Origin of the sequence: Bradyrhizobium sp. RDM12 (genome assembly GCF_051917485.1) — a bacterium.
Taxonomy (GTDB): domain Bacteria; phylum Pseudomonadota; class Alphaproteobacteria; order Rhizobiales; family Xanthobacteraceae; genus Bradyrhizobium.
Genome location: NZ_CM133064.1, coordinates 860382 through 918052 on the forward strand (window position 1 = coordinate 860382; position 57671 = coordinate 918052).

Here is a 57671-nt window from a genome sequence, read left to right on the forward strand (position 1 = left end):
AGGATCTGCGAGGCCAGCGCAGGCGACAGCGTCAGCGAGCAGAAGCAGGAGATCGCGGTTGCGACCGCGATGGTCACGGCGAATTGCTGGAAGAACTGCCCGGATATGCCGCCAAGGAACGCCGTTGGCACAAACACTGCGCAGAGCACGAGCGCAATCGAGACAAGCGCGCCGCCCACCTCCTCCATCGTCTTCAGCGCGGCATCGCGCCGGCTCAGACCGTGCTCAAGATGACGTTCGACATTCTCGACCACGACGATGGCGTCGTCGACGACGATGCCGACGGCGAGCACGAGCCCGAACAGCGTGAGATTGTTGATGGAGAAGCCGAGCGCCGCCATCACCGCGAAGGTGCCGACCAGCGACACGGGAATCGCGATGATCGGAATGATCGCCGGCCGCCAGCCCTGCAGAAACACCAGCACGACGACGACCACGAGCAGCATGGCCTCATAGATGGTCTTGATCAGCTCGTGGACGGACTGCGCGATGAACTCGGTCGGATTGTAGCCGATGTTGTAGTCGAGCCCCTTCGGAAAGCTCTCCTTGAGCTTCGTCATGGCGTCGGAGATGTTCTTGGCCGTCGCGAGCGCGTTGGATCCCGGCCGCTGCGTCACCAGCATGGCGACCGCGGATTTGCGCAGCAGGAAGCTGTTGGTGGAATAGGCCAGCGCGCCGAGCTCGATGCGGGCGACGTCGCGCAGCCGCACCGTGCGGCCATCGGAGCCGGCCTTGATCAGGATATCCTCGAACTGCTTCTGGTCTTTCAGCCGTCCCGTGAAAACGAGGTTCGGCTGAAAGGCGCGGTCGGCGATCGGCGGCTCGGCGATCTGGCCGCCCGCGATCTGCACGTTCTGCGCACGGATCGCGGCCAGCACCTCGGTCGAGGTGAGGCCGAGATTGGCGATGCGGTCAGGGTCGAGCCACAGCCGCATCGAATAGTCGCGCGCGCCAAAGATCTGGATGTCGCCGACACCGTCGATGCGCAGCAGCTGATCGCGGACCTGGAGCAGCGCGTAGTTGGAGATGTAGAGCTGGTCGAACGTGTCGTCGGGCGACAGCATGAACACGACCATCAAAATGTCAGGCGAGTTCTTGCGGGTGACGACGCCGTTGCGCTGCACCTCGTCCGGCAGCTGCGGCTGCGCAATCGCGACGCGGTTCTGGACCAGCACCTGCGCCTTGTCGAGATCGGCACCCAGCTTGAAGGTCACGGTGATGGTGAGCTGGCCGTTCGAGGTCGCCTGGCTGTAGAGATACAGCATGTCCTCGACGCCGTTGATCTGCTGCTCGATCGGAGCGGCAACCGTGTCGGACACGGTTTGCGCCGAGGCGCCCGGATATTGCGTGGTGACGACAACGGTCGGCGGCACCACTTGCGGATATTCGGAGATCGGCAGCGTCGAATAGGCGAGCGTACCGACGATCAGGAGCACGATCGACAGCACCATCGCCAGGATGGGCTGGTTGATGGAGAGACGGCCAAGATTCATGACTTGTCACCAGCCTTGGCACCGGCCGGCGCTTGCGCGGCAGACGGCGTGACCTTGGCGCCGACGCGGGCGCGCTGGATGCCATTGACGATGACGCGGTCCTCCGCGTTCAGCCCTTCGCGGATCACGCGCAGGCCGTCTTCGAGCGGCCCCAGCACCACGGGGCGCGCCTCGACGGTGTCGTCGGGCTTCACCACGAACACGATCTTGCGCGACTGGTCGGTCGCGACCGCAACGTCAGGGACAAGCAGCGCCTCGTAAGGCGCGCTGCCGATCAGGCGGACGCGGCCGAACTGGCCGGGCAGGATCGACAGATCGGTGTTCTTGACAACGGCGCGGCTGCGCAACGTGCCTGTGGAGACATCGAGGCGGTTGTCGAGGAAGTTGATGGCGCCGTCGTGCGACGGTTTTGTCTCACCGGCCAACGTCACCTGCACCGGGTTCGCGGTGTCGCGCGAGCTCGGGCGCTTACCCTCGAACCAGAGCTTGCTGTATTTGATGAAGGTCGTCTCATCCATGTCGAAATAGATATAGATCGGGTCGAGCGAGACGATCGAGGTCAGCAGTGTCGATGTGCCGGTATCGCTGCCCTGTACGAGATTGCCGGGGCTGACGAGATGGCGGCCGACGCGGCCGGTGAGCGGCGCGGTCACATGAGTGAATTCGATGTTGAGCCGGGCGGCCTTCAACGCGCCCTCGGCCTGGGTCTCGGCGGCGTGCGCGGCCTGCAGGGCCTGGCGGCGCTGGTCGACGACCTGCTCGGACACCGCGCTGGTCTGCACCAGGTTCAGGCCGCGATCGAGTTCGCGCTTGGCGAGCTCCACCTTCGCGCGGGCGTCGGAGAGCTGGCCGTCCGCCTGCTCGGCCACCGCTTCGAACGGGCGTGGATCGATGACGTAGAGCAGGTCGCCCTGATGCACGATCGCGCCGTCCTGGAACTCGACGGAGTTGACGAAGCCGCCGACGCGGGGGCGCACCTGCACCTCCTCGACCGCCTCGAACCGGCCGGTGTACTCGTCCCAATCGGTGACGGTGCGCTTGACCGGCTGGGCAACCGTCACTGGCGGAGGCGGAGGCGCGGCCGCTTGCGAGGTCGGTTGTCCGCAACCGCTGAGCGCGAACGCGGCTGCGAGAAGACCGGCTATGGCATAAGGCCGGAGCTGGACGAAATCGCGCGTTTTGACAAATTGCTCGCTTCCGTCCGGTCCAGCCATCCCAGGTCCTCGCATCAAAGCCGCAGAAAATGTAGGGTACTCGTTCACCCGCGGGCGTCACAAGATGGGTGGCGATGATGAACTCTTCAAGACCAAAGCGCGGGCAATGCCCGGCACGGTGTCCTGGCCGGATGACGGGTTGACAGCGACCGCGAGGGATGCGCGCGTCAGTTGGTCAGCGTTAGTTCGCGGTGGCGGAGCGGCATTCACCACCCTGCCCCTCCAGGGGAGGCTAAAAAAGCGCCAGTGTCTTCGCACATGACGGGCGTGGCGGGCTCGGCTAGATTGGCCTTTACAAAACAAGACGAATTGTCCGGGGAGGACAGGCGTGCATCAGGGACGTGTCGTTTACGGCGCGATCGAGGAGGTCGTGTTCGGTCATCCGGCGGCTGAGGCCATCGTCGCGCAGATGGACCGGCTGGGGACCCGCCGCGCTTTCCTGATGGTCTCGGGCACGCTGAACCGCCAGACCGACGAGATCGCAAAAATCGTCCAGGCACTCGGCACGCGCTGCGCCGGGCTGTTCGATGCCATGCCGGCGCACACGCCGCGCGAGGCCGTGATCGCGGCCGCCAATGCGGCACGCGAGGCCGGCGCTGACCTGATCGTCACCGTGGGCGGCGGCTCGATCACCGACGGCGCCAAGGCGGTGCAGCTTTGTCTCGCCAATGGCATCGACGATATCGGCGGCATCGAGCGCATTCGCGTGCACAAGGGCGTCGCTCCCGAAATGACCGCGCCGACAGTACGACAAATCAGCGTGCCGACCACGATTGCCGGCGGCGAGTTCTCGTCAATCGCGGGCGTCACCGACCGCAGCACGCATGTGAAGCAGATGCTGCGGCATCCGCTCACGGTGCCCCGCGCGACCATCCTCGATCCCGCCATCACCGTGCACACGCCGGAATGGCTGTTTCTCTCGACCGGCGTCCGCGCCATCGATCACTGCGTCGAGGCGATCTGCTCGCGCGAGACCCATCCTTATGCCGACGCGCAATCGGTGAAGGGCCTCGCCATGCTCGCCGATGCGCTGCCGCGGGTGAAGGCCGACGCGAGCGACCTCGACGCGCGGATGGATGCGCAGATCGGCACCTGGCTGTCGATGGGCGCGCTCGCCGCCGGCGTACCGATGGGGGCGAGCCATGGCATCGGTTATGTGCTGGGCGCTGCCTTCGACGTGCCGCACGGCTACACCTCCTGCGTCATGCTGCCGGCGGTGCTACGCTGGAACGCGCGCGACAATGCCGAGCGCCAGATGATCGTCGCCGCCGCGATGGGCTTCCCCGGCCACAACGCCGCCGACGTGCTCGATGCCTTCATCCGATCGCTCGGCATGCCGCGCCGCCTCGCCGATGTTCGTGTGTTGCCCGAGCATTTCGACGCCATTGCCGAACAGGCAATGCGCACGAACTGGATCCCGCGCAATCCGCGCAAGATCGAGAGCCCTGCGCAGGTGCGCGAAATCCTGCTTCTCGCCGCATGATTTTCAAGCCGGAGGACTGATGTATCCAGGTCAGCATGCCCGTCTACGCCCGCTGCAACCCGCCTTCATCATGGCGGCGACGGGCGAGGCCGTCACCTATCGCGAACTCGATGCACGCAGCAACCGGCTGGCGCATCTGTTTCGCAAGCAGGGCTTGAGGCGGCTCGATCACTACTCCATCTTCATGGAGAACAATTCCCGCTATCTCGAAGCCTGCGGCGCCGGCGAGCGGTCGGGGCTTTACTACACCTGTATCAATTCATTTCTCACGCCGGGCGAACTGGCCTATCTCCTCGTCAACAGCCAATCGAAAATCCTCATCACGTCCGTTGCAAAGCTCGACATCGCGCGGGAGGCGATCCAGGCTTGCCCCGACATCAAGCTCTGCATCGTCGCCGATGGCCCCGGCGAGAGTGACCGCATCGTTGGGCTGGCCGATGTCACCGCAGACCTCCCGAACACACCGATTCCGGACGAGTGGCTCGGCACCTCCATGCTCTATTCGTCGGGTACGACAGGTCGTCCCAAGGGCATTATTCGTCCGCTGCCGGAGGAGCCGCCGAAGCACAATCTGCCGCTGTTCGACTTCCTCACCAAACTTTGGCACTACCGCGAGGGCATGGTCTATCTGTCGCCGGCGCCGCTTTATCACTCAGCGCCGCAGGCCGCCGTGAACCTCACGATCCGCATGGGCGGCACGGCGATCATCATGGAGACGTTCGATCCGGAGCGTTACCTCCAGCTCGTGCAGCAATGGGGCATCACCCACAGCCAGCTGGTGCCGACGATGTTTTCACGGATGCTGAAGCTGCCGGAAGAGGTCCGCAGCCGCTACGATTTGTCATCGCTGGAGATCGCGATTCATGCCGCCGCGCCCTGCCCGGCGCTGGTGAAGGACGACATCATCAAATGGTGGGGGCCGATCATCCACGAATATTATGGCGCGACCGAAGGCCTCGGCTTCACCGCCTGCAACAGCGAGGAATGGCTCAGCCATCGCGGCACTGTCGGCAAGGTGCTGCTGGGCGACCTCCACATTCTCGACGAGAACATGAAGCCGTGCCCGACCGGCACGCCCGGCCAGGTCTGGTTCAAGACGGGATCGCCGTTCGAGTATTTCAACGACCCCGAGAAGACCAGGGAGGCGCGCTCGGCCGACGGCAGCATGAGCACGGTCGGCGACGTCGGCTATGTCGACGAGGAGCGCTTCCTCTATCTCACCGACCGGGCCACCTTCATGATCATCTCCGGCGGCGTGAACATCTATCCGCAGGAATGCGAGAATCTGCTGATCACCCATCCGAAGGTCGCCGATGCCGCGGTGTTCGGCGTGCCCAATGCGGATCTCGGCGAGGAGGTGAAGGCGGTGGTGCAGCCGATGCCGGGCGTGATGCCGGGCGAGGCGCTCGCCGAGGAGCTGATCGCCTTCTGCGCGGCGTCGCTGTCGCGGCAGAAGGTGCCGCGGTCGGTCGATTTCGAGAAGGAATTGCCGCGCCTGCCGACGGGAAAACTTTACAAGCGGCTGCTGCGGGACCGGTACTGGGGCAACAAGACGTCGCGGATTGTGTGAGGAGTTCTGCCGCCTGGTGTGCGCAAGCAAGCGCTACAAACTCCGCTGTCGTGCCGGGGCGCGACGAGGTCGCGAGCCCGGGATCCATAACCACAGGGCGTCGTCGTAACGCGAGCAGGTCACTCCAAATCTTCGCCAAACATTTCCCTGTGGGTCCCGGATCTGCGCTTCGCTTGTCCGGGACGACAGCGGTGATTGGCGATCCATCTCCGCATCATATCCGGCCAAGAAGCACTCCTTCGCACCCGCACTCTCACATTGTGAGAGAAGACCCCTGCGGCCTTGCGTCATCCGAATTGTCGAGAGGGCAAGCGCGCTTGCGGGTTGCTTCACCTCGCGCGCGTCGGCTATCGTCCGGTCAAACAGGCCACAAATGGCCGAAAAGACCAATGTCCATGGAGGACCGAGGATGCGGAGCGTGTGGGCGCTCGCCGCGACGGCGGCGCTATCTTTGCTGGCGTTTTCGACCACGAGCTTCGCCGGGGCGCCCAAGCAGGGCGGAATCCTGCGGATGTATCACCGCGACAGCCCGGGCAACGCCTCGATCCATGAAGGCGCCACCTACTCGGTGAATGTTCCGTTCATGCCGGTGTTCAACAACCTCGTCATCTACAAGCAGGACGAGCCCCAGAACACGATGGAGAACATCGTCCCGGAACTCGCGGAGAGCTGGGCCTGGGTCAACGACAACAAAACGCTGACCTTCAAGCTGCGTCAGGGCGTCAAATGGCACGATGGCAAGCCGTTCACCTCTGCGGACGTCAAATGCACCTTCGACATGCTGATGGGCAAGTCGCAGCAGAAGTTCCGGCAGAACCCGCGCAAATCCTGGTACGAGCAGGTCAACGACATCTCGACCAACGGCGACTTCGAGGTCTCCTTCAATTTGAAACGGCCACAGCCCTCGCTGCTGGCGCTGCTGGCCTCCGGCTACACGCCGGTCTATCCCTGCCACGTCTCGCCCGGCGACATGCGCACGCATCCGATCGGCACCGGCCCGTTCAAATTCGTCGAGTTCAAGGCCAACGAATCGATCAAGCTGACGCGAAACACGGATTATTGGCGCAAGGGCCGGCCCTATCTCGACGGCATCGAGTTCACCATCATTCCGAACCGCTCGACGGCGATCCTCGCCTTCGTCGCCGGCAAGTTCGACATGACCTTCCCGACCGAAGTCAGCATCCCGCTGCTGAAGGACGTAAAGTCGCAGGCGCCGAACGCGGTCTGCGAGGTCGAGCCGAATAACGTCTCGACCAACATCATCGTCAATTCGTCCGCGCCGCCGTTCGACAACATCGATATCCGCAAAGCGATGGCGCTGTCGCTGGACCGCAAGGCGTTCATCTCGATCCTGTTCGAGGGCCAGGGCGATGTCGGCGGCACCATGCTGCCGCCGCCCAACGGCCTGTGGGGCATGCCGAAGGAGATGCTGGAGACCATTCCCGGCTATGGTCCCGACATCAACGCCAACCGCGAGGAGGCCAGGAAGCTGATGCAGAAGGCCGGTTACGGGCCGGACAAGCATCTTGCGGTCAAGGTCTCGACCCGCAACATCCCGGTCTATCGCGATCCCGCGGTGATCCTGATCGACCAGCTCAAGAGCATCTATATCGACGGCGAGCTCGACGTGGTCGAGACCGCGAACTGGTTCCCGAAGATCGCGCGCAAGGACTACATGCTCGGCCTCAATCTGACCGGCAACGCCGTCGACGATCCCGACCAGTCCTTCTACGAGAACTATTCGTGCGGCTCCGAGCGCAACTACACCAATTACTGCAACAAGGAGATCGAGAAGCTGTTCGACGTGCAGTCGCAGGAGACCGACATCGCCAAGCGCAAGAAGCTGGTGTGGGACATCGACAAGAAGTTGCAGGAGGACGTCGCCCGCCCGATCATCTTCCATGCGCGCACCGGCACCTGCTGGCAGCCCTATGTCAAGGGTGTGACTGTGATGACCAACAGCTCCTATAATGGGTACCGTTACGAAGACGTTTGGATGGACAAGTAGCGCGCTTACGGCTCGACGGAGGGCGCGAAATGTTTGCCTATCTGGTGCGGCGCTTGCTGCTGATGCTCGTGACCCTGTTCGGGATCTCGATCGTCATCTTCTTCCTGTTGCGCATCGTGCCCGGCAACATCGTCGACATCCTGTTCGCAGCCGCCGGCTATGTCGATCCCGCCGACAAGGCCAATCTGGAGAAGGAGCTCGGCATCGACCAGCCGATGATCCTGCAATATTGGCACTGGATCAGCGGCTTTCTGCGCGGCGATTTCGGCTACTCCTATGTCTCGGAGAAGCCGGCGCTTCAGGAGATCCTGCCGCGGATTCCGATCACGGCGCGGCTCGCCGGGCTCGCGCTGCTGTTCTCGGCCTCGATCGGCATTCCGCTCGGCGTCATCAGCGCAGTCAAGCAGGGCACGCGGCTCGACTACGCGCTGCGCGTCGTGAGCCTGAGCGGATTGTCGCTGCCCTCGTTCTGGCTCGGCCTGCTGATCCTCACCGCGTCGGTGGCGATATTCGGCCAGATCCCGATCTTCAATCCCAATCCGGCCACGTGGCTCGAGGCCTTCGCCACCTATGCCGTGCCCGCCGCTGCCGTCGGCTTCCGCAGCGCCGCGCTGACCATGCGCATCACGCGCTCGTCCATGCTTGAAGTGCTGCGGCAGGATTATATCCGCACCGCCCGTGCCAAAGGCGCCTCAAACGCCGCCGTGAATTATCACCATGCGCTGAAGAACGCGATTCTGCCCGTCATCACCGTGATCGGCATCGAGGCGGCGTTTTTGATCGGCGGCCTGATCGTCACGGAGACGGTGTTCAACATTCCGGGAGTCGCCCGCTTCCTGGTCGAGGCGATCCGCTGGCGGGATTATCCGATCGTGCAGAACCTCGTGATGCTGATTGCCGTCGTGGTGGTGAGCGCGAATTTCATCGTCGACATGCTCTACGCCGTGTTCGATCCACGTATCCGATACATGGATTAGGAGACCAGCTTGGCCGCGATCGACTTTGAGGTTGAACTGAGGCGGGCCGGCGCGCATGCCACCGTTGGCTGGCGGCGTGTGCTGTTTCTGGCGCAGCGGCACGTGCTGGGCGCGGCCGGGCTCGTCATCATGATCGTGTTTGTGTTCACCGCGATCTTTGCGGACTTCATCGCGCGCTACGATCCGCTGAGCGTCGATTCCGCCCACGCCCTGATGCACCCGAGTCTCGCCCACTGGATGGGCACGGATTCGTTCGGCCGCGACGTGTTCAGCCGCATCATTCATGGCGCGCGGATTTCGCTCGCGGTCGGGATCGGCTCGACCGCGCTCGGCGGCACGATCGGCGTGATCGTCGGTCTGACGTCCGGCTATCTCTCCGGCTGGGTCGATCTCGTGTTCCAGCGCGTCTCCGACATTTTGCAAGCGCTGCCGCTGCTGGTTTTGGCCCTGATCATGACGGCGGCACTCGGCCCATCCCTGCCGAATGTCATCCTCGCCATTGCCATTCCGCTGATCCCGACCGTCTCACGCGTCACCCGCGCCAACACGCTGGCGCTGCGCGAGCAGCCGTTCGTGGAGGCGGCGAAATCGATCGGCATGAGCGAGGTCCGTATCGCGCTTCGCCACGTGCTGCCGAACACGCTGGCACCCCTGATCGTGCTCGCGACCGCCCAGCTCGGCTCGACCATTTTGACCGAAGCCTCGCTTTCCTTCCTTGGTCTCGGCATTCCCGAGCCTTATCCGTCATGGGGCCGCATGCTGTCGGAATCCGCCGCCGAATATGTCCGTACCGCGCCCTGGCTGGTGATCTTCCCGGGCATTGCGATCAGCCTCGCCGTGTTCGGCGCCAATTTGTTCGGCGACGCCCTGCGCGACATCCTCGATCCCCGGCAGCGCGGCTGATGGCTGGCACCTCCGATCTCGTGCTCGACGTGAAGAACCTGAAGACGGTGTTCTTCACCAACTCCGGCCTGTTCAAGGCGGTCGACGACGTCTCCTTCACCGTGAGCCGTGGCGAGACGCTCGCGATCGTCGGCGAATCCGGCTGCGGCAAGAGCGTCACCGCGCTCTCCCTGATGCGGCTGGTGCCCGATCCGCCGGGCCGCATCGTGGGTGGCACCGTCAGGCTCGAAGGCACCGATCTGCTGACGCTGAGCGAAGCCGAGATGCGCAAGATCCGGGGCAATCGCATCTCCATGATCTTCCAGGAGCCGATGACCTCGCTCAATCCGGTGATGCGGATCGGTGACCAGATCGTCGAGGCCGTGCGGCTGCACCGGAACTTATCGTCGAGGGAAGCCCAAACCATCGCGGTCGAGATGCTGCGGCTGGTGCGCATCCCCGAGCCGGCGCGGCGCGCGCGCGAATATCCGCACCAGCTCTCCGGCGGCATGCGCCAGCGCGCGATGATCGCAATGGCGCTGGCGTGCCGGCCGGCGTTGCTGATCGCGGACGAGCCGACGACGGCACTCGACGTCACCATCCAGGCGCAGATTTTGGCGCTGATGCTCGACCTCCAGAAGGAGCTCGGCACCGGCCTCGTGCTGATCACGCATGACCTCGGCGTCGTCGCGCAGACCGCGCAGCGCGTGATCGTGATGTATGCGGGCCGGAAGGTTGAGGAAGCCAGCGTCGAAGCGCTGTTCGCCGCGCCGAAGCATCCCTACACGCGCGGACTGATGGCCTCGATCCCGGCGGTGCCGGCCTCGGGTGTCGCCGCGCAGGAGCGGCTGAACGAAATTCCCGGCACTGTACCGTCGCTGGTGCGGCTGCCGAAGGGCTGCGCTTTCGCGCCGCGCTGCAAGCTTGCCGTCAAGCGCTGCGAGGCCGAATATCCGTCGCTGACCGATTGGGGCGGCGGCCATCTCGCGGCTTGCTGGCGCGCGGCTGACGTGGCGGAGGTGGCATGAGTGACGCACTGCTCGAAGTCACCGATCTCAAGAAGCACTATCCGGTGCGCGCCGGCGTGCTGCGCCGGCAGGTCGGCACCGTACACTCGGTGGACGGCATCTCGTTTTCGCTTCATGCCGGCGAGACGCTGGGCCTCGTCGGCGAATCCGGCTGCGGCAAGTCAACCGTGGCGCGCAGCGTGCTGCGGCTGGTCGAACCGACGTCGGGCCAGATCCGTCTCGACGGCGAGGAGATCACGCATCTGTCCAAGACGGCGCTGCGCCGGCATCGCCGTTCGATGCAGATCGTGTTCCAGGACCCGTTCGCCTCGCTCAACCCGCGCATGACCGCGGCCGATATCGTCGGCGAGCCGCTCGCGGTGCACGGTCTCGCGACCGGCAAGGCGCTGGAGGCGCGCGTCGCAAGGCTGTTCGAGCAGGTGGGACTGCGGCCCGACCAGATGCGCAATTTCCCGCATCAATTCTCCGGTGGCCAGCGCCAGCGCATCTGCATCGCCCGCGCCCTGGCGCTGGAGCCGCGCCTGATCGTCTGCGATGAGCCCGTCTCCGCGCTCGACGTCTCGATCCAGGCGCAGGTGATCAACCTGCTGATCGACCTGCAACGCCAGCACGGCTTCTCCTATCTCTTCATCGCGCACGACCTCGCCGTGGTCGCCCATATCAGCCACCGCGTCGCCGTGATGTATCTCGGCCGCATCGTCGAGATCGCCGGCAAGGACGAGCTATTCCGCAATCCGCGCCATCCCTATACGCAGGCTCTGCTCGCCTCCGTGCCGATCGCCAATCCGCTGGCGAAAAAGCTGGCGCCGCTGGTCGACGGCGACGTGCCGAGCCCGGTCAATCCGCCGCCCGGCTGCGCGTTTCACACGCGCTGCCGGTTTGCGGTGGAGCGGTGCAAGACGGAGCGGCCGGTGCTGATGGATGCAGCCGACGGGCATCAGGTGGCGTGCTTGCTGAACGAGGGGACGGGGCGGCCGGGATAGGTGTCGTAGGGTGGGCAAAGCGAAGCGTGCCCACCATTCCAATTGCAATCAATGAAAGATGGTGGGCACGGCGCTCTGCGCCTTTGCCCACCTGTACCCTTTGGGGTTCGCAGCCAGTCTAACGGTGTAGACTGGGAGTGCGGGCCGATCCGCCGGGAGCAGCCTTGCCCACCTGTGTCTTGAACACCGACGTAGGAGCCGCGCCCCGGCAGAGCGGCCGCGGTCGATATCCAGTAGGAGGTTTGCGCCGAGAGCGCCAGTACAGGGATTGATCGAGATCGCGGTGGCCCGCTTTTGAGAGCAAGGAGGTCCCAAAATGATCGAAGATGCACACTGGTTCGCCGGGATCGATTGGGCAACGCAGAGCCATAGCGTTTGCCTGCTGGATGCCGAAGGAAGACAGGTTGCTCGGCGCGAGTTCGCCCATGACGGCGCTGGGCTGACGGAGCTGCGTGACTGGCTGCTTGAGAAGACCAAGGCCGCACCGGGACAGATCGCCGTGGCGATCGAGATGCCGCACGGCCCGGTGGTGGAGATGTTGCTCGAACACGGGTTTGCGGTGTTTGCCATCAATCCCAAGCAGCTCGACCGCTTCCGTGATCGTTTCACGGCAGCTGGTGCCAAGGACGACCGCCGCGATGCCCATGTGCTCGCAGGCTCGCTGCGCACGGATCGCGCGGCCTTCCGCCGGCTTGTGGTTGATGATCCCACGATGATCGAGTTGCGTGAGTGGTCGCGCTTGGCCGACGAACTGCAGCAGGAGCGCACGCGTCTCGCCAACCGTCTTCGCCAGCAGTTGTGGCGCTATTATCCCCAAGCCACCAAGTTGACCGACGATGTCGCCGACGAATGGTTCCTGGCCCTTTGGCAGAAGGTGCCGACCCCGGACAGGGCGGCCAAGGCCAGCGAGAAGGCCATCGCGCGCATCCTGAGTGCATATCGTATCCGCCGTTTCGATGCGGCGGCGGCGCTCAAGATCTTGCGTGAGACCCCGCTGTTCGTGGCGTCGGGCACGACCGAGGCCGCCTGCGCCCACATCCGCAGCCTGGCGGCGCGCCTGCATCTGGTCAATCGGCAGATCAAGGAGGCTCATCAGAGCCTGGACCGTCTCTGTGCCGAGCTCGAAGCAGAGGAGAGCGCCTCGGGGCAGAGCCCGGCGCAGTGCGACGTGACGATCCTACGCTCCTGGCCAGGTATCGGCAGGATCAATCTCGCCACACTGCTCGCCGAGGCCGCAGAGCCCCTGCGCAGACGAGATTACCATGCTCTGCGCGCTTTGGCAGGAGCTGCCCCGGTGACGCGGCAAAGCGGCAAGCAGCGCTTCGTGGTCCGTCGCCTCGCCTGCAACAGGCGGCTGCAGAGCGCGGTCCATCACTGGTCTCGTGTCGCCATGCAACACGATGCGGCCACCCGGAAACGGTATGATGCCTTGCGGGCGCGGGGACATGGCCACGCGCGCGCCCTGCGCAGCGTCGGGGATCGTTTGCTCTTTGCCCTCTGCACGACACTCAGGCGGCAGACCCCTTACGATGCGGACTACAACAGCGAAAACATCACCGCGACAGCGTAATCTCATTCCTTTGTTCGGCCGGGCGCGGACCATTCCTTCGTCCCGACCTGACGATCGCCAAGCGTCGCGCGCAGACGATGTCCAGGATGCCGAAGGCACCGGCAAAGCCGGCGCGCAGCGTCCTGGACTGCGTCGAGCACGGCGCTATGCTGGGTTCAGCAAGGACACTTCCCCCTTGACGGACGGTAGGAGGTCCTACGATCGCGGCGGTCGCTGCCCTATCCCACCCCGATCTCCGCCACGATCCTGTCCGTCGTGACCTGCTCGCCCTCGGCGACGTCGATCGCCGAAACCACACCGTCGATGCCGGCCTTGTGGACATGCTCCATCTTCATCGCCTCTAGCGTCAGCACCGGCTGGCCGGCAGCGACGCGGTCGCCCGGCTTGACCAGGACGGCGACAACGCGGCCGTTCAAGGCGGCGCGGACCTTGCCGTCGCCACCATTGCTTGCTGCCGCCTTTGGCGCGGCGAGGGTCAGATCAGTGACTGCGAGCGGAATGCCGCGGTGCTGGAGGTAGAGCCGATCGCCGTCGCGGAGGAATTTTGCGCGGTCCATCACGCCGTCGTGGCGGAAGCGGATGGAGTCGGGATCAAGCTGCTCGATCTCGAACCTGTCCTGGCGACCGTCGGTGGCGACGGTGTAGCTGCCTTCGCGCTCACGCGTGACTTCGAGCTCAAGCGCGCGGCCGGCGATCTCGATTTTCGCTGGCAGCGGGAATGTTGCCGACAAGCTCCGGCCACTCCGCCACGCCGGCGCGCGCAGATTCGTGACGTAAAGCAGCAGGCCCGCCAGCGCCGTGTCGAATGCGGCGTTCGGGGGCGGCGCCAGCAATTCGTCGCGATGCGCGCTGATGAAGGCCGTCGTCGCCTCACCCCTGGCAAAGCCGGGATGACGCAGACACCACATCAGGAACGCCTGATTGGTCGTCACGCCCAGCGCGGTGAGCTGCTCCAGCCCGACGATCAGCCGCCCCCGCGCTTCCTCGCGCGTGGAGCCGTGGCTGATCACCTTGGCGATCATGGAATCGTAGTACGGCGGGATCTCCGAGCCTGATTGCAGCGCGTGCTCGACTCGGATGCCATCAGGCACCTGCCAGCGCGCCATGCGGCCGGACTGCGGCATGAAATCCTGCGCGGCATCTTCCGAGCAGAGTCGCACCTCGATGGCGTGACCTGTGAACTTGATGTCATGCTGCTTCATGGGGAGCTGCTCGCCGCGCGCCACCCGCAGCTGCAGCTCGACCAGATCGAGCCCGGTGATCGCTTCGGTCACGGGATGCTCGACCTGAAGGCGCGTATTCATCTCCATGAAGTAGAACTCGCCGCGCTCATCCAGCAGGAATTCCAGCGTCCCCGCGCCCTCGTAACGCAACGCCTTCACGGCGGCGACCGCGACCTCACCCATTTTCGCGCGCAACTCCGGCGTCACCGCGGGCGATGGCGCCTCCTCGATCAGCTTCTGGTGCCGCCGCTGCACCGAGCAGTCGCGCTCGCCGAGATGGATGGCATTGCCGTGGCTATCGCCGAATACCTGGATCTCGATGTGACGCGGGTTCTGAATGGCGCGTTCAAGAATGACGGTGGGATCGCCGAACGCCGCCTTCGCTTCCGACCGCGCGCTGCGCAGGGCATCGGCGAAGGATCCGACGTCCGCCACGAGCCGCATGCCCCGGCCGCCGCCGCCCGCGACCGCCTTGATCATCACCGGGAAGCCGATCTTTTTTGGCCTCCGCGAGCATGACATCGTCGGCCTGATCCGTTCCTTGATAGCCCGGCACGACAGGCACGCCGGCTTTCTTCATGATCTCCTTGGCGCCGGCCTTGTTGCCCATGGCCTCGATCGCTTGCGGCGACGGGCCGATGAAGACGAGACCGGCATCCTTGCAGGCTTGCGCAAACTCTTCGTTCTCGGCCAGGAAGCCGTAGCCGGGATGCACGGCATCCGCGCCGCTCGCCCTGGCCGCCGCAATGATCGCGGGAATGTTAAGATAGGATTGCGCCGGCTGGGCTTCGCCGATCCGCACCGCCTGATCGGCTTGCTTGACATGAAGGGCGTCGCGATCCGCATCCGAATAGACGGCAACGACGCCGAGCCCGAGCCGCCGCGCGCTACGCATCACGCGTAGCGCGATCTCGCCACGATTGGCGACCAGGACCTTGAAAAACGGCCGGTGCTGCACTGATCCGTTCCTCATGGGCGCGCCACCGAAAACTGCATGCGCTGAGGCGTACGCGTATCGCCTTCGCGGCAGATCGCGAGCACCTCCGAGAGCACCGCGCGGGTGTCGCGCGGATCGATCACGCCGTCGTCGAGCACGCGGGCGCTGGTCGAGAACACATCCATCTGTCCGTCGAACACGCCGACGATCTCGGCCTTCATCGCGTCCAGCCTGTCCTTCTCGATCGGCTTGCCGCGGCGCGCGGCGGCGGCTTCCGTCACGATCGCCATGGTCTCGGCGGCCTGCTCGCCGCCCATCACGGCGGTCTTGGCGTTGGGCCAGGAGAAGCAGAAGCGCGGATGGAAGCCGCGCCCGCACATGCCGTAATTGCCGGCGCCGAACGACGCCCCGCAATAGATCGTGATCTGCGGCACCGTTGCCGAGGTCACGGCCTGGATCATCTTGGAGCCGTGCTTGATCATGCCGGCTTCTTCATAGGCCTTGCCGACCATGTAGCCTGTGGTGTTGTTGAGATAGAGGATCGGCGTGCGGGTCTGGCAGCAGGCCTGGATGAAATGCGTTGCCTTGTTGGCGCCGGCGGGATCGAGCGGGCCGTTGTTGGTGATGATGCCGATCGCCTGGCCCTCGACGCGGGCATGGCCGCAGACGGTAGCCGGGCCGTAGTTCGGCGCCATCTCGGTGAAATCGGAATCATCGACGATGCGCGCGATCACCTGCTTCATGTCCACGGTGCGCTTGTGGTCCATGGGCATGATGCCGAGCAGCTCATCCTGATCGTAGCGCGGCGGCTTGACTGGCGGAGCCGCCCTGCCCGGCCGCTCCCATTCCAGCGCCGCCATGATTTCGCGCGCGATGCGAAGTGCGTCGCGATCATCCTCGGCGAGATAGTCGCCGAGGCCGGAGATTTGCGTGTGCATCTCGGCGCCGCCGAGCTCTTCCTCACTCGCGATCTCCCCTGTCGCAGCCTTCAGCAGCGGCGGCCCGGCAAGGAAGGCGCGCGTACGGCCGCGCACCATGACGATGTAGTCGGACAAGCCGGTCTGGTAGGCGCCGCCGGCGGTGGATGACCCGTGCGTGACGGTGACGACCGGCAACCCCGCCGCCGACAGCCGCGCGAGATTGCGAAAGATGTTGCCGCCGCGGACAAAATCCTCGACACGATAGCGCAGCAGATTGGCGCCGGCACTCTCGACGAGCTGCACGTAAGGCAGCTTGTTCTCCAGCGCGAGTTCCTGCACCCGCAGCGTCTTGTCGAGGCCGTAGGGCTGCAGCGCGCCGGCGTCGATGCCGGCGTCGTTGGCGCTGACCATGCAACGGATGCCCGAGACGAAGCCGATGCCGGCGATGACCCCGCCACCGGGCACGCTCTTGCTCGCATCCGGCAGATCGAACATGTAGCCGGCGAGCGTGGACAGCTCGATGAAGGGCGCACCGGGATCGAGCACCAGCGCAACGCGCTCCCGCGGCAGCAGCTGGCCGCGCTTGTGGAAGCGGTCCTTTGCCGCTGCCGATGCCGCGCGCGTACGCTCCTCCAGCGCGCGCATGCGGTCGATCAGCGCGAGCATGCCATCGCGATTGGCGTGGTAGGCGGCGCCGCCGGGGGAAATGGTGTTTTCGAGAATGGACATGACAGCTTCCTGCTCGTCATTGTGAGCGCAGCGAAGCAATCCAGACTGTCTCAAGGCAAAGATTCTGGATTGCTTCGTTGCGCTCGCAATGACGGATGAGGCGATACCTTACCGATTCGTCCCAAAGATCTTCCGCGCCTCGGCGGCGCTTGCGATCTCGCGGCCGGCACGGCGGGCGCAGGCGGCGATGGCCTCAATCAGCTGGCCGTTCGACGTCACCTTCTTGCCGTCGGCGAGATAGAAGGTATCCTCCAGGCCGGTGCGCAGATGTCCGCCAAGCTCGGCGCAGCGTTGGTGCAGCGGCCAAATTTCCTCGCGGCCGATGGCGGTGACCTGAAAATGCGCTTCAGGACGCTTCAGCTTGATCAGGATCGGCAGCAGGTCGGGATCCGACGGCATCCCCGACGCGACGCCCATCACAAAATTATACTCGAGCGGGCCTTTGTACATGCCGACCTGATGGTACATGCCGACGCAGCGGACGATGCCGACGTCAAAACACTCGAACTCGGGGATAGTGCCGACCGAATTCATGACGTCGAGATAGTCCTTCACCTTCTCGACCGCGTTATCGAACATCATCGGCGGCCAGGCCCAAGTGTTGTCGGCCTTGACCTTCAGGTAGTTCAGCGAGCCCGCATTGCAGGCGGCGATCTCCGGCTTCGTCTCGCGGATGCAATCCAGCGCGCCGGAGTAGTTCGGCCCTGAGACGCCCGAGGTGTGGTTTATGATGACGCCGGGGCAGGCTTCGCGGATCGCCTGCTGGATCTCTTTGCTTACCCTCACGTCCCAGGACGGCAGATGTCCCTTGTCCGGGGCTTGCTGGCGCAGATGGATGTGCATGATGGAGGCGCCGGCATCGAACGCAGCTCTCGCCTCGCGCGCCATCTGCTCGGGCGTAACCGGCACATTGTGCTGCTTCGGATCGGTGAGCACGCCGTTCAGCGCGCAGGTGATGACCGCCTTGTCACTCATACCAGTCATGTCTCGCACGTTGAGAATTCAGCGTTTGCGATCATGTGACGCGCGACACGCCGCTTCTTGCGCGGAGAAGCTAGCTAAAGACGAGCTATCGTACGGTGGGCAAAGGCGCTCTTGCGCCGTACCCACCATCTCGCCAAACTCAGAGGAGGTGGTGGGCACGCTGCACTTTGCCCACCCTACAAGACTGTAAAACCGGTGCTAGCTCGCCTCCGCGAGCCTCACGGTCTCGCTGCTGCGATAGATCGCGAGATCACGCGAGCCGACGAAGATCGCGCGCGGCTTCAATCCATAGAAGCGGCGGATCGAATGGCTGAAATGGGTGCTGTCGGGATAGCCGATATCCTGCGCGAGATGAGCCAGGTTGAGGTCCTGGTTGGCGAAGTGCAGCAGGTGCCGCGCGCGCTTCCACGCGCGGAACGAGCGGAACGAGATGCCGGTCTCCTCCTTGAACAGGTGCAGGAAGCGCGAGGCGGACAGGCCCGCCTCCGCCGCGCAGGTATCGGCGGTCACCGGCTCACCCGAGAAGCGGCCGATGCGGGCGACGGCGCGCATCACACGCGGGTCGAGCACACGGCGCGGCAATGCTTCGCCAAAACACATCTCGTCGAATTCGGCGGTGGTGATGTCGCCATAGCGGCGCTGGCGCAGCAGCGCGTAGGCAGCGAGGATCTTTCGGGCATAGATCGCGCGGTCCGGTCCCATCAGCCGTTCGGCCAGGGCCTCGATCACGCCATCCGGCATGCTCTCCGGCTCGAGGGTCACGCTGATTGCGGTGCGGTAGTCGCCGGCAATGGAATGCCGCTGGTTCGGCAGGGTGACGAACAGCTCGCCGGTGGTGAGAAGGTCGTCAATGGTCAGGTGCAGACTGCCTTTCACGGCGACATAGACGTGGCAGCAACCTGGGGTCCGCTTGCGGGGCCTGCCGAGCAAGCCGGCATAGAACACCCGCTCAGGGTGATCAGCATCAGATGGTCGGATTCGCGACCGTTATCTTCCATGGGGATCCTCCTCGCGCGGCTCTCTGGCCGCTGCGGACGGAGATCACCTTAGCGGAAATCTGGACGCTGTCACGACGCGATAGCGCTGTCATGGAGCGCAAAAGATTACCATTCCGGGACGACGATCAGTCTTCCCGAAGCCGCAATGAAACCGTACCTCCAACCTGCGGAGGGCTTACGCCCTCACGCGCGGCGCAACATTTTGCTCGGCGCCAGCCCTCTGCTCCGCAGCAACCGCACGCTTGAAACCATCGCGCTGCTGCAGGCGCGCCCAATAGGCCGCGACATTCGGCCCGAAATCCTTGGCGAGCCCGATACTACCGGCCAACCGCAGCGCGTAACCAATGACAATGTCAGCGGCGGTGAAACGGCCGGCGCACAAGTTTTCGGCATTTGCGGTCGCGGCCTCGACGGCGCGCAGCCGCCCCAGGAACCACTTGGCATAGTCAGTAGCGACCTGCGGATTGCGGCGCTCCTCCGGCTCGAGCTGGGTGTAGCGGAGCACCAGCGTTTGCGGGAAGGTTAACGTGGCGTCGCTGAAATACATCCAGTTCAGGAAGGCGCCATAGGCGGGATCTTCCGGGCCGACCATCAGCGGCGTCGGGCCGTATTTGACACCGAGATAGTGGCAGATGCCGGAGGATTCGGTCATCTTGGTCTCGCCATCGACCATGAAAGGTATCGTGCCCAACGGATTGAGCGCGAGATATTCCTTGGCGAAGACCCGCGGCGGGAACGGCAGCATCTTCAGCTCATAGGGTAGCCCCATCTCCTCCAGCATCCAGAGCGGACGGAACGAGCGCGCAGCGTCGCAGTGATAGAGCGTGATCATCGGGGACTTCCTTTGCTGCCGGGCAGCGTACCCATTGTCTTGCACAAAACCATCAGCCTGTGAATTTAAGTGGATGCGGCCCGATGGATTCCCGGCTTGCGCTGCCCGCGTCCCGGAATGACACGGGGGTCATAAGCCCATCTGCCGGCTGGCGAGATCCTTCATGATCTCTTCGGTGCCGCCGCCGATAGCGTTGACTTTGACCTCGCGGTAGATGCGCTCGGCCTTGATGCCGCGCAAGAAGCCGGCGCCGCCAAAAATCTGCACGGCTTCCGAGGCGCAGAACGCCATGGCCTGCGTCGCCTGGTTCTTCATCATGCAGATTTCTGCGACCGGGCTCTCGCCCCGCTCCAGCCGCCAGGCCAGCATCTCCAGCATCGCCTGCGACGCCGCGACCTTTTGCGCCATGTCGACGATCTTGTGGCGGATGACCTGGTGCTGGGCGAGCGGCTTGCCAAAGGTCTTGCGTTCCCTGGCGTAGGCAATCGCTTCGTCAAGACAAACGCGGGCGAAGGCGGTACAGCCGGCGGCCATGCCCATGCGCTCGCTGTTGAAGTTCTGCATGATGATCTTGAAGCCTTGGCCCTCCTCGCCGATCAGGTTTTCGACCGGGACGCGGCAATCGTCGAAATGCAGCGTTGCAGTGTCGGAGGCCCACCAGCCCATCTTCTTCAGCCTGGTGCGCGACAGGCCGGGCGTATCGCCCTCGATCAAGAGCAGGCTGACGCCGCCGGCACCCTCGCCGCCGGTACGCACCGCAACCGTCAGGTAATCTGCGCGCATCCCTGAGGTGATGAAGGTCTTCTCGCCGCTCACGACGTAGTGATCGCCGTCGCGCCGTGCCCTGGTGCGGAGGTTTGCAACATCGGATCCGCCACCCGGCTCGGTGATCGCAAGCGCAGAGATCTTGTCGCCGGCGAGCACCTGCGGCAGCACGCGCGCCTTGACCTCCGGCCGCGCCGCGCGTGCGATCGGCGGCGAGCCGATGGTGTGGCTCATCAGGCTGGCGCTGACGCCGCCGGCACCTGCCCGCGCCAGCTCCTGGCTGGCCACGATCTTCATGAACTGGTCGGCGGCGATCCCGCCATATTCCTCGGGGAATCCGAGCCCCAACAGCCCGATCCCGGCCGCCTTGCGATAGAGCGCACGGGGGAATTCGCCGGCTTCGTCCCACTCATGGGCGAACGGCGTGATCTCCTTGTCGACGAAGCGGCGCATCACGTCGCGAAAAGCGTCGTGCTCAGCGGTATAGAACGGACTGCTCATTGCATTTGCGCCTCGACGAGTCTCTTCTCGTTCCACCATGGCCGGAACATTGGCGGCTCACTTGCGCCGAGTGGCTGGGTGGGATGTGGCACCTCGCGAGGCTAACATCTAGCAACTCAACGCAAGACGGTTTTCATCCCTCGCAGGCCAACTCCAAATCAAAAAAAGACTGCTGCACAAAACTCCGGCTGGTCTCCCAAGGCCACGCCGGGCATGGTGCGCAGCAACAAAAATCGCAGGCGGCACAACACCGCCGAGGGAGGGATCGTTGGCCGTTCGTTACTACGACTGGATCGCTCATCATGCGCGCCGCTCGGCCGGCAAAGTTGCGGCCGTCGACCTCGCAAGCGAGCGCCGCTTCACTTATGCGCAGCTCGACGCCCGCGTCTCGCGCCTCGCCTCTTTCTTCCGCCACACACTGAAAATCTCGCGCGGCGACCGTGTCGCCGTGCTGGCCCTGAACGCCACCGATACGCTGGAGGTGCAGTTCGCCTGCGGACGGTTAGGTGCCGTCTTCGTGCCGCTGAACACCCGCCTCACCGTTCCCGAGCTTCAGTTCATCACCGGCGACTGCGCGCCGAAGGTGATGATCCACGACAGCGATCTGGCCGAGACCGCGCTGACAGTGGTGAAGCTCTGCGGTATCGCTTCGAGCCTGCTGCTCGGCCCCGGCGGCGCCTATGAGGCCGGCATCGCCGGAGCAAAGCCGCTCGACCGAATCGAAGAAGTTACCCTCGATGACGTCTCGACCATCATGTACACCTCGGGCACGACAGGACATCCGAAGGGCGCGACCATCACGCATGGCATGACGTTCTGGAATTGCGTCAATCTCGGCGGTCCTGCCTGCATCGGACCGTCCTCGGTGCTGCTCACCGTGCTGCCGCTGTTCCACACCGGCGGGCTCAACTGCTACACCAATCCCGTGCTGCATGCCGGCGGCACCGTGATGATCATGCGCGCGTTCGATCCCGGTACCACGCTCGGCCTGATCAACGATCCCGCCCAGCGCATCAACGTGTTCTTCGGCGTGCCCGCGATCTACCAGTTCATGGCGCAGCATCCGGCTTTCGCGACGACCGACCTTTCCCGATTGATCGTGTGCGGCGTCGGCGGCGCTCGATGCCGGTGCCGCTGCTGAAGGTGTGGGAGTCGCGTGGCGTCGCGCTCCAGCAGGGCTACGGCATGACAGAGACCTCGCCCGCCGTGCTGGTGCTCGATCGCGAGGACGCGGCACGCAAGGCCGGCTCCGCCGGCAAGCCGGTGCTGCACACCGAGGTCCGCATCGTCCGTCCCGACGGCAGCGATACCGATATCGGCGAACTCGGTGAGCTCTGGGTCAAGGGACCGAACATCACGCCGGGGTATTGGAACAGGCCGGAGGCGAACAAATCCTCCTTCACCGACGGCTGGCTGCACACGGGCGATGCCACGCGCGTGGACGACGAAGGCTTCTATTACATCGTCGACCGCTGGAAAGACATGTACATCTCCGGTGGTGAAAACGTCTATCCGGCCGAGGTCGAGAACGTCCTTCATCAGCTCACTGCGATCGCGGAAGCCGCCGTGATCGGCATTCCCGATCCACAATGGGGCGAGGTCGGCCTCGCCATTGTTGCGGTCAAACACGGCCAGCGCCTGACCGAGGCCGATGTCTTTGCGCATTGCGCGGCCCATCTTGCGCGCTTCAAATGCCCGCGCGAGGTTCGCTTCGTCGATGCGCTGCCGCGCAACGCCACCGGCAAGATCCACAAGCCGACCTTGCGCAAGGAATTCTCGGCCGCCTCCGACATCGACAAGAAGGTCGCCAATGCCTGATCAAAGCGCCCCTCTCGCGGGCGCTTCTTGTTTTCGACGTGCCTGCTCCAACCCAGAAGAATCGCAAGGAATTTTCATGAACAAGAAACTCTCCCTGCTTGCCGCAGCAACCGCGTTGACGCTGCTCACGATCCAGGGCGCTTCCGCCCAGAAGGCGTACGACACCGGCGTCACCGACACCGAGATCAAGATCGGCAATGTCGAGGCCTATTCGGGACCTGCTTCCGCCTATGGCGTCATCGGCAAGACTGAGGAAGCCTATTTCAAGATGATCAACGATCAGGGCGGCATCAACGGCCGCAAGATCAACTGGATCTCCTACGACGACGGGTACTCGCCGCCGAAAACGGTGGAGCAGATCCGTAAGCTGATCGAGAGCGACGAGGTCTTCCTGGTGTTCAACGCGCTGGGCACGCCGACCCAGACCGCCGTGCAGAAATATCACAACTCCAAGAAGGTGCCGCAGCTCTTCCTCGCCACCGGCGCCAGCAAGTGGAACGATCCGCACAACTTCCCCTGGACCATGGGCTTCCAGCCAAGCTACCGGGTCGAGGCACGGATCTTCGCAAAATACATTCTGAAGGAGAAGCCGGACGCGAAGGTCGCGATCTTCTATGCCAACGACGATTTCGGCAAAGACTACCTTGCCGGCATCAAGGACGTGTTCGGCGACAAGGCTTCGAAGCTGATCGTGGCTGAAGAGAGCTATGAAACCTCGGAGCCCTCGATCGACGCCCACATCGTCAAGCTCAAGGACACCGGCGCCGACGTCTTCGTGAACATCGCGACCCCGAAATTCGCAGCGCAGGCGATCAAGAAGATCGCCGAGCTCGGCTGGAAGCCGATGCATCTGATGACCGACGTCTCGGTGTCGATCGGCGCGGTGATGAAACCGGCCGGCCTCGATGCCTCCGAAGGCGTGCTCTCGGCCGGCTACCTCAAGGATGCCTCGGATCCGCAATGGAAGGACGATGCGGGCATGAAGAAGTTCATGGCCTTCATCGAGAAGTACATGCCCGGCGCGAACATCTCGGACGCCAATCTGGTTTACGGTTACGCCGCGGCCCAGACCATGGTGCAGGTGCTGAAGCAGGCGGGTGACAATCTCACCCGCGAGAACGTGATGAAGCAGGCCGCCAGCCTGAAGGACTTCACCCCCGACACGCTGATCCCGGGGATCACGATCAACACCTCGGCCACCGACTTCGCGCCGATCGAGCAGCTCAAGATGTGGCGTTTTAGGAGCGGTCAATGGGAGCTGTTCGGCCCCATCATCAGCGCCGAACCGAGCGGCTAGTTTCGTTCGAAAATTGCCGACACGCGCGAGATAGCGGCCGAAAGGCCGCTATCTTTTTTGCGCGCTGTCACGCGACAGCTTAGCTACCCCGGCAGGAACAAAGCAAACGGCTCTTCCACGGTGCGACGCAGGTGACTGCGATACAACGCATGGTTGGGGTTATCAGGTGCGATCCGCCCCAGTGTCGGCTCTCGGACGTTCTTCAGTGGGACATAGGCGATGGGCGCTGCGATCGGGGTCAATTGTGAGCCGGGGCCGGCGCGCAGCGACGAGATGATACCATACATCTCGCCGTTCACCGTCGGGCGCGACACCGTGATCACCCGATGCTGGCCATGCTTGTTGATGACGAGGTAGATGAACCCCGACTGATGCGGCACCGCGACTTCGCCGGTGTGCTCATAGGCCGCATCGGTCCGCTCGCCCTCGCGAAAAACCAGCGAGGAGATTTTCGGCTCCCAGGCGATCTCGGTGCGATAGGCGAAGATCGCATCCTTGTCGCCAAAGGACGGCCGCAGCGTGACGTAGACGTCCTCGATCCAGGTCACCGCACGATGCGAATAGGAGCCGAGGCTGTCGGGCGCGACATCGTTGCCGACCGTGGGCGACGGCGCAGCCGTGTTGCTCTTGCGCAACGACACGCCGAGCGCCTGCTCGAGCCGGACCGTGGTCGCCAGCGTGAACGGGCGGCGGCCGCCGAGCGCCTTCTCCAGTGTCAGAGACTGAGCTTGGCCCGCTCGGCGAGCGCCTGCCGCGAGATCCGGCGTCTGGCGATCTCCTCGCGGATCGTGTCCGCGACCTCGCGGCTTTGCTCGTCCGAAAGCTGCCCGTCATTGAGTTTATCCGGCGTCTGCATCGTTGGCCCCGCTTCCCACGAGCACCAGTCTAGCAGGGCGGACAAATCAGCACAAAACCGGACATCGCCGCCCAAGCGGCGGCCCGCGCAGGCCAGCCGCGGCGGAACATTGCCGATCATTCTGCTCGCGAAATCACCCCCTCCCGACCGATGCTCGGCGTCATCAACCACCGTTCGGGAGCAGGTCCAATGAGCAATTACGACACGATCGACGGCAATGACCACCGTTGGCTCGGCAAGCTGATCAAGGTCGGACTGTTTCTCCTGGCACAGGGCATTGCCGTGCTCCTGGTCAGCTTCGTAGCCCTGCTGGTGAGCTTCACGTCGGGCTGGTCCGCAACGACCGAGCAGGCAAGCCTGCTCCAGCCCGGCGACGCCAAGTCCGGCAGCCTCCTCCTGAAGCAGGACGGCGCTTACACCGAAGCCATCCGTCTCGGGATCGATATCGACATCACGGTATCAGGCCCAACGCTGCGCACGCGCGTCACGCAGATCTTCCGCAACCCGACCAAGGACTGGGTCGAGGCGACCTATGTCTATCCCTTGGCCACCGACGGCGCCGTCGACACGCTCAAGATGGTGGTCGGCGACCGCGTCATCGTCGGCGACATCAGGGAGCGTCAGCAGGCACGCGCAATCTACGAGCAGGCGCGCCGCAACGGACAGAAGGCCGCGCTTACCGAGCAGGAGCGGCCCAACATCTTCACCAACTCGGTCGCCAATGTCGGTCCCGGCGAAACCGTGCTGGTGCAGATCGAATACCAGGAGGCGGTGCATCAATCCGGCAATGAATATTCGCTGCGCGTGCCGCTGGTGGTCGCGCCGCGCTACAATCCGACGCCGATCGTGCAGAGCGTCGAGTTTCGCAAGGACGGCTCCGGCTGGGGCGCGAGCAATTCAGACCCGGTGCCCGACCGTGACCGCATCTCGCCGCCGGTTCTCGATCCCGGCAAGAATTCTCCAAACAACGCGCCGATCAATCCGACCAGCATCACGGTGCACCTGAAAGCCGGCTTTGCGCTCGGCGAGGTGAAGAGCCACCATCACAACGTCAAGATCGAGAGCCCGGACAACACGACGCGCGTCGTGACGCTTGCCGACGGCACGGTGCCGGCCGACCGCGACTTCGAGCTGACCTGGAAGCCGGCCGCGGAGAAGGCGCCGTCGGTCGGGCTGTTCCGCGAGCATGTCGGCGATTCCGACTATCTGCTCGCCTTCGTCACACCGCCGGCCGCCGAGCAAGCAACGCAGAAGCCGCTGCCGCGCGAAGTGGTGTTCGTGATCGACAATTCCGGCTCGATGGGCGGCACCTCGATCGAGCAGGCCAAGGCGAGCCTGCTCTATGCGCTCGGCCGTCTCCAGCCGAACGACCGCTTTAACGTGATCCGTTTCGACGACACTATGGACGTGTTGTTTCCGAGCTCTGTGCCCGCCGATACCGCGCATGTCAGTGAAGCGACGTCATTCGTCGGCGCATTGCAGGCGCGCGGCGGCACCGAGATGGTGCCGGCGATGCGTGCGGCACTGACCGACAAGGTTGGTGATACCAATATGGTCCGCCAGATCGTGTTCCTGACCGACGGCGCGATCGGCAACGAGCAGCAATTGTTCGAGACCATCACCGCGATGCGCGGCCGCTCGCGCATCTTCATGGTCGGCATCGGCTCCGCGCCCAACACCTATCTGATGACGCGGGCTTCCGAGCTCGGCCGCGGCGCCTTCACCCATATCGGTTCGGTCGAGCAGGTCGAGGAGCGCATGCGCGGCCTGTTCGCCAGGTTGGAGAACCCTGCCGTGACCGGCCTCACCGCAAAATTCTCGGAGGCCAAAGCCGACGTCACGCCCGCGATCATTCCCGACATCTATCGCGACGAGCCGCTGGTGCTCGCAGCAAAGCTCGACAAGCTTGCGGGCTCGTTGGAGATCAGGGGTCGCGTCGGCGACCGGCCGTGGTCGGTGACGCTGCCGCTGCAAAATGCCGCCGAAGGCAAGGGCGTGTCAAAACTCTGGGCCAGGCGCAAGATCGGCGACGCCGAGGTGGCGCGGACGCTCCGCGAGTTGACGCCGGAGGACACGGACAAGACGATCCTTGCACTGGCGCTCGACCACCAGATCGTCACGCGACTGACCAGTCTCGTCGCGGTCGACAGGACGCCGAGCCGTCCCGAAGGCCAGCCGCTCAAGCTCAGCGAGCTTCCGATCAACCTGCCCGCCGGCTGGGATTTCGCGAAGGTGTTCGGCGAACGGCCGCAGCTGACTCCGACACAGTTGCGCGAGCGCCGCGCCGATGCAGGCCAACCCGCAGCAAGGCGTCCGGCTCCCGTCACACCCGATACGATCCGCCTGCCCAAGACCGCGACTTCGGCCGCGCTGAAGATGATCGCAGGCCTGATCATGATCGTCCTCGCCCTGATCCTGTTCGTGTTCAACCGGCGTCAGCACTTGCTCACCGACGCCGCTTGAGAGGAGCCCCCCAACTCCTCTTGTCTAGCGCGCGCGGCTGCCCGTCCCAATAGCAACGGCCGCGCGCGCCTTTTTAAACTGTCATTGCGAGGAGCGAAGCGACGAAGCAATCCAGACTGCCGCCAAGGAGATAGTCTGGATTGCTTCGCTTCGCTCGCAATGACGAGAGAGGGAATATCATGCCCCGCCTCATCTCGCCTCTGGTCCTGGCGCTTGTCGGAACGATCCTGTTCGGCGACGGCGCCTACATCCACGCCAAGGCGTGGCTCGCGCAGGTGCTCCTGGAACGTGCGTTCGACCTGAGCGTTGCGACCGGCCGGCCGGTCAAGCCGTGGTCCTGGGCCGATACCTGGCCGGTGGCGCGGATCGAGGTCAAGCGGATCGGCGCCAGCGCAATCGTGCTAGAAGGCACGAGCGGCCAGGCGCTCGCTTTCGGACCCGGTCATCTGCACCATTCGGCTGGTGCCGGCGAGCGCGGCGTTGCCATATATGCTGCTCATCGCGATACACATTTCCGCTTCCTGCGGGATGTTGCCATCGGTGACGTGATCGATGTCACGCGCAGTGACGGTAAACGCTTTCGTTATCGCGCGGATTCTGCCGCGGTTGTCCGTTTCGACGCAACGGGCATCGATCCCGCGACGCAGGATTTCGAGCTTGTCCTTGCGACCTGCTGGCCGTTCGACGCCGTGACGTCCGGCCCCGAACGTTACCTCCTGCATGCCACCCTGATCGGAGAGAGGGACTAGCCGTTCGCAATCGACCCGCCCGGGATCGATCGAGCTCTCGTAAACCGCGCTTGGTGCGCACGAGAGACGCTCGCCTACAGGCTGGGTGTCTTACGACACTCGCACGGAGGCGGCGCGTGCCGGCAATTGAAGTCGTCGCTTGCGATCCTCCGCGCATTCCGCCATGCGGCATGCAGCCCGGCCGGTTGCCACTCCACCGAACTCGCCATACAACAACGTGACGCGCCACCAAGAAGAACAAAAGGTGAGGTCACGCCATGGAAGCCCAGGTCCCTAAAGCGCAAATCTCTACAGCGCAGGTCTCCAAAGCCCAGGTCTCTAAAGCGCAGGTCTCCGCTGCGTCGGTTCCTGCCCGCTCATGGTCGCCGCCGCCCGATGCCAGCGACATCGTCAAGGGCATCCACGCCATGCTGCATCCGCGCAACATCGTGCTGGTGGGTGCGACCGACAAGCCGGGCAACTACGCCGAGCGCATCTGGAACAATCTGGTCAGATACGGCTTCGAGGGCGGGCTCTATCCTGTCAACGCCAAGCGCGAAACCATCTGGGGCGTGCCCTGCTACAAGGATTTTGCGAGCCTCCCCGAGAGGCCTGATCACGTTTTGGTGCTGGTGCCCGCGCGCTTTGCCGTGCAGGTGATCCGCGACGCCGCTGCTGCCGGCGCGCGGTCCGCGACCATTGTCACGTCGGGTTTCAGCGAATTGCAGGACGAGGCGAGCCAGAAGCTCGCCACGGAGCTGCAGCAGGCCGTGCGCGAAACGGGACTCGCCGTCACCGGGCCCAACTGCCTCGGCAATTTGAGCGCCGGCGAGAAGCTCTTCACCAACATCGACGACCGCATCGTCACCATGGAGCAGGGCGCGGTGGCGATCGCCGGTCAATCCGGCGCCATCGTTATGGCAATCCGGCAAGCGCTGGAGGATCGCGGCGTCGGTGTCGGCTACCTGGTGACAACCGGCAACGAGACCGGGCTCGAGACACCCGACCTGATGCGCTATTTCGCCGAAGATCCGAGCGTCAAGGTGATCGTGGTCTATCTCGAAGGCGTGCGCAACACCAAGGCGTTTCGCGACGCCTGCAAGGCCGCGCGCGCCGCGAGCAAGCCGGTGATCGCGCTCAAGCTCGGATCATCGGAGGGCGGCCGCGCCGCGGCGATGGCGCACACCGGTGCGCTGGCGGGCTCGATCGAGACGTTCGACGCGATCGCAACCCGCGAAGGCGTGATCCGCGTGGGCGGCCTCGACGAATTGATCGAGACCACCGAATGCTTCGTCCACGCCGCCGTGCCCAAGGGCGACCGGCTCGCCGCAGTTACATTGTCCGGCGGCAAGCGCGGCATGCTGATCGACGCCTTCTATGCAGAAGGCCTGAATTTCGCGCCGCTGAGCCCGCATGTCAGCGGCGAACTGGCCAAGATGCTCGGCCCGGGCTCGATCGTCGGCAATCCGCTCGATGCCGGCTTTGCGGCGGTGGTCGATCCCTCCGTCTACATGAGGTCGATCAAGCTGATGATCGACGATCCTGATATCGACATCGTCATCGTCGACGCCGAGTTTCCAAAAGCGCCGCACGAGCAGCGCGAGCGCAATTTGCGCATCGTCGACGAGATGGCGAGCCGGGCCGGAAAACCCGTGATCTATATCAGCGCGATGTCGATCGGCTTCACCGAGTTCACCAAGGGGCTGCGCAAATCGCTGCCGCACCTCGCGGTGATGCAGGGCATGGACCGCGCGGTGACCGCGATCAAATCGCTGCTCGCCTATGCGAAGCTGCGCAAAGAGGTGCCCGACATCGTCTCGAGCTCGAAGCCCACCGCGCGCGCGGTACTGGAGAAAGCGCTGGCATCGGCGAGCGGCGCCGCGCTCGACGAGGTCGCCTCGAAGAGACTGCTGAAGGCCTATGGCATCCCGGTCTCGAAGGAGGGAATCGCGCAGACGGCGGCGGAAGCCGTGAAGATCGCCAACCAGATCGGTTTCCCGGTCGTGGCCAAAGTCGTCAGCGCCGAGATCCTGCACAAATCCGATATCGGCGGCGTCGTGCTGAACCTCAACAGTGCGGCCGAGGTAAAGAAGGCTTTTTCCGACATCACCGCGCGGGTGAAGAAGCTGAAGGGCAAGCCAAAACTCGACGGCATCCTGATCGCGCAGCAGGTCAAGGCCGATCTCGAGCTCGTGGTCGGCGCGTCGCTCGACGCCGAGATGGGCCCCGTCGTGCTGTTCGGCACCGGCGGCATCGATATCGAGCTGATGAAGGACGTGGCCCTTGCCGGCGCGCCGCTGGACGAGGCCGAGGCGCGGCTCCTGATCGGCCGCACCAAGGCCGGCATCAAGATGCGCGGCTATCGCGGCAGGCCGGCGCTGCACGAAGCCTCGGCCGTGAAGGCGCTGGTCGGCCTGTCCAACCTGATCGCGGATGCCGGCGACCGGATCGCCTCGATCGATGTCAATCCGTTCCTGATCAACAGCAAGACCGGCGTGGCGGTCGACGCCTTGATCGTGCTGAACAATGCCGCGGCAAAACGCGCAGCCGGGCATTGATGTCGCGCAGGGCGGATTACGCTTCCCTAACCCGCCTCAGCTAGAATCGCGGCCGTCCGGGCTTCTTCCAACTTCCCTGCTTTGGCCGTAGACTCAGCCTCATGGCACGCGCGAGCAATCTGGTGATCGGCACGGCGACGCTGGCGGCGATTGCCGTCGCGTTCGGCGGCCTGCTCAGCGTGCAGAAATGGCGCACGATCCAGAGCCGCAGCCAGTTGCGCGTCGTGTTCGAAGGCGGTTCCGCGAGCGGCCTGCGCCGTGGCGGCCCGGTCAATTTCGACGGTGTGCCTGCCGGCCAGATCCTGTCGATCAAGCTGGACAGTCCGCGCAAGGTCGTGGCGCTGGTGTCGCTCGACAACACCGCGCCAATCCGCAAGGACACGGTCGCCGGCATCGAGTTCCAGGGCCTGACCGGTGTCGCTGCGGTCTCGCTGATCGGCGGCGCCCCGTCCGCGCCGCCGGTGCCGCTGGACTCGGACGGCATTCCCGTGCTGACCGCCGATCTGAGCGATGCCGAATCCATCGTCGACACGCTGCACAGCGTGGATCGCACCATCGTCAGCAACGCGCCGGCGATCAAGGACGGCTTGCGCACGTTCGAAGACTATACCGCCGACCTCAGAGGCAAGGGCGACCAGATCGACGCGGTGATGCTCAAGGTCGACAATGCATTTGCGGGCTTCGACAAGGCCGTCACGAAAATCGAGGGCGTGGTCCCCGGCTTCGTCGACGGCAAGGCCGACGAGCTGTTCGAAAAGGTGAAGGGGCTGCACGAGCTCTCCGACACGATGAGGAGGAAATCGGCGAGCTTTCTCGATGACACGCGCCGTTCGCTGCTCGATGTCAGTGAAGCCGCCAACAAGATGAGCGGAACGCCCGCGCCTACCGCCGTGCCGCGTCCGCCGCGCAAGCCAACGCACCAGAAGCGGTAGAGCCTACCAGGTGTAACGCACGACGCCCTTGCCGGCGTAGGAGCGCGTGACGTTCGAGAACTCGCCCTCGAAGGTTGCCGACGCGGACCAGCCGTTCATCCAGTTCATCTGCACCGACGCCGTGGTCAGCGCGGAATCGCGCGCCAGTGCGGCACCGTTCACGACAAAAGCCGATCCCGGCAGCGTCTGGAACACCGCGCCGACCGTGCGATCCGGATTGAAATCATGCGCCCATGCGGCGCGGCCGCGCAACGTCAGCACGCCACCGATGGTGGCAAACGATCTGTCGGCGCGCACGCCGAGCTCGGTGCGGGTGCTGGTCACGTCCTTGGCGGCATAGTTGAGCGCGAGGGCGTTGTTGCCGACCACGGCGAATTCCGAATAGCTCGGCAGGCTAAACATTGTGGCCTGCAGCGCGGCATAGGACGTCAGCCCGATCCACGGCGTCGCCTGGCGATAGCCGCCCTCGATACGGCCGGAAACGGCATTGGCATTGAACTGCGCACGCAGCTGATCGGTGCCGGCGACCGTGACAATGCGGTTGGTGGTGAGATCCTGCCAGCCATAGGCCAGCGCGGCCGTGACATAGGCGGGCCCGGCATTGTGGCGAATGAACGCGCCCGCCTGGAACAGATCCGAATGGCCCCAGCCCAGTCCGTTGACGCCGAAACCGGTGCCGCCGCCGGCGAGCGCGAAGCCCGCGACTGTCGCTGGCGAGAAGCGATAGTCGAGACCGACCGCGGTCCCGTAGACGCTGCTGGTCGTGTTGTAGGAGCCGAGTGCCGCGCGACCGTCGGTGGTCTGAGAACCGCCGAAGCCGGCCGCCCAGACTTCCCAGCGCTGCTCGAATGTCGGCGATGGCGCCTTGCGATAGATTGAGGCAAAGGCGTCGCTCGGGCGCTTGCCTGATGCGGCGTAGGCAGTCGCGCTGGTCTCATCGGCATAAGGCGTCGCCCCGGGCGTGCCGCTCCGCCCCGAGCCGAATACGTCGGTCAACAGGCTCATGAACAGGTTCATCGCATTGAACGTCGTCTGCTGCGATCCCGTTGCTGATTCGCCGGAGGCCTGCGTCAGGCCGGATGGCGAGAGGTTCGCCAGTGCCACGGGCAGGCTGCCGGTGCTGTCGAAGTAGTGCGTCAGAACGTTGGCGACGTTCTGCTGGTTGATGTTGAGACCGCCACCATAATTCAGCGCGAGATCGAGAAGCACGTTGTTCGGGTCGTAGTTCAGGCTGGCCTGGAGATTCGACGAGAGCCCCGCCACGACCGGGTTGAACCTGTCGGGCAACGTGCCCGCAGTCAGGATCGTGTAATGCTTCGCGATCGAACCAGTCGGGACGACCACCACCGTGGCGCCGCCGAGCGTCGCCGTTCCCGTGACGACCGCGATGCCGTTGCTGGTGCCGGAGACTTGCACCAAGTAGCGCGACGCCGACGTGAACGAGAGATCGCCGGACACGGTGAGCGTCCCGGTCGGGTTGCCCGGCGTCAGCGTGCCGCCATTGACGCCGATCGTGCTGACCGTGCCGACGCCGCCAAACGTACCGCCGGCCGCAACACTCACATTGCCGTTGATGGTGCCGGCGAGCATGAGCGTGCCGCCGAGCACGTTCCAGTCCTGATTGCCGGTGCCGGTCACGGTCCAGGTCGAGCTGTCGACCTTGTTGAAGGTTGCAAAGCCGTCGTATTGGAGGCCAGTGCCGATCAGGCTGAGATCGAACGTATCCCTGCCCGTGCCGCCGAGTTGGAAGGTGCCGGACCCAAGCACGAAGCCATTGATGATGCTGCCGGGCCCAAGGGTAAGCGTATTTGAGCCACAGCTACAGAACTCGATCGCAGCAAAACCGGTCGCGGCGTTGATGGTTCCCGAGTTGAAGACGCTCGCCCCGCCATTCACGCTGATACCGACGCCGCCGGCGCCGACCGTGATGGTGCCGGTATTGACGACCTGGTTGGTCGTCGACAGCGTGAACACATCGATACCGACGCCTGAGGGACCGACAGAGATCGTGCCACTGTTGGTGACGACGTTGCCGTCGCCGGACACAATGATGCCCTCGGCGAAATCGGTCCCCGTGATTCGCCCGCTGTTCGTGATTGTGGAGGACAGGCCGGAATAGGCGATGCCCGCACTGCCCAAGCCAACACTGATCGTCCCGCTCTGACTGATGGCGGCCCGATCGCCCTGCACCGAAATGCCTGCCGACCCGGTGTCGCCCGTCGTGATCGAACCGCCATTAGTGACCTTGGCGTCATCGCCAAATAGGGCAATACCGACGCCGAAGTCGACCGCCTTGATAGCGCCGAAATTGCCGACGGTTTGAAAGTTTCCCAGCATGAAGATGCCGGCGGCATTCTGCCCGACCGAGATCGTGCCGGTGGCCGTGTTGACGACCGTGTTGTGGTCGTTGATCGCGAGAATGCCGCCGGAGAATCCGGTGGAATCGCCGACGGTGATCGCGCCGGCGTTGGTCACGGTCGCACCGCCAAACGCGAAGATCCCGACCGAATTGTTGGTGCCGGTGATCGTGCCTGCCGCGGCATTGGTGATCGTGTTGTTCTGGCCGGCGAAGATGCCTGCGCCCGACGCTCCGACCGACAGCGCACCGCTGTTGGTGACGGTGTTGTTGTCACCGACCGAGATCGCGGCGCCGCTGTCGCCGGTCGTGATCGTTCCGGCATTGGCAATGACGTTGTGATCGAGCGCGGAGATGCCGAGACCGTTGTCAAGCACCGTGATGATGCCGTTGTTGGTCACGGCATTCGAATTGCTCGCGCTGATGCCGGTCAGGCCCGAGCCCGCAGACAGCGTCCCGTTGTTGGTGACGGTGCTGGAGCCGTTGACGCCGATCGAGACTGAGCCGTTGTCATTCACCGTCGCGCCCGACAGCACGTTCACGGTGAGGCTGTTGATGCCAGCGCCGGCCTGAAAGCCGTCGGCATCAGTGCCGCTACAGGTGACGGTCTGGCCGCTTGAGGCCGGATCAGGCGCGCATTGCGCCGTGGCCGGCGTGGTCGAAATGCCGAGGCCGAACACGAGCGTCAGGACGGCCGATGCGCCGGCGCATGACACGGCGCCATACCGGCCCAGTTCACCCCGCGGCCTCCGTCGCCCCACGCCCCTCACGTCACACTCCCCCGCCGCAGCTGTTCCGCCAGTGACCTTAGGCCATGAGAACGTTTCGTAGAACTACGGTCGGATCCGAATGCGTCCGTTTGGCGCACAACCGAGGCGGAATCCGGCAGCTATGTTGCAACCGCGTCACGGTTTTGCCGGAAAACCTGCCATTCCGCGCAAGATGCGGTTACCACCCGACCCAGATATCGGCCGTCGTGACCTAGTAATTACTCGGTGCGGCCTCGTTCGGGATGCCGTCAATCGGGCATTCGGCCGTGCCCGCGGTCGAGCGCGTCATCGCCTCGACCATGTCCCGCGTGCCTTCGGGATCGGCGATCCAGTTCTTGTAGAAATCATAGGGACAGGCCGCGACACCGCGCGGGCTTTCGCCGGAATTGATCATGCCGGTGTAGCCGCGGTGGACCAGCTTGTAGAGATGGTTCTGCGACTGGCCGTTGCGGCGCGCATCGCGGATCAGATGTTTCGACAGCTGCGCATATTGGATGCCGTAATCCTCCTCGCCGCACTCGCCCAGCGTGCGGCCGTCGAAGCCGATGATCGCGGAGTGGCCGAAATAGGAATAGACGCCGTCAAAGCCGGCCGCGTTGGCAACCGCGACATAGACGTTGTTGGCCCACGCCATCGCCTTGGAGATCAGGATCTGCTGCTCCTTGGCCGGATACATGTAGCCCTGGCACCGCACGATCAGCTCCGCGCCCTTCATGGCGCAGTCGCGCCAGATCTCAGGAAAATTGCCGTCGTCGCAGATGATCAGGCTGACCTTCATGCCCTTCGGGCCATCGGAGACGTAGGTGCAATTGCCGGGATACCAGCCCTCGATCGGCACCCAGGGCATGATCTTGCGATACTTCTGCACGATCTCACCCTTGTCGTTCATCAGGATCAGGGTGTTGTAGGGCGCCTTGTGCGGATGCTCCTCGTGACGCTCGCCGGTCAGCGAGAACACGCCCCACACTTTGGCCTTGCGGCATGCCTCCGCGAAGATCGCGGTCTCCTCACCGGGTACGGCGGAGGCGGTCTCGTACATCTCCTTGGAGTCGTACATGATGCCTTGCGTGGAATATTCCGGGAAGATGACCAAGTCCATGCCGGGCAGGCCGGCCTTCATGCCCACCAGCATGTCGGCGATCTTGCGGGCGTTGTCGAGCACCTCCGCCTTGGTGTGCAGGCGAGGCATCTTGTAGTTGACCACTGCGACGCCGACGGTGTCGTTGCTGCTGGAAATATCGCCGTGAAGCATGTTGAGCGCTCCTGTCTTTTATTCGTTTGAGGTCATCGCGAGCATTAGTGGCTGATCATCCAGGGCCGCGCGGTCGGAAAGCCCTTGGCGCCGCTCCTGGTCTTGGTCACCAGCCGCGCCGGCTTTGTCTTGTCCGACGCGCCCTTGTTCTTCACGATCTTGCCGGACGAGCAGCAACCGCAACCGGGGCCGTGCGAGGCCTTGTATTGCGCGAGCGACTGCGGCGCGTGCGTGCTGCGCTCGTTGACGGCGTGGGCCTTACGCTTGTCCGCCGGCATGCAGAAGAAATTCGGTGCGGTCAGGATGACGCGCGGCGCCATCGTCTCGCATTGCGGGCAGTTTTGCGGATCGTCGCATTCCGCCATCGGACGGAGATCCTTGAACGGACCGCAATCGTCACAGAGATATTCATAGACCGGCATGTTGTATCCCTTCGCGTTCGGTGAGCTTGCGGGGAGAGGTCGGAACGCATCGCAAGATGCGTTCCGGATGAGGGGAGTCTCCGCAATCTGACTGCTACCGTTCGTGCGGAGGCAGCCCCTCCCAACGCTCTCCCCGTAAGAACGGGGAGAGGGAGTGCAGGGCCTATTTGTCCGGCGAGATCGGCATCTGGATATCGCCGGTGATGTGCTTGATGGGACCCGCCGCCGACGGCATCACGTCGAAGTCGAAGATCTCCGTCGGCAGCCATAGCGTGGCGCAGGCATTGGGCACGTCGACCACGCCGGAGATGTGTCCCTGGCACGGTGCGGTACCGAGGATCGAATAGGCCTGGGCGCCGGAGTAGCCGAACTTCTTCAGATACTCGATGGCGTTCAGGCAGGCCTGGCGATAGGCGATGTGGACGTCGAGATAATGCTGCTTGCCTTGCTCGTCGACCGAGATGCCCTCGAAGATCAGATAGTCCTTGTAGTTCGGCGTAATCGGCGACGGCTTGAAGATCGGGTTCTTGATGCCGTATTTCGACATGCCGTCCTTGATCACCTCGACCTTCAGATGCAGCCAGCCGGCCATCTCGATCGCGCCGCAGAAAGTGATCTCGCCGTCGCCCTGGCTGAAGTGCAGATCGCCCATCGAGAGACCGGCGCCAGGCACATAGACCGGGAAGTAGATTTTCGAGCCGCGCGAGAGATCCTTGATGTCGCAATTGCCGCCGTGCTCGCGCGGCGGCACGGTGCGCGCACCTTCTGCGCCGATCTTGGCTTTGACGTCGCCCTTGGCGCGGCCGCCATGGGCGGTCGCCGCGAACGGCGGATTTGCCAGGCCAGGCACACGGGTCGGGTCGGTCGAGATCAGCTCGGCCTCGCGCTTGTTCCACGTCTCCAGCATCTTGGGATCGGGCAGACAGCCGATCAGGCCGGGATGGATCAGGCCAGCAAAATTCACGCCGGGGACGTGACGCGACGAGGTGTAGAGACCCTTGATGTCCCAGATCGACTTCTGCGCCAGCGGAAAGTGGTCGGTGAGGAAGCCGCCGCCGTTCTGCTTGGAAAAGAAACCGTTGAAGCCCCAGAGGCTCTCTTTCATCGGACCGACGTCGAGCAAGTCCACCACAAGGAGGTCACCGGGCTCGGCACCCTTAACGCCGATCGGACCGGAGAGGAAGTGCACGATCGAGAGGTCGATGTCGCGGACGTCGTCGGCGGAATCGTTGTTCTTGATGAAGCCGCCGGTCCAGTCATAGGTCTCGATGATGAAATCGTCGCCGGGATTGACCCAGGCCACGATCGGAATGTCGGGATGCCAGCGGTTATGCACCATGTCATTTTCGTAAGCCGACTTGGTGAGATCGACCTTGATCAGTGTCTCTGGCATCGAGAAGCTCCCCTTTTACACGGTTGGTTAGACGGACAGATATTTCGAGACTTGCGCGGCATCGACGCTGTCGCGCGGGTCATCGCGCATGATCGCCCCGTTCTCGATGACCAGCACACGGTCGGCGATATCGAGCGCAAAGCTCAGGACCTGCTCGGACACGACGATCGAGAGACCCTTTTCATCGCGGATGCGTTTCAGCGTCCGCGCAATGTCCTTGATGATCGACGGCTGGATGCCTTCGGTCGGCTCGTCGAGCAGCAACACCTTCGGCTTGGTCGCCAGCGCGCGGGCGATCGCCAATTGTTGTTGTTGCCCGCCGGAGAGATTGCCGCCGCGGCGGCCCTTCATCTCCAGCAGAACCGGAAATAACTCATAGATGTCGCTTGGCACCTCAGAGCCGCCGGAGACAACGAGCCCGGTCTCGATGTTCTCTTTCACCGTCATGGCGAAGAAGATCATGCGGCCCTGCGGCACATAGGCGAGGCCCTTGGCGACGCGCTCATAGCTCGGCAGGCCGCCGAGCTCGTCACCATCCATGGTCACCGAGCCGCTTTTCGCCGGAAGGATGCCCATCAACGATTTCATCAGCGTGGTCTTGCCCATGCCGTTGCGGCCCATGATCGCGACGATCTCATTGGGCGCGACCTTGACGTTGAGCCCGTGCAGCACCTCGCTCTGGCCGTAGGCGACGTGGAGATCCGAAATAGCCAGCATCGTCACGCCTCCTTAGTGGCCGAGATAGACTTCAATGACCTTGGGATCGTTCTGCACCTTCTCCATGGTCCCCTCGGAGAGGATCTGGCCCTGGTGCAGCACGGTGACCTTATGCGCGATGTCCTCGACGAACTTCATGTCGTGCTCGATCACCAGGACTGACCTGTTCTTGATGATGCGGTTGAGGAGCTCCGCGGTCTTGCTCCGCTCGGAAACGCTCATCCCGGCGACGGGCTCGTCGAGCATCAGGAGGTCCGGATCCTGGATCAGCAGCATGCCGATCTCGAGCCATTGCTTCTGGCCGTGGCTGAGCAGATCGGCGCTTATGTTCAGCCGATCCTTCAGGAAGATCATCTCGGCGACTTCGTGCACCCGGTCGCGCACGGCGGCATCGCGGGTGAAGGTCAGCGCACCGAACACCGAGCGCCCGCGCGGATAGGAAATCTCCAGATTCTCGAACACCGTGAGATCGTCGTAAATCGAAGGATTCTGGAATTTGCGGCCGACACCGGTCTTGACGATCTCGTTCTCCTTCATCCGCGTCAGCTCCTTGCCGCGGAACTGGATCGAGCCTGACGTCGCCTTGGTCTTGCCGCAGATCAGGTCGAGCACCGTGGTCTTGCCGGCACCGTTAGGGCCGATGATGACGCGTATTTCGTTCTCGTCGACGTAGAAGGAGAGATCGTTGACCGCCTTGAACCCGTCGAAGGAGACAGTCAGGGCTTCGACGGCGAGCAGGAATTCCTTGGGCTGATGACCTACGAGCATGATGATCTCCTCACTCGGCCGGGGCGCCGTCGGCGACCGAGCTGTCGGTCCAGCCTTCAGGCTTGGGTTTGCGTGCCGAGATCAGGCCATCGATGCGCGGCTGCACGTAGTCGCCCCAGATTCCGGCAAGGCCGTTCGGGAATGCGAGAACAACGGCGATGAACAAGCCGCCGAGGCCAAACAGCCACAACTCGGGGAACGTTTCCGACAGGCTGGTCTTGGCGAAATTGACCAGCAGCGTGCCGTAGACAGTGCCAAGGATCGACAGCCGGCCACCGACCGCGGTGTAGATCACCATTTCGATCGACGGCACGATGCCGACAAAGGACGGCGACATGAAGCCGACATTGAGGGCGAACATCGCGCCGCCGATCGCAGCGAACACGGCCGCGATGCAGAAGGCGAAGATCTTGAAATTCGCAACGCTGTAACCGGAGAACCTGACACGGTCCTCCTTCTCGCGCATCGCCACCAGGATGCGCCCGAGCTTGGAGTGCCGGATGAACTGCGCGATCATGATACAGACGAACAGGCACCCGACCTCGAAGAAGTATAGCGCGATCTTGGCGTGGTCGGGCCGGATGTCCCACCCTTTCAAGGTGCGCAAATCAGTCATGCCGTTGATGCCGCCGGTGTAGCCCTGTTGGCCGACGATCAGGATGGTGAGGATGGCCGCGACCGCCTGGGTGATGATGGCGAAGTACGTGCCGCCGACCCGGCGCTTGAACATCGCGGTGCCGATGATCAGGGCGAAGATGCCGGGCACCAGGATGATGGCGGCGATGGTGAAGGTGAGGCTGTTGAAGGGCTTCCAGAACAGCGGCAGCGCCGTGATCTGATTCCAGTCCATGAAATCGGGAATGCCGGGCGTCGACTGGATCTTGGTGTTCTCCACGCTCGATGCCTCGAGCTTGAGGAACATCGCCATGCAGTAACCGCCGAGCCCGAAGAACACGCCCTGGCCGAGGCTAAGAATGCCGCCATAGCCCCAGCAGATTACCAGACCCAACGCGACGAAGGCATAGGTCAGATATTTCGCGACCAGATTGAGCCGGAAGACGTCGAGCGTGAGCGGCAGCACCACCACCAGGAAGACCGCGAGCAAAAGAATTCCGATCAACTCCGATCGATTGAAGAAGCGATTGTCGGTCATTGCACCAGCCTCCGTTTCTCACTTGCGGACCTTGAGGGCGAACAGCCCTTGCGGCCGCAGCATCAGGATTCCGACAACGGCGAGCAGCGTCAGCACCTTGGCCATCGAGCCCGACATGAAGAACTCGAGGGTGGATTGCGTCTGCGAGATCGAGAAGGCCGAGGCGATGGTGCCGATCAGGCTCGCAGCGCCGCCGAACACGACCACCAGGAACGTGTCGACGATGTAGAGCTGTCCGGAGGTCGGCCCGGTCGAGCCGATCATGGTGAAGGCGCTGCCGGCGACGCCTGCGATGCCGCAGCCAAGGCCAAAGGTGTAGCGGTCGACCTTTTCGGTGTTGATGCCGACGGCGCCGGCCATGATGCGGTTCTGCACCACGGCGCGCACCTGACGACCCCAGCGCGATTTATACATCACATACGCGACGGCAATCGTGATCAGCAGGGTCAGGCACATCACGAAGACGCCGTTGATCGGCACCTCGATGCTGTCGGTGACATGCAGCGATCCGAGCATCCATTGCGGCAGCTCGACGCCGACCTCGCGCGCGCCGAATACGGAGCGATAGGCCTGCTGCAGCATCAGGCTGAGGCCCCAGGTCGCGAGCAGCGTATCGAGCGGGCGCTTGTAGAGATGCCGTATCAGCACCCATTCCACCAGCATACCCAGCGCACCGGATGCGACAAAGGCGAGGATCATCGCGAGGAAGAAGTAGCCGCTGAACAGGCTCGGCAAATAGGTCTGGAAGAAATTCGACGTCATCCAGGTGACGTAGGCACCGAGGATCATGAACTCGCCATGGGCCATGTTGATGACGCCCATCTGGCCGAAGATGATCGCAAGACCGAGTGCCATCAGGACGTAGACAGAGAACAGGATCAGCCCTGCAAAGCCCTGCATGACGAAGATGGAGCCAAGGTCACCAAGCGAGTAGTCGCCGAACATCGATGTCCTCCGTCAGGGATGAGGTCCCGCGTCGCGAGCAGATTCGCGACGCGGGGGTCTTGGGTGTGGATTTGCTGTCCACGCCAGGGAGCGGCTTGAGCTCGAGGGGAAACCGCGACGGTCGCCGCGCTTCTTACTGATCGCGCTCTTACTGGTAGCCCTTGGGGAACGGATCCGGCTCGACGAGATCGGCGGTCTCGTAGATCAGTTCGAACTGGCCATCGAGCTTGGCGCGTCCTACCCGGGTCTTCGACCAGAGATGATGGTTTTCGTGGATGCGCACGTAGCCTTCCGGCGCGCCCTTGAACTCGACTCCGGGCGAAGCCGCCGCGATCTTGTCGACGTCGAAGGAGCCGGCCTTCTCCACCGTCAATTTCCACAGCCAAGGGCCGAGATAGGCAGCCTGGGTGACGTCTCCGATCACGGTCTTCTCGCCCCACATCTTCTTGAACGCTGGCACGAAGGCCTTGTTGTTCGGATTGTCGAGCGACTGGAAGTACTTCATGCAGGCATAGGCGCCCGCGATGTTCTCGCCGCCGATGCCGTCGATTTCGTCTTCGGTGACCGAGATCGTCAGCAGCGCCTGCTTGGAGAGGTCGATGCCGGCCGCCTTGAGCTGCTTGTAGAAGGCGACGTTGGAGCCGCCGACCACGTCGGTGAAGATCACGTCGGGCTTGGTCAGCTTGATCTTGTTGATGACCGAGTTGAACTGGGTGTTGCCGAGCGGATAATATTCCTCGCCGACGACCTTGCCTTTCAGCACGTTCTCGACGTGCTTGCGAGCGATCTTGTTCGAGGTGCGCGGCCAAATGTAGTCGGAGCCGACGAAGAAGAACGACTTCGCGCCCTTCTCCTTCGCGATCCAGTTCAGGCCGGCGAGAATCTGCTGGGTGGCCTCCTGGCCGGTGTAGATCACGTTCTTGGACTGCTCGAGGCCTTCATAGAAGGTCGGGTAATAGAGCATGCCGTTATACTGCTCGACGACCGGCAGGACCGCCTTGCGCGAGGCCGAGGTCCAGCAGCCCATGATCGCCGCAACCTTGTCGTTGACCAGCAGCTTCTTCGCCTTTTCGGCAAAGGTCGGCCAGTCGCTGGCGCCGTCTTCCTGGATGAACTTGATCTTGCGGCCGAGCACGCCGCCGGCGGCGTTGATCTGCTCGATGGCGAGCTTTTCGGCCTCGATCGAGCCGGTTTCGGAGATGGCCATGGTGCCGGTAGCGGAGTGTAGGATGCCGACCGTCACCTCGGTGTCAGTGACCGCGAGACCGGTGGTATTGACCGCCAAGGTCGCCGGGGCCTGCGCAAACGACGCCCGCGGCAGCATTGTGATGGCCGGGACGGCAGCGATTCCCATCAATAATTTGCGCCGGAGCGGTGACAAAGGCCCTTGGTTTCTTCGTCTGACATGAGCACCCCACTGTTTGTTCGAGGACACGAGATTGGTGCCGTGAGGATGGCTCGAATTTGTGCACTGCAAGCATACGCAAGATCGCGTATACTGCACCGCAAAATAGCGACGTAGGCTTTTGGTACGGGATTTGCGAGTTCACGAGAGGTTCGGACGCGTTCGGGAGTGGGGTGTAAGTGGCAGGGCGGCAGCGAATAGACCGCGTCAGGCGCCAATACAATCAATGGGTCGCCAACCAGACGCTGGAAGACTACGCGCTGCGCTTCACCGCTAAAAGCGCGCGACGCTGGTCCGCCGCTCGCGTCGCCAACACCGCGATTGGTGCGATCTCCTTCCTGGTGCTGGAGGCAATCGGCGGCACCATCACCCTCAACTACGGCGTTACCAACGCCGCAGCCGCAATCCTCGTCGTCTCCACCATCATCTTCTTCTGCGGCGTACCGATTGCCTATTATGCAGCCAAATGCGGCATCGACATTGACCTGCTCACCCGAGGTGCCGGCTTTGGCTATATCGGCTCGACAATCACCTCGCTGATCTACGCCTCCTTCACGTTCATCTTCTTCGCGATCGAGGCGGTGATCCTGGCAACCGCGCTGGAGATGTGCTTGGGCATCCCCCGCCCGATCGGTTACCTCATCAGCGCGGTCGCAATCATCCCTTTGGTGACCTACGGCATCACGCTGATCAGCCGCTTTCAGCTCTGGACACAGCCGCTCTGGGTCGTCCTGCATATCCTGCCCTTTGCCGCGATCGCGTGGGTCAGCCCGCACTCCTTCACGGAATGGCACAAATTCGCCGGCGAGCACGGCGATCCCGGCGGCCATTTCGATCTGTTGCTGTTCGGCGTCGCGTCGTCCGTGGTGTTCTCGCTGGTGGCGCAGATCGGTGAGCAGGTCGACTTCCTGCGATTTCTGCCGCGCGACCGCCGCACCTCCAGGGCGTCGTGGTGGATCGCGCTGATGAGCGCGGGGCCGGGCTGGATCGTGCTCGGCGCGCTGAAACTTCTGGCCGGTTCGTTCCTAGCCTTCTTCGCGCTCAGCCACGGCGTGCCGCCCGAAGAGGCGGCCGAGCCCGCCCATATGTATCTCGTGGCCTTTCGCTACGTGCTGTCGGATCCAGATCTCGCGCTGGCGCTGACCGGCTTCTTCGTGGTGCTGTCGCAGATCAAGATCAACGTCACCAACGCCTATGCCGGCTCGATCGCCTGGTCGAATTTCTTCTCGCGCCTGACGCACAGCCATCCCGGACGCGTGGTCTGGCTGGTGTTCAACGTGATGGTGGCGCTGCTGCTGATGGAGATCGGCGTCTACAAGGCGCTGGAGCAGACGCTCGCGCTCTACTCCAACGTCGCGATTGCCTGGGTCGGCGCGCTGGTGGCCGATCTCGTCATCAACAAGCCGCTCGGGCTGCGTCCGCCGCAGATGGAGTTCAAGCGGGCACATCTCTACGACATCAATCCGGTCGGCGTCGGCGCGATGACGCTCGCGATCATCGTCTCGATCGCGGCGTTCTACGGCCTGTTCGGCCCGACCATGAAGGCGCTCGCCGCCTTCGTTGCGCTGACGGTGGCTTTCGTCACTGCGCCGATCATTGCCTGGCTGACCGGTGGAAAGTTCTACATCGCGCGCAAGCCGAAGCGGAGCTGGGCCAATATCGAGGCAATCCAGTGCTGCATCTGCGAGCACAGTTTTGAGCCGGAGGACATGACGTCCTGCCCCGCTTACGCCGGACCGATCTGCTCGTTGTGCTGTTCGCTCGATGCACGCTGCCACGATCTCTGCAAACCGCACGCGCGGGCGCAGGTGCAATTCTCGGACGCGCTCGGCAAGATCCTGCCGCAGCCGATCTATGCGCGCATCAACTCGCAGTTCGGGCACTACGTCGGCGTCTTCGTGGTCTCCGCCGGCCTCGTCGCATTGGTGCTCGGGCTGATCTATCTGCAGACCTCGGCGAGCGTGCATGGCGAGAACTCGCTAGTCTCCAATGTGCTGTGGAAGGTGTTCTTCTCGCTCAGCATCATCATCGGCGTCGTCGCGTGGCTGTTCGTGCTGGCCCAGCAAAGCCGCCGCGCAGCGGAGGCCGAAACTCGACGACAGACCACGCTGTTGATCCAGGAGATCGATGCGCACAAGCGCACCGACGCCGAGCTCCAGCGCGCCAAGGAGGTCGCCGAATCCGCCAACCTCGCCAAGAGCCGCTATGTGGTGGGGCTGAGCCATGAGCTGCGCTCGCCACTGAATGCGATCAGCGGCTATGCCCAGCTGCTGGAGCAGGACACGACGTTGAACACCAAGCCCCGCGACCAGGTCCGCGTCGTCCGCCGCAGCGCCGATCATCTCTCCGGCCTGATCGACGGCATCCTGGACATTTCCAAGATCGAGGCGGGACGGCTCTACCTCTCGCGCGACGAGGTCCGTTTGAGCGAATTCCTGGATCAGCTCGTCGGCATGTTCCGACTCCAGGCCGGCGCCAAAGGCATCGACTTCGTGTTCAGGCGGCCGGCGACATTGCCGACGGTGGTCTATGCCGACGAGAAGCGGCTGCGTCAGGTGCTGATCAACCTCCTCTCCAATGCCATCAAATTCACTCAGATCGGCAGCGTGCAGTTTATCGTGCACTACCGCAGTCCCGTCGCGGAGTTCGAGGTGACCGATACCGGCCCCGGCATCCAGGGCGCCGATCTCGAACGCATTTTCGCGCCGTTCGAGCGCGGCGCGCTTGGAGTCTCGCAACCGCAGACGGGCACGGGACTGGGGCTCACCATCAGCCGGCTGCTCGCCGGCGTGATGGGCGGCGACATCAAGGTCGCGAGCACGGTCGGCCGCGGCAGCACGTTCAAGGTGAAGATGCTGCTGTCGGAGGTCAGTAACCCCAGGCGCATCGCTCCGGTAGAGGCGCCGGTCTCCGGCTATCACGGCGCGCGCAAGACCATCCTCATCACCGACGACGATCCAGTGCATCGCGATCTCTTGCGCGAAGTGCTGACGCCGCTCGGCTTCATCCTGCTCAGCGCCGCCGACGGACCGGGCTGCCTCGCGCTCGCGCAGCACTGCCGGCCCGATCTGTTCCTGCTCGACATCTCGATGCCGGGCATGGATGGCTGGACCGTTGCAGAGCAGCTGCGCGCAGACGGCCATCATCAGGCGCGTATCCTGATGGTGTCGGCGAGCGCACTCGAGGCCCATGGCGCACCGCTCGCACAGCCCTTTCACGACGGCTATCTGATGAAGCCGATCGACATCCCGCGCCTGCTGGAGACCATTCGCCAGCTGCTCAAGATCGAGTGGCAATACGGCTCCGACGAGATGGTCGTGCCGCTGTGGCATCCCGAGAGCGGCTCGCGGCCCCCTGTCAGGCACATAGAGGCGCTGATCGGACTCGGACAGATCGGCTACGTCAAGGGCATCCAGCTGAAGCTCGACGAGATCGGCAGCGAGCATCCGGAACATGCCGACTTCGTCGCCCAGATGCGATCGCTGGTCGATCGCTTCGACCTCGACCAGTACATGACCACATTGAAAACACTGCATGCTTATGAGCATTGAGACGAAAAAGCGCGACATCGCGCTGGTTGTCGACGACTCTCCCGAAACGCTGCGGCTGCTCACCGATGCGCTCGACGGCGCCGGGATGACCGTGATGGTGGCGCTCGACGGCGCGAGCGCGATGCGCATCGTCGACCAGATCACGCCCGACATCGTGCTGCTCGACGCCGTGATGCCCGGCCTGGATGGCTTCGAGACCTGCCGGCGGCTCAAGCGCGACGCCGGCCTTGCCAATGTCCCCGTGATCTTCATGACGGGCCTCGCCGAGACCGAGCACATCGTGCGCGGGCTGGACGCCGGCGGCGTCGACTATGTGACCAAGCCGATCGTGATCGAGGAGATGCTGGCCCGTATCCGCGTCCATCTCGGCAACGCGCGGCTGACCCAGAGCGCGCGCACCGCGCTCGACGTCTCGGGCCGCTTTCTGTTCGCGGCCAACCGCCTGGGCCACATCCTGTGGGCGACACCGCAAGCGCAAAAGCTGCTGGCCAATCATCACGGCGCGCAGGCGGACGACTTCGTCCTGCCGCCCTCACTGCTGCAATGGCTGGAGCAAGCGAAAGGCAAGGGCAGCGCGAAATCTCAGGCGGCGACCCTGCCCGACAATCCGCAACTCCGGTTCTATTACATGGGCGAGACCGCGCCGAACGAGTTCCTGCTGCGGCTGTCCAAGGAGTCCGGCACCGCGCTGCCGCCAGAGTTCACCAGCGAGCTCGGCCTCACCACCCGCGAAGGCGAGGTGCTGGCCTGGCTCAGCAAGGGCAAGACCAATCGCGACATCGCGCAGATCTTGGGGCTCAGCCCGCGCACCGTCGACAAGCATCTGGAGCAGATCTACGCCAAGCTGGGCGTAGAGAACCGGACGGCCGCGGCGGCGATTGCCACGAATGCGACGCGAAGGAATTTGTAACACTGCAGCGAATGAGTCGAGACGCCGCTCAGTCCACAAAGGCTGTCGTCCCGGACAAGCGCAGCAAAGCGAAGCGCTGATCCGGGACCCATAGCCCCAGGGAGCGGTTTGGCGAAGACTTGGAGTTGCTGGACCGCCACCAGCCGCAATCGACAAATTCCGCGGTATGGATCCCGGATCTGCGCTTACGCTTGTCCGGGACGACACTGGAGTATGCGGCAACCCTTGTCACACCTCATCTCGGTACTACAACTCACCCATACACAAACGCCCCGTCATCCAGATCCGTCTTCGGGATCTCGTCCTTCTCGGTCCAGTAGTCCTGGCTGTGCTGCCATTCCGGCTTGTCGCCGCGCTTGGGCAACAGGTTCATGTCGCGCATGATGTAACCGGGGTTGAAGTTCTCCGGATCGATCCAGGGCAGGATCGGCATGTTGTGGTCTTCGGCGCGCAAGCGCACCTCGACCTTCTTGCTGCCCTTCGCCTTCATGTGGCCGAGCAGCCGGCAGACAAAGTCCGCAACGAGATCCACGCGCAGCGTCCAGCTCGCGCGGAAATAGCCGAACACCCAGACCATATTCGGCACGCCCGTGAACATCATGCCGCGATAGGTCACGGTGTCGCCGAAGGCGAGCGGCTTGCCGTCAATCTCGAAGGCGATATCGCCGAGGGCCGAGAGATTGAAGCCGGTCGCGGTGACGATGAGATCGGCCTCCAGCAGCTTGCCCGACTTAAGCTGAATGCCGTTCTCGACAAAGCATTCGATCTCGTCGGTGACGACCGAGGCCTTGCCGCTCGCGATGCCCTTGAACAGATCGGCGTCGGGCACGAAGGCGATGCGCTGCCGCCACGGCCGATAGCTCGGCGTGAAATGCGTCTCAACGTCGTAGTCCGGGCCGAGGATTGCGCTGATTTGGCCGATCAGCTCCTTCTTCACCTGTTCCGGCTTGGACAAGCAGAGCTTTGTGAACGCATCCTGCTCGAATAGGATCTTGCGTCGGACGATCTCGTGAATCCAGGCCTCGTCGACCTGGAGCCGGCGCAGCTCTTCGGCGATCTCGATGGCGTTGCGACCCAGGCGAAAATAGGTCGGCGAGCGCTGCAGCATGGTGACATGCGCGCATGTGTCCGCGATGTTCGGCACTAGCGTCGCCGCGGTCGCGCCCGAGCCGATCACGACGACCTTCTTGGCCTTGAGATCGATACCGTCAGGCCACGTCTGGGGATGGACAACGCGCCCCTTGAAGCGGTCCATGCCCCTCCATTCCGGCGTGTAGCCTTCGGAATGGCGATAATAGCCCTGGCACATCCAGAGGAAATTGGCGGTAAAGGTCCTCGCCTCACCAGTGTCGGTCGTCACCGCCTCGATGGTCCAGAGGTTCTGCTCGCTCGACCAGCTCGCCGAATTGATCCTGTGCTTGTAACGGATATGGCGAGCGATATCGTTGTCGTCGATCACCTCCTTCATATAAGCGAGGATCTCCTCGGCGGTGGCGATCGGCGGACCGACCCAGGGCTTGAAGCTGTAGCCGAAGGTATGGAGATCGCTGTCCGAACGAATGCCGGGATAGCGATGCGTGCTCCAGGTCCCGCCGAACGTCTCCTGCGTCTCCAGGATGACGTAGCTCGTGCCTGGAAGCTGCTTCGTGACGTGATAGGCGCTGCCGATCCCGGAGATGCCGGCCCCGACGATCAGCACGTCAAAATGTTCTGTAGCCTGTTTGGCCGTAGCGTGACTGCGAACAGCGACATTCATTGTTGCTTCTATGCCTTGTCTTTTTCAGGCCGCCCTTGATAGACGGCGCGTTTCCTCCGCGACGGGCATGGTTGCCAACCGCGCTTCCTCCGCAAAATGACATAGATCAGGTCGCGATCAAACTACAACGCCGCGCCCCAGCTCCGCGCGGTCTGCACGATCCAGTCGCGGTAGAGCGTCAGCGGCGTGACCCCGGTCAACCCGCCGCAGCCGGCGGCGCCGTTCGGTCCTGTGGACCAGCTGATGACACCGACAAGCACGGCACCGTTCGGCTTGTCCTCGAACACGGGACCGCCGGAATCGCCGGTGCAGGCGCCGATTCCGTCGCGAACACCGTTGGTTACGGGATCGACCAAGCGGATCTGGAACGTGCCGGGCTGGCCGGTGGCAATGAGTGCAGCAACCCGCGTCGTGCCGCCGCTCTTGCCATCGCCGCGCACGGTGACGCCGATACCGGCGATGGTGAAGCGGCTGCCGACCTGGATCGGAATATTCGGCATGCCGACCGGCACCGTCGATTTTCCCTTGAGTGGAATTTCCAGTTGCAGCAATGCCACGTCGGCCGTGGCGCGATGCGCCTGCATCGCCTGCATGTTGAAGCCGGGATGGATCGCGACAGTCCGCACGTTCAGCAGCTGTGGCGCGCCATCGGGGCCACGATCAACGATCTTGTAGTCGGCGCCGGGCTGCACGCAGTGCGCGACGGTGAGCACCAGTTTCGGTGCAATCAGACTGCCGGTGCAGAAATTGCCGCGCGAGCCCACGATGGTAACGACCGCGCGCGCGACGCCGTCGGCTTGCGGCGTGCCGCCACCGACGATGGCATGAGCGGGCGTCGCGAGCGTCAGCGCGGCTACGGTGAGAATGACAAGCTTCATCATGGGAACACGCTCTGGCGTCGGCGTCGAGGATGATACGCGATTGCTTCGGACTGGTCCTTGCCGATAACGCATGCTAGCCCTCTTGGAAAGGAACTGACGAGGGCAGGATAGTGGCGATCGAGGCGGTGATCTTTGATTTTGGCGGCGTGCTGACGAGCTCGCCGTTCGAGGCGTTTTCGCGGTTCGAGACCGAGCGCGGCCTGCCCGTCGACATCATCCGGCGCACCAATGCCGCCAATCATCTGGAAAACGCCTGGGCCAAGTTCGAGCGCGCCGAAGTCGATATCGATACCTTCGACAAGCTGTTTGCGATGGAGTCGCTAGCGCTCGGCGCCGAGGTGCGCGGGCGCGACGTGCTGCCGCTGCTCCAGGGCGATCTGCGTCCCGAGATGGTCGAGGCGCTAAAGCGCATCAAGGCACAATTCAAGACCGGCTGCATCACCAACAATCTGCCAGCTAACGCTATCGGCAGCATGACTGGCCGTTCACTCTACGTCGCCGACGTGATGGTGCTGTTCGACCACGTCATCGAATCCGCCAAGATCGGCCTGCGCAAGCCCGACGCGCGCATCTACCAGCTGATGGTCGAGACGCTGAAGGTCGATCCGGAGGAATGCGTTTATCTGGACGACCTCGGCGTCAATTTGAAGCCCGCGCGCGAGATGGGCATGACCACGATCAAGGTCACGAACGGCGCGCAGGCGATCGCCGAGCTCGAGGCGGCGACGGGATTGAAGCTGGGCTAGCGCCTTGTTCTCCGTCATTGCGAGCGCAGCGAAGCAATGACGGCTGCGGCCATATATCGCCTAACCAAACCTACTCCGCCGCGACGGCGATCCGCTCGGGAAATGCAGCCGCGAGCGCAGCGCGGTCCGGCTTCAGCACGCCGCGCTCAGTGATGAGGCCTGTCACCAGGCGCGCCGGAGTCACGTCGAAGGCGTAGTTTGCGACAGGCGACCCCTCCGGCACGATGCGCACCGTTTCCAATCGGCCGTCGGCCGTGCGGCCGGTCATGTCGGTGACCTCAGTGCCGCTGCGCTGCTCGATCGGAATGTCGCGAATGCCGTCGCTAACGGTGAAGTCGATCGTCGGCGACGGCAGCGCGACGTAGAACGGCACGTTGTTGTCGTGCGCGGCGAGCGCCTTCAGATAGGTGCCGATCTTGTTGCAGACGTCGCCATTGGCGGCGACGCGGTCGGTGCCGACGATGGCGAGATCGACCATGCCGTGCTGCATCAAATGCCCGCCGGTGTTGTCGGGGATCACCGTATGCGGCACGCCGTGATGGCCGAGCTCCCAGGCGGTGAGCGAAGCCCCCTGATTGCGCGGACGCGTCTCGTCGACCCAGACATGGATCTTGATGCCCCGTTCATGCGCGAGATAGATCGGCGCGGTCGCGGTGCCCCAATCGACGGTGGCAAGCCAGCCGGCATTGCAATGGGTCAGCACATTGACCGTCTCACCCGGTCTCTTCTTCGCGACGATCGCCTCGATGAGCATAAAACCGTTGGCGGCAATGCCACGGTTGATCTCGACGTCCTGCTCGGCGATCTCGTCAGCGCGGGCGTACGCCGCTTCCGCACGTTCGACCGGATCGATCGGCGCGAGCGTCACGCGCATCTCGTCGAGCGCCCACTTCAAATTGATCGCGGTCGGCCGCGCCACGACCAGCCTCTGATAGGCACGTTTCACCCCGGCATCGGAAGCATCCTCGCGCATCGCGAGCGCCATGCCGTAGGCCGCGGTGGCGCCGATCAGCGGTGCGCCGCGCACCAGCATGTCGCGGATCGCGATCGCCGCGTCTTCGCATGAAGTCAGGCGTGCTAGGACGAACTCATGCGGTAGCCTGCGCTGATCGATCGCGCCGACCGACCAGCCGTCGCGATCGCGCCAGATGCTGCGGAAATGCTTGCTGTCGACCTTCATGGCATTTTGCCTTTCTCATCTCAACCGCGCAGGATGCGCCCCGCGACAGCATCGAGCTTCTTCAGAAGCTCTGGATCGCGCGCCTCGGGCGCGGTTATCAACGCGGTGTCGAGCGCACGGTCCGAACCGACCGGGCACGGTTCATGCTCGCGCGGAAAATCCTTGGCGAGGCGGCCCACCAGCGCCTTGGCCTTGTCGGCATTCGAGGTCAGCACGCGGATGATGTCCTGCACGGTGACCGCATCATGATCGGGGTGCCAGCAGTCGAAATCCGTCACCATCGCAACCGTCGCGTAGCAAATCTCGGCCTCACGGGCGAGCTTTGCTTCGGGCATGTTGGTCATACCGATCACCGAATAGCCCAGCGTCTTATAGGTTATGCTTTCCGCATAGGTGGAGAATTGCGGCCCTTCCATGCAGACATAGGTGCCGCCGCGCGCGATCGCGATGCCCTCGGCCTCGGCCGCCGCGGCCAAATGGATGCGCAGCCGCGGCGAGACCGGATGCGCCATCGAGACATGCGCAACACAGCCCTTGCCGAAGAACGAGCTCTCCCGCTTGTGCGTGCGGTCGACGAACTGGTCGACGAGCACGAAGGTGCCGGGCGGCATCTCCTCCTTGAAGGAACCGCACGCCGAGAGCGAGATCAGATCGGTGACGCCGGCGCGCTTCAATACGTCGATATTGGCGCGGTAGTTGATCTCGGAGGGCGACAGGCGGTGGCCCTTGTCATGACGCGGCAGGAACACGATGGGCAGGCCTGCGATGGTGCCGCGCCGCACGGACGCCGACGGCTCGCCCCAGGGGCTCTTGATCACCTCTTCGTGCGCGCCCTCAAGTCCCGGCAAATCGTAGATGCCGGAGCCGCCGATGATGCCCAATACCGCCTGCGTCATGCCTGCTCCACCCGTTCGCGACCTGCGACATGGTTAGGCTATGCCAGTTTTGCGGCGGTTTTGGAACGGGGTGTTGTGGTCTTGCCGGGCTGAATGAAACCTGCGCCGAACTCAGGCCGCCGTCGCGGGCTGCAGCTGGGTGGCGACCATGCGCTCGAGCGTCTCGACGGACTGAAAATTCTCCGGCGTAATCTCGGTTTGCGGAATGGTGAAGTCGAACTCGGCCTCGACGCTCAGCATCAGATTGACCATGTCCATCGAGGTCAGGCCGGCATCGACGAGTTTCGTCGACGGCGTGACATCGGCGGTGAGTGAGTTCTGCGCCAGGATGCCCTTCACCAGCATGGTGATGCGATCGCGCAAATCGGTATCGAAGGCCTGCATCGGCAAAGTCCCATCTGTCTATAAAAGATCGGCCAGTTGCCGGGTACGATGGGCATCACCGGCCGATCTCGCAATGGGCGTCACCATTACTTCGCGTTTCTTAGTAAACGCTGACTCAGATTGTCTGAAATTCTGGCTTCTTCCAAAACCCTAACGCGACACCCGGATTTTCGACGATGCAAACAACCGGACCTTAACTGTTCGTTCGGAATTTCAGTTCGTTTACCCTCTATTTCATCGACGAATTTGAATTAAATCCGTAGCCTCCAATCACAAGCAAAGATGGTCGGATGGTCGCGAGCGGCATCGCAAATGATGCCGGCGATCTCGAACGACGAAACGGAGGCGGACGAGCATGAACGTGCGTGAAGCAGTCCTGACTGTCGACGAGACCCAAGCGAGCCTTTTCGAAGGCCCCTCTTTGATCGAGCGCGCGGCTCGCACCGCCACCGTGGCGGCAGCCGACGCCGACGGCGTCGATCGCGATGCCCGCTTCCCTCACAAGGCTTTCGATGCCGCGCGCGAGCAGAAGCTGCTCGGCGCCATGATCCCGATCGAGTTCGGTGGCTTGGGCGCCTCGATCTACGACGTCACCGACATCTGCTACACGCTTGGACGCGCCTGCGCTTCCACTGCGATGATCTACGCGATGCATACGACCAAGGTCGCCTGCGTGATCCGCCACGGTCATGGCATTCCCTGGATGGAAACCATGATGCGCCGGGTCGCCCGCGACCAGTGGCTGCTGGCCTCCTCCACCACCGAAGGCCAGAATGGCGGCAACATCCGCGCCAGCGCCGCGGCGGTCGACCACGCTGGAGATACCGTCTCGCTGGTGCGCGACGCCACCGTGATCTCCTACGGCGCCCAGGCCGACGGCTTGGTCACCATCGCGCGCCGCGCCACCGAAGCCGCTGCGTCCGATCAGGTGCTGCTGGCGCTCGCCAAGGACGACTATTCGCTGAAGCAGACGCAGGGCTGGGAAACGCTCGGCATGCGTGGCACCTGCTCGACCGGCTTCGAGCTGAAGGTCGACTGCCCCGCGGACCGCGTGTTCCCGGAAGCCTATGACAAGATCCACGCCCAGACCATGACGCCGTTCGCGCATCTGTGCTGGTCGTCGACCTGGGCCGGCATTGCCGCTGCCTCGGTCACGCGCGCGCAGGCTTTCGTTCGCAAGGCGGCCCGCAGCTCCGGCGGTCAGATGCCGCCGGCCGCCGCGCACTTCACCGCCGCGAAAATGTCGCTGGCCAAACTGCGCGCATTGATATCGGCCAATCTCGACGCCTTCGCCCGCGCCGAGCATGACGAGCGCGCGCTCGGCTCGCTCGACTTTCAGTCCTCAATCACGCTGTTGAAGGTGCAGGCCTCTGAGCTTGCGGTCGAAACCGTGATGCATGCGATGCGCACCGCGGGCCTGTCCGGCTACCGGAACGACGGCGAATTCACCATGGGCCGCCATCTGCGCGACGTGCTGTCGTCGCCGATCATGATCAACAACGACCGTATTCTCGCCAATGCCGCCACCTCGACCCTGATGAGCGGCATTCCGGCAAGCCTTCGTGACTGACGAAGCCTTCGGGGACTGACAAGCCTTCTGACAAGTCTTCGCGACTGACGTGCTTTCGAGACCAACAAGAATAATTGCCGATAACAGGAAGTCGAACATGAACATTGCTGTTCTCCCCGATTCGCCCGAAACCGCGCCGCAGATCGTCGATCCGCTCGATCATCTCGCGGAAAAGCTGTTCCACCGCATGGGCTCAGACGGCGTCTACGCCCGTACGGCGCTCTATGAGGGTATCGTTGAGAAGCTCGCCGCGCTGATCACCAGCAATCGCGAAGCCGGCACCGAGGTGATGCGCTTCCCGCCGGTGATGAGCCGGGCCCAGTTGGAGAAATCCGGCTACCTCAAGAGCTTTCCGAATCTGCTCGGCTGCGTCTGCGGCCTGCATGGCACCGAACGCGAAATCAATGCTGCGGTGAGCCGCTTCGATGCCGGCGGCGACTGGACCTCGTCGCTGTCGCCGGCCGACCTCGTGTTGTCGCCTGCAGCCTGCTATCCCGTCTATCCGATCGCAGCCAGCCGCGGTCAGCTGCCGAAGGGCGGCCTGCGCTTCGACGTCGCGGCCGACTGCTTCCGCCGCGAACCGTCAAAGCATCTCGACCGGCTGCAATCGTTCCGGATGCGAGAATATGTCTGCATCGGCACACCCGATGACGTCGCCGATTTCCGCGAGCGCTGGATGGTGCGCGCGCAGGCGATCGCGACCGATCTCGGCCTGACCTTCCGCGTCGACTATGCCAGCGACCCTTTCTTCGGCCGCGTCGGCCAGATGAAGGCCGTGAGCCAGAAGCAGCAGCAGCTCAAGTTCGAGCTGCTGATCCCGCTGCGCTCCGAAGATCAGCCGACCGCCTGCATGAGCTTCAACTATCACCGCGAACATTTCGGCACGACCTGGGGCATCCAGGACGCCAATGGCGAGCCGGCGCACACCGGCTGCGTCGCCTTCGGCATGGATCGCCTGGCTGTCGCGATGTTTCACACCCACGGCACCGATGTCTCCTTATGGCCCGCCAAGGTGCGGGACATCCTGGGCTTGCAGTCGCAGGTTGCGGCTGACGCTCACGGCGAAGGCTGGCGCTAGGGCAAGAGGCCGATCGTTTCCACGGGTAAGACGAGCGTGATTCACACCAAGGTCCGATGTCGCGAAATCACTGAAGCCGACGTCGACGCGGTCGCGGACCTGTTGGCGCGCGGCTTCGTCGGCCGTTCGCGCAGCTACTGGATTCAGGGCCTGCGCCGCCAGGCCTTCCGGCCGGTGCCGGACGGCTATCCGCGCTTCGGCTATATGCTCGACAATGAAGGCGCGCCGGTCGGGCTGCTGCTGCTGATCTACACCACACGGAGCGACGGTGAAGAGACCGCCATCCAGTGCAATCTGTCGAGCTGGTATGTCGAGCCGGCCTACCGCAATTACGCGCCGCTGCTGACCAAGATCGCGCAGCGGCACAAGCACGTGACCTATCTCAACATCAGCCCGGCCGTCTGGACGTGGCCGATCATCGAGACGCAGGGCTTTCGCGCCTATTGCCGCGGCCTGTTCTGCTCAGTGCCGGCGTTATCGCGCGCCCCGCGCTGGAGCAAGATCGAGGTCATCTCGCAGCATACCAAGCAGATCGAAGGGCTCTCCGACGAGGAGACCGAGCTGCTGACCCGGCATGCGCGCTATAATTGCCTCAGCCTGGTCTGCCGCACGCCGAAAGGCGTATTCCCCTTCATCCTGCAACCGGTGCGTATCCGCCGCGGCTTCATCGCACCGCCGGCGATGCAGCTGATCTACTGCCGCAGTGCCGCCGAATACGCCGCCTGCGCCGGCCGCATCGGCCGGCTGCTGCTGCGGCTCGGCAAGATATCGGTGTTCGTCGATTCCAACGAACCCATCCCGGGCCTTATCGGTATTTATACCGAGCGCCGCCGCAAATATTTCAAGGGTCCGCACCGCCCGCGGCTGGCCGACCTCACGGATACGGAGCTCGTGCTGTATGGGCCGTAGCGTCGGCGCTGCGCTTGGAACACGCTCAGGTTTATAGCGCTCTCCCAATGCTAATTTGCAGTCACTTTCGCGTTTTCGCGCGTGATATGCGGCCACTCTCTTCATCACCAGTCATCCTCCGTAAACTACGGCGCTTAAGGGAATTTTCCCGCCTCTTCGCTACGCTCAGTGGCTGAATTACCTTGCATCAAGTCTATTGCCACCGAGATCCACTGATCCGATGACGTCGACCCGCGACAACGAGCTCGGTGCACGCCGCGAGCAAGGCCAGCAGGCGCTGCTCTCGCTCAGCCAGCTTGCGCTCGACGGTATGGAACAAGGCGTCTGCGTTTACGACGCCGACAACCGGATCGTGCTGGTCAACCGCCGGTATGTCGAGCTGTTCGGCATGTCGGCCGACGTCGTCCGGATTGGAACGCGCTACCGCGACGTGCTCTCCCACAGCATGGCGCTCGGCAATATCCCGGCAAGTGAGCTTGACGCGCTCTACACTGCGCGGATCGCATTGATCGCGGCGGGCAAGCCGTTCCATACGCGGCAGACACTCGCCAGCGGCCTGGTCATCACGCTCGAGCTGAAGCCGCTTCCCGACGGCGGCTGGATGACGATCTGCGACGATGTCAGCCGCCTCGCCCGGCTCGAGGTGGAGCTGCAACTTCAGACCGAGCGCAGCCAGCACGCGCTCGCCAACATGTCGCACGGCCTCATCATGTATGACGCCGACAGCCGCGTCGTCGTCTGCAACGAACGCTTCCTGCAATTCTACAATCTCGACCCCGAGGTCGTGAAACCGGGTATCTCGCATAGCACCGCCATCGAACACTGGCTGTCGCGCGGCAACAAGGCGGACGTGTCCGGAGACGAGTTCCGCGACACCCGG

At 63.6% G+C, this 57671-nt stretch carries 40 protein-coding genes and 4 pseudogenes (2 of these 44 cut by a window edge); 21 read left to right on the top strand and 23 right to left on the bottom strand.

The window, feature by feature from the left end:
• On the bottom strand, nucleotides 1-1493 hold the 5' end (the start) of the coding sequence (locus ACTGJ9_RS04115; RefSeq protein ID WP_456676033.1) for an efflux RND transporter permease subunit. Its footprint begins 1672 nt before the window's first position; the window shows 1493 of its 3165 coding nt (coding positions 1-1493); it begins with the start codon at nucleotides 1491-1493; the stop codon falls past the left edge of the window.
• Nucleotides 1490-2707 carry an efflux RND transporter periplasmic adaptor subunit gene (locus ACTGJ9_RS04120; protein WP_456676034.1) on the bottom strand — a complete coding sequence of 406 codons (1218 nt, stop codon included), beginning with the start codon at nucleotides 2705-2707 and terminating at the stop codon, nucleotides 1490-1492. Before ACTGJ9_RS04120 ends, ACTGJ9_RS04115 begins: the two co-directional genes overlap by 4 nt.
• Before the next feature lie 328 nt (nucleotides 2708-3035).
• On the opposite strand from ACTGJ9_RS04120, the gene ACTGJ9_RS04125 reads away from it, so the two are divergent.
• The 8 genes from ACTGJ9_RS04125 to ACTGJ9_RS04160 all read left to right on the top strand — a co-directional run bounded on the left by ACTGJ9_RS04125 (nucleotide 3036) and on the right by ACTGJ9_RS04160 (nucleotide 13208).
• Complete coding sequence (locus ACTGJ9_RS04125; RefSeq protein ID WP_456676035.1) at nucleotides 3036-4190, top strand: iron-containing alcohol dehydrogenase; 1155 nt, start codon at nucleotides 3036-3038, stop codon at nucleotides 4188-4190.
• A 19-nt stretch (nucleotides 4191-4209) separates the two neighbouring features.
• Nucleotides 4210-5760, top strand: a complete 1551-nt coding sequence (locus ACTGJ9_RS04130; protein ID WP_456676036.1) for an AMP-binding protein — start codon at nucleotides 4210-4212, stop codon at nucleotides 5758-5760.
• A gap of 409 nt (nucleotides 5761-6169) precedes the next feature.
• Nucleotides 6170-7768 carry an ABC transporter substrate-binding protein gene (locus ACTGJ9_RS04135; protein ID WP_456676037.1) on the top strand — a complete coding sequence of 533 codons (1599 nt, stop codon included), beginning with the start codon at nucleotides 6170-6172 and terminating at the stop codon, nucleotides 7766-7768.
• A 29-nt stretch (nucleotides 7769-7797) separates the two neighbouring features.
• The gene (locus tag ACTGJ9_RS04140) at nucleotides 7798-8745 is read left to right on the top strand and encodes an ABC transporter permease (RefSeq protein WP_456676038.1); all 948 of its coding nucleotides are present in this window, start codon (nucleotides 7798-7800) and stop codon (nucleotides 8743-8745) included.
• A 9-nt stretch (nucleotides 8746-8754) separates the two neighbouring features.
• Complete coding sequence (locus ACTGJ9_RS04145) at nucleotides 8755-9648, top strand: ABC transporter permease (RefSeq protein WP_456676039.1); 894 nt, start codon at nucleotides 8755-8757, stop codon at nucleotides 9646-9648.
• Nucleotides 9648-10655 carry an ABC transporter ATP-binding protein gene (locus ACTGJ9_RS04150; protein WP_456676040.1) on the top strand — a complete coding sequence of 336 codons (1008 nt, stop codon included), beginning with the start codon at nucleotides 9648-9650 and terminating at the stop codon, nucleotides 10653-10655. Before ACTGJ9_RS04145 ends, ACTGJ9_RS04150 begins: the two co-directional genes overlap by 1 nt.
• Nucleotides 10652-11638, top strand: coding sequence for an ABC transporter ATP-binding protein (locus tag ACTGJ9_RS04155; RefSeq protein WP_456676041.1), 987 nt, complete (start codon nucleotides 10652-10654; stop codon nucleotides 11636-11638). Before ACTGJ9_RS04150 ends, ACTGJ9_RS04155 begins: the two co-directional genes overlap by 4 nt.
• 316 nt (nucleotides 11639-11954) lie before the next feature.
• Nucleotides 11955-13208 carry an IS110 family RNA-guided transposase gene (locus ACTGJ9_RS04160; RefSeq protein ID WP_456676042.1) on the top strand — a complete coding sequence of 418 codons (1254 nt, stop codon included), beginning with the start codon at nucleotides 11955-11957 and terminating at the stop codon, nucleotides 13206-13208.
• A 218-nt stretch (nucleotides 13209-13426) separates the two neighbouring features.
• Here ACTGJ9_RS04160 and ACTGJ9_RS04165 read toward each other — a convergent pair.
• The 6 genes and pseudogenes from ACTGJ9_RS04165 to ACTGJ9_RS04190 form a co-directional block, all read right to left on the bottom strand.
• Nucleotides 13427-15404, bottom strand: a pseudogene (locus tag ACTGJ9_RS04165) (acetyl/propionyl/methylcrotonyl-CoA carboxylase subunit alpha).
• Nucleotides 15401-17017, bottom strand: a complete 1617-nt coding sequence (locus ACTGJ9_RS04170; RefSeq protein ID WP_456676043.1) for an acyl-CoA carboxylase subunit beta — start codon at nucleotides 17015-17017, stop codon at nucleotides 15401-15403. The pseudogene ACTGJ9_RS04165 and the gene ACTGJ9_RS04170 overlap by 4 nt, the downstream one beginning before the upstream one ends.
• A 108-nt stretch (nucleotides 17018-17125) precedes the next feature.
• Entirely contained in the window at nucleotides 17126-17992 is an 867-nt protein-coding gene (locus ACTGJ9_RS04175) for a 3-keto-5-aminohexanoate cleavage protein (RefSeq protein ID WP_456678437.1), read from the bottom strand.
• A gap of 207 nt (nucleotides 17993-18199) precedes the next feature.
• Nucleotides 18200-18999, bottom strand: a pseudogene (locus ACTGJ9_RS04180) (AraC family transcriptional regulator).
• 175 nt (nucleotides 19000-19174) lie between these two features.
• On the bottom strand, nucleotides 19175-19831 hold the full coding sequence (locus ACTGJ9_RS04185; RefSeq protein WP_456676044.1) for a glutathione S-transferase family protein: 657 nt from the start codon (nucleotides 19829-19831) through the stop codon (nucleotides 19175-19177).
• 129 nt (nucleotides 19832-19960) lie between these two features.
• On the bottom strand, nucleotides 19961-21097 hold the full coding sequence (locus ACTGJ9_RS04190) for an acyl-CoA dehydrogenase family protein (protein ID WP_456676045.1): 1137 nt from the start codon (nucleotides 21095-21097) through the stop codon (nucleotides 19961-19963).
• Between the two features lie 268 nt (nucleotides 21098-21365).
• Between ACTGJ9_RS04190 and ACTGJ9_RS04195 the strand changes: the two are divergent.
• Nucleotides 21366-22915 (top strand): annotated as a pseudogene (locus ACTGJ9_RS04195) (acyl-CoA synthetase).
• A gap of 76 nt (nucleotides 22916-22991) precedes the next feature.
• Complete coding sequence (locus ACTGJ9_RS04200; RefSeq protein WP_456676046.1) at nucleotides 22992-24212, top strand: ABC transporter substrate-binding protein; 1221 nt, start codon at nucleotides 22992-22994, stop codon at nucleotides 24210-24212.
• 83 nt (nucleotides 24213-24295) lie between these two features.
• Here ACTGJ9_RS04200 and ACTGJ9_RS04205 read toward each other — a convergent pair.
• Nucleotides 24296-25068: pseudogene (locus ACTGJ9_RS04205) on the bottom strand (helix-turn-helix domain-containing protein).
• A 189-nt stretch (nucleotides 25069-25257) separates the two neighbouring features.
• On the opposite strand from ACTGJ9_RS04205, the gene ACTGJ9_RS04210 reads away from it, so the two are divergent.
• The 4 genes from ACTGJ9_RS04210 to ACTGJ9_RS04225 all read left to right on the top strand — a co-directional run bounded on the left by ACTGJ9_RS04210 (nucleotide 25258) and on the right by ACTGJ9_RS04225 (nucleotide 31749).
• A complete protein-coding gene (locus ACTGJ9_RS04210) occupies nucleotides 25258-27531 on the top strand; it encodes a marine proteobacterial sortase target protein (RefSeq protein WP_456676047.1) in 2274 nt (757 codons plus the stop codon).
• A gap of 179 nt (nucleotides 27532-27710) precedes the next feature.
• Nucleotides 27711-28280 carry a class GN sortase gene (locus ACTGJ9_RS04215; protein ID WP_456676048.1) on the top strand — a complete coding sequence of 190 codons (570 nt, stop codon included), beginning with the start codon at nucleotides 27711-27713 and terminating at the stop codon, nucleotides 28278-28280.
• Between the two features lie 407 nt (nucleotides 28281-28687).
• Nucleotides 28688-30817, top strand: coding sequence for an acetate--CoA ligase family protein (locus ACTGJ9_RS04220; protein WP_456678438.1), 2130 nt, complete (start codon nucleotides 28688-28690; stop codon nucleotides 30815-30817).
• Nucleotides 30818-30918: 101 nt separating this feature from the next.
• Nucleotides 30919-31749 (top strand): MlaD family protein, encoded by an 831-nt coding sequence (locus tag ACTGJ9_RS04225; protein WP_456676049.1) that lies wholly within the window; start codon nucleotides 30919-30921, stop codon nucleotides 31747-31749.
• Nucleotides 31750-31752: 3 nt separating this feature from the next.
• On the opposite strand, the gene ACTGJ9_RS04230 is transcribed toward ACTGJ9_RS04225, so the two are convergent.
• From ACTGJ9_RS04230 to urtA, 9 genes are all read right to left on the bottom strand, one after another.
• Nucleotides 31753-34821 (bottom strand): autotransporter outer membrane beta-barrel domain-containing protein, encoded by a 3069-nt coding sequence (locus ACTGJ9_RS04230; protein WP_456676050.1) that lies wholly within the window; start codon nucleotides 34819-34821, stop codon nucleotides 31753-31755.
• Nucleotides 34822-35086: 265 nt separating this feature from the next.
• Complete coding sequence (locus ACTGJ9_RS04235) at nucleotides 35087-36127, bottom strand: aliphatic amidase (protein ID WP_456676051.1); 1041 nt, start codon at nucleotides 36125-36127, stop codon at nucleotides 35087-35089.
• Nucleotides 36128-36171: 44 nt separating this feature from the next.
• Entirely contained in the window at nucleotides 36172-36549 is a 378-nt protein-coding gene (locus ACTGJ9_RS04240; RefSeq protein ID WP_456676052.1) for an FmdB family zinc ribbon protein, read from the bottom strand.
• Between the two features lie 163 nt (nucleotides 36550-36712).
• On the bottom strand, nucleotides 36713-37942 hold the full coding sequence (gene fmdA, locus ACTGJ9_RS04245; RefSeq protein ID WP_456676053.1) for a formamidase: 1230 nt from the start codon (nucleotides 37940-37942) through the stop codon (nucleotides 36713-36715).
• 27 nt (nucleotides 37943-37969) lie between these two features.
• On the bottom strand, nucleotides 37970-38659 hold the full coding sequence (urtE, locus tag ACTGJ9_RS04250) for an urea ABC transporter ATP-binding subunit UrtE (RefSeq protein ID WP_456676054.1): 690 nt from the start codon (nucleotides 38657-38659) through the stop codon (nucleotides 37970-37972).
• A gap of 12 nt (nucleotides 38660-38671) precedes the next feature.
• Entirely contained in the window at nucleotides 38672-39427 is a 756-nt protein-coding gene (urtD, locus tag ACTGJ9_RS04255; RefSeq protein ID WP_456676055.1) for an urea ABC transporter ATP-binding protein UrtD, read from the bottom strand.
• A gap of 10 nt (nucleotides 39428-39437) precedes the next feature.
• On the bottom strand, nucleotides 39438-40580 hold the full coding sequence (urtC, locus tag ACTGJ9_RS04260) for an urea ABC transporter permease subunit UrtC (protein ID WP_456676056.1): 1143 nt from the start codon (nucleotides 40578-40580) through the stop codon (nucleotides 39438-39440).
• Between the two features lie 18 nt (nucleotides 40581-40598).
• Nucleotides 40599-41525 carry an urea ABC transporter permease subunit UrtB gene (urtB, locus tag ACTGJ9_RS04265; protein ID WP_456676057.1) on the bottom strand — a complete coding sequence of 309 codons (927 nt, stop codon included), beginning with the start codon at nucleotides 41523-41525 and terminating at the stop codon, nucleotides 40599-40601.
• 148 nt (nucleotides 41526-41673) lie between these two features.
• Nucleotides 41674-42879, bottom strand: a complete 1206-nt coding sequence (urtA, locus tag ACTGJ9_RS04270; RefSeq protein ID WP_456676058.1) for an urea ABC transporter substrate-binding protein — start codon at nucleotides 42877-42879, stop codon at nucleotides 41674-41676.
• A gap of 230 nt (nucleotides 42880-43109) precedes the next feature.
• On the opposite strand from urtA, the gene ACTGJ9_RS04275 reads away from it, so the two are divergent.
• Entirely contained in the window at nucleotides 43110-46481 is a 3372-nt protein-coding gene (locus ACTGJ9_RS04275) for a hybrid sensor histidine kinase/response regulator (protein WP_456676059.1), read from the top strand.
• The gene (locus ACTGJ9_RS04280) at nucleotides 46465-47391 is read left to right on the top strand and encodes a response regulator (protein WP_456676060.1); all 927 of its coding nucleotides are present in this window, start codon (nucleotides 46465-46467) and stop codon (nucleotides 47389-47391) included. The genes ACTGJ9_RS04275 and ACTGJ9_RS04280 overlap by 17 nt, the downstream gene beginning before the upstream one ends.
• Nucleotides 47392-47644: 253 nt before the next feature.
• On the opposite strand, the gene ACTGJ9_RS04285 is transcribed toward ACTGJ9_RS04280, so the two are convergent.
• Entirely contained in the window at nucleotides 47645-49147 is a 1503-nt protein-coding gene (locus tag ACTGJ9_RS04285; protein ID WP_456676061.1) for a flavin-containing monooxygenase, read from the bottom strand.
• 122 nt (nucleotides 49148-49269) lie between these two features.
• Nucleotides 49270-50028 (bottom strand): S1 family peptidase, encoded by a 759-nt coding sequence (locus tag ACTGJ9_RS04290; protein WP_456676062.1) that lies wholly within the window; start codon nucleotides 50026-50028, stop codon nucleotides 49270-49272.
• Between the two features lie 110 nt (nucleotides 50029-50138).
• Between ACTGJ9_RS04290 and ACTGJ9_RS04295 the strand changes: the two genes are divergently transcribed.
• Nucleotides 50139-50774, top strand: a complete 636-nt coding sequence (locus ACTGJ9_RS04295) for an HAD-IA family hydrolase (protein ID WP_456676063.1) — start codon at nucleotides 50139-50141, stop codon at nucleotides 50772-50774.
• Between the two features lie 70 nt (nucleotides 50775-50844).
• Here the strand turns inward: ACTGJ9_RS04295 and mtnA are convergent, their stop codons facing one another.
• From mtnA to ACTGJ9_RS04310, 3 genes are all read right to left on the bottom strand, one after another.
• Nucleotides 50845-51954 (bottom strand): S-methyl-5-thioribose-1-phosphate isomerase, encoded by a 1110-nt coding sequence (gene mtnA, locus ACTGJ9_RS04300; RefSeq protein WP_456676064.1) that lies wholly within the window; start codon nucleotides 51952-51954, stop codon nucleotides 50845-50847.
• A 20-nt stretch (nucleotides 51955-51974) separates the two neighbouring features.
• Nucleotides 51975-52850: an S-methyl-5'-thioadenosine phosphorylase gene (locus ACTGJ9_RS04305; RefSeq protein ID WP_456676065.1), complete on the bottom strand. Its 876-nt coding sequence runs from the start codon at nucleotides 52848-52850 to the stop codon at nucleotides 51975-51977.
• 111 nt (nucleotides 52851-52961) lie between these two features.
• Entirely contained in the window at nucleotides 52962-53234 is a 273-nt protein-coding gene (locus ACTGJ9_RS04310; protein WP_456676066.1) for a phosphopantetheine-binding protein, read from the bottom strand.
• 355 nt (nucleotides 53235-53589) lie between these two features.
• Here ACTGJ9_RS04310 and ACTGJ9_RS04315 point away from each other — a divergent pair, with 355 nt between their 5' ends.
• The 4 genes from ACTGJ9_RS04315 to ACTGJ9_RS04330 form a co-directional block, all read left to right on the top strand.
• A complete protein-coding gene (locus tag ACTGJ9_RS04315) occupies nucleotides 53590-54804 on the top strand; it encodes an acyl-CoA dehydrogenase family protein (RefSeq protein WP_456676067.1) in 1215 nt (404 codons plus the stop codon).
• A gap of 97 nt (nucleotides 54805-54901) precedes the next feature.
• Nucleotides 54902-55882: an amino acid--[acyl-carrier-protein] ligase gene (locus ACTGJ9_RS04320; RefSeq protein WP_456676068.1), complete on the top strand. Its 981-nt coding sequence runs from the start codon at nucleotides 54902-54904 to the stop codon at nucleotides 55880-55882.
• A gap of 36 nt (nucleotides 55883-55918) precedes the next feature.
• Nucleotides 55919-56791 (top strand): acyl-CoA acyltransferase, encoded by an 873-nt coding sequence (locus ACTGJ9_RS04325; protein ID WP_456676069.1) that lies wholly within the window; start codon nucleotides 55919-55921, stop codon nucleotides 56789-56791.
• 220 nt (nucleotides 56792-57011) lie between these two features.
• On the top strand, nucleotides 57012-57671 hold the 5' end (the start) of the coding sequence (locus ACTGJ9_RS04330) for a PAS-domain containing protein (RefSeq protein WP_456676070.1). 2208 nt of this gene lie beyond the right edge of the window; only the first 660 of its 2868 coding nucleotides appear in the window; the start codon lies at nucleotides 57012-57014; the stop codon falls past the right edge of the window.

What these genes read in the sequence shown, in the direction of transcription:
- ACTGJ9_RS04120 (WP_456676034.1), bottom strand. Translation starts at nt 2,707, where the DNA reads ATGGCTGGACCGGACGGAAGCGAGCAATTTGTCAAAACGCGCGATTTC.
- ACTGJ9_RS04130 (WP_456676036.1), top strand. Translation starts at nt 4,210, where the DNA reads ATGTATCCAGGTCAGCATGCCCGTCTACGCCCGCTGCAACCCGCCTTC.
- ACTGJ9_RS04135 (WP_456676037.1), top strand. Translation starts at nt 6,170, where the DNA reads ATGCGGAGCGTGTGGGCGCTCGCCGCGACGGCGGCGCTATCTTTGCTG.
- ACTGJ9_RS04140 (WP_456676038.1), top strand. Translation starts at nt 7,798, where the DNA reads ATGTTTGCCTATCTGGTGCGGCGCTTGCTGCTGATGCTCGTGACCCTG.
- ACTGJ9_RS04150 (WP_456676040.1), top strand. Translation starts at nt 9,648, where the DNA reads ATGGCTGGCACCTCCGATCTCGTGCTCGACGTGAAGAACCTGAAGACG.
- ACTGJ9_RS04155 (WP_456676041.1), top strand. Translation starts at nt 10,652, where the DNA reads ATGAGTGACGCACTGCTCGAAGTCACCGATCTCAAGAAGCACTATCCG.
- ACTGJ9_RS04160 (WP_456676042.1), top strand. Translation starts at nt 11,955, where the DNA reads ATGATCGAAGATGCACACTGGTTCGCCGGGATCGATTGGGCAACGCAG.
- ACTGJ9_RS04170 (WP_456676043.1), bottom strand. Translation starts at nt 17,017, where the DNA reads ATGTCCATTCTCGAAAACACCATTTCCCCCGGCGGCGCCGCCTACCAC.
- ACTGJ9_RS04175 (WP_456678437.1), bottom strand. Translation starts at nt 17,992, where the DNA reads ATGAGTGACAAGGCGGTCATCACCTGCGCGCTGAACGGCGTGCTCACC.
- ACTGJ9_RS04185 (WP_456676044.1), bottom strand. Translation starts at nt 19,831, where the DNA reads ATGATCACGCTCTATCACTGCGACGCTGCGCGCTCGTTCCGTCCGCTC.
- ACTGJ9_RS04190 (WP_456676045.1), bottom strand. Translation starts at nt 21,097, where the DNA reads ATGAGCAGTCCGTTCTATACCGCTGAGCACGACGCTTTTCGCGACGTG.
- ACTGJ9_RS04200 (WP_456676046.1), top strand. Translation starts at nt 22,992, where the DNA reads ATGAACAAGAAACTCTCCCTGCTTGCCGCAGCAACCGCGTTGACGCTG.
- ACTGJ9_RS04210 (WP_456676047.1), top strand. Translation starts at nt 25,258, where the DNA reads ATGAGCAATTACGACACGATCGACGGCAATGACCACCGTTGGCTCGGC.
- ACTGJ9_RS04215 (WP_456676048.1), top strand. Translation starts at nt 27,711, where the DNA reads ATGCCCCGCCTCATCTCGCCTCTGGTCCTGGCGCTTGTCGGAACGATC.
- ACTGJ9_RS04220 (WP_456678438.1), top strand. Translation starts at nt 28,688, where the DNA reads ATGCTGCATCCGCGCAACATCGTGCTGGTGGGTGCGACCGACAAGCCG.
- ACTGJ9_RS04225 (WP_456676049.1), top strand. Translation starts at nt 30,919, where the DNA reads ATGGCACGCGCGAGCAATCTGGTGATCGGCACGGCGACGCTGGCGGCG.
- ACTGJ9_RS04235 (WP_456676051.1), bottom strand. Translation starts at nt 36,127, where the DNA reads ATGCTTCACGGCGATATTTCCAGCAGCAACGACACCGTCGGCGTCGCA.
- ACTGJ9_RS04240 (WP_456676052.1), bottom strand. Translation starts at nt 36,549, where the DNA reads ATGCCGGTCTATGAATATCTCTGTGACGATTGCGGTCCGTTCAAGGAT.
- fmdA (WP_456676053.1), bottom strand. Translation starts at nt 37,942, where the DNA reads ATGCCAGAGACACTGATCAAGGTCGATCTCACCAAGTCGGCTTACGAA.
- urtE (WP_456676054.1), bottom strand. Translation starts at nt 38,659, where the DNA reads ATGCTGGCTATTTCGGATCTCCACGTCGCCTACGGCCAGAGCGAGGTG.
- urtD (WP_456676055.1), bottom strand. Translation starts at nt 39,427, where the DNA reads ATGCTCGTAGGTCATCAGCCCAAGGAATTCCTGCTCGCCGTCGAAGCC.
- urtC (WP_456676056.1), bottom strand. Translation starts at nt 40,580, where the DNA reads ATGACCGACAATCGCTTCTTCAATCGATCGGAGTTGATCGGAATTCTT.
- urtB (WP_456676057.1), bottom strand. Translation starts at nt 41,525, where the DNA reads ATGTTCGGCGACTACTCGCTTGGTGACCTTGGCTCCATCTTCGTCATG.
- urtA (WP_456676058.1), bottom strand. Translation starts at nt 42,879, where the DNA reads ATGGGAATCGCTGCCGTCCCGGCCATCACAATGCTGCCGCGGGCGTCG.
- ACTGJ9_RS04280 (WP_456676060.1), top strand. Translation starts at nt 46,465, where the DNA reads ATGCTTATGAGCATTGAGACGAAAAAGCGCGACATCGCGCTGGTTGTC.
- ACTGJ9_RS04285 (WP_456676061.1), bottom strand. Translation starts at nt 49,147, where the DNA reads ATGAATGTCGCTGTTCGCAGTCACGCTACGGCCAAACAGGCTACAGAA.
- ACTGJ9_RS04290 (WP_456676062.1), bottom strand. Translation starts at nt 50,028, where the DNA reads ATGATGAAGCTTGTCATTCTCACCGTAGCCGCGCTGACGCTCGCGACG.
- mtnA (WP_456676064.1), bottom strand. Translation starts at nt 51,954, where the DNA reads ATGAAGGTCGACAGCAAGCATTTCCGCAGCATCTGGCGCGATCGCGAC.
- ACTGJ9_RS04305 (WP_456676065.1), bottom strand. Translation starts at nt 52,850, where the DNA reads ATGACGCAGGCGGTATTGGGCATCATCGGCGGCTCCGGCATCTACGAT.
- ACTGJ9_RS04310 (WP_456676066.1), bottom strand. Translation starts at nt 53,234, where the DNA reads ATGCAGGCCTTCGATACCGATTTGCGCGATCGCATCACCATGCTGGTG.
- ACTGJ9_RS04315 (WP_456676067.1), top strand. Translation starts at nt 53,590, where the DNA reads ATGAACGTGCGTGAAGCAGTCCTGACTGTCGACGAGACCCAAGCGAGC.
- ACTGJ9_RS04320 (WP_456676068.1), top strand. Translation starts at nt 54,902, where the DNA reads ATGAACATTGCTGTTCTCCCCGATTCGCCCGAAACCGCGCCGCAGATC.